Here is a 57,048-nt window from a genome sequence, read left to right on the forward strand (position 1 = left end):
CCGAGGCCGACCTCCTCGACATCCGCAACTTCGGTGCGAAGTCGATCGACGAGGTCAAGGCGAAGCTGGCCGGCATGGGCCTGGCCCTGAAGGACAGCCCGCCCGGATTCGACCCGACCGCCGCCGCGGACGCCTTCGGCGCGGACGACGACGCAGACGCCGGGTTCGTCGAGACCGAGCAGTACTGAGAGCTCGGGACCGACTGCCGGTTCTTGGCTGCGGGACCGTTGTGATTGGTCGCGCAGTTTCCCGCGCCCCTGGGGGCGCGGGGACTCCGGGTGTCCGAAAGGGCACCCGGATCTTCGACAGACAACCGTCTGCTCGGATACTGACCCCGGTACCTGACACGGCCGGGGCAGACACACAGGAGAAGAACAATGCCGAAGCCCACCAAGGGTGCCCGTCTGGGCGGCAGCGCCGCGCACGAGAAGCTGCTCCTCGCGAACCTCGCGAAGTCGCTGTTCGAGCACGGCCGTATCACCACCACCGAGGCGAAGGCCCGCCGCCTGCGCCCGTACGCCGAGCGTCTGATCACCAAGGCGAAGAAGGGTGACCTTCACAACCGCCGTCAGGTGCTCCAGGTCATCACGGACAAGGGCATCGTCCACACGCTCTTCACCGAGATCGGCCCGCGTTACGAGAACCGTCCGGGTGGCTACACCCGCATCACCAAGATCGGTAACCGCCGTGGCGACAACGCGCCCATGGCTGTGATCGAGCTGGTCGAGGCGCTGACGGTGCAGCAGAAGGCCGTGGGTGAGGCCGAGGCCGCCACCAAGCGTGCGGTCAAGGAGGCCGACGAGGCCAAGGTCGAGGAGACCAAGGCCGACGAGGTCGTCGAGGACGCGGCTGGTGAAGGCGACAAGGACGCCTGAGGCTCTGCCTGCAGTGAACGGGTCCGCCCTTCGGGGCGGGCCCGTTCCGCGTTTCCTGAGAGGATCCAGGAGTGAGTGACGAAGTACAGCCCGGCCACGTCCGTATCCGCCTCGACCTGTCCTACGACGGCACGGACTTCCACGGCTGGGCCAAGCAGGCCGGCGGCAGGCGGACCGTGCAGGGGGAGATCGAGGACGCCCTGCGCACGGTGACCCGCTCGGGGGGCACGACGTACGAGCTGACCGTCGCCGGGCGGACCGACGCCGGGGTGCACGCCCGGGGTCAGGTCGCGCATGTCGATCTGCCCGAACAGGTCTGGCGTGAGCACCACGAGAAGCTGCTCAAGCGGCTCGCCGGGCGGCTGCCCAAGGACGTACGGGTGTGGGCCCTCAGGGAGGCGCCCAGCGGTTTCAACGCCCGTTTCTCGGCGGTCTGGCGGCGTTATGCGTACCGGGTCACCGACAACCCCGGCGGTGTCGACCCGCTGCTGCGCAACCATGTCCTGTGGCACGACTGGCCGCTCGACGTGGGCGCCATGAACGAGGCCGCCCGGCGGCTCCTCGGGGAGCACGACTTCGCCGCCTACTGCAAGAAGCGCGAGGGCGCGACCACGATCCGTACGCTCCAGGAGCTGAGCCTGGTGCGCGGGGGCGACGGGATCATCACCGCCACCGTCCGGGCCGACGCCTTCTGCCACAACATGGTGCGCTCGCTGATCGGGGCGCTGCTGTTCGTGGGGGACGGGCACCGGGCGCCCGACTGGCCGGGGAAGGTGCTCGCGGCGGGGGTCCGGGACTCGGCGGTGCATGTCGTACGGCCGCACGGGCTGACCCTGGAAGAGGTCGGCTATCCCGCCGACGAACTGCTGGCCGCGCGGAACAAGGAGGCGCGGAACAAGCGGACACTGAGCGTGGCGGGCGGCTGCGAAACCTGTTAGTTGCCTGTATTTCACAAGAATATAACGGTCATGTCAGGACTTACCTGGCGTAAGTCCCTTGTCGCCTCTTACGTCGTTCTTACAGTTCGGTTAGTCTTGCCCGGTGCGGCCCCGTGTTCGATTCGGGGTCGTTTTTGGTGGGGGTAACACGGGTTCTCGGGCCCGGAGGGTAGGAATGTCATCCATTGACTCTGCCCGCATGGCCGAGGCGGCCGGCGCTGGGGGGCGCCGGGCCGCACGGCACGGAGGACGGCGTGGCGGTGCCGAGCGGGCACCGCTCGGGCTGCTGCCCGCGCCTCCCACGCATGCGGAGAAGTACTCGTACGTGAAGCGGCGGCTGTGGGTGCTGACGCTGGCGTCGATCGTCAGCTTCGGCTGTCTGACCGTCAGCCAGATCGCGCTCGCCCAGGCCTCGCCGCTCACCTGGATCTTTGCGCCGCCGTTGTTCTTCACGGTCGTCTACTACCTGATCTCGCTGCGCGTCAACGGCTTCACCAGGGACTTCGACTTCGACCACCACCAGCGGCTGGTGCGCGGCTGGCGGCCCGCGGTCTATCCGAGCGTCGATGTCTTCCTGCCGGTGTGCGGGGAGCCGATCGAGGTGCTGCACAACACCTGGAGCCATGTGCGGCAGCTGGCCGACCGGTACCCGGGGACGTGTGTGCCCTTCGTGCTCGACGACGGTGCCAGCCCCGAGCTGGAGGCGATGGCCCGCGACTTCGGCTTCCGCTACGGGGTCCGGGAGAACCGCGGCTGGTTCAAGAAGGCCGGCAACCTGCACTTCGGGTTCGACCAGTCCGACGGCAAGTACATCCTCATCCTCGACGCCGACTTCACGCCGCGCTCCGACCTCCTGGAGGAGCTGCTGCCGTACATGGAGACGGACGAGCGCATCGGCATCGTGCAGTCCCCGCAGTACTTCCGGGTCCTCGACTCGCAGAACTGGATCGAGCGGGGCGCGGGCGCGGTCCAGGAGCTCTTCTACCGGTCCGTGCAGGTCTCCCGGCAGAACAGCGAGGGGGCGATCTGCGTGGGCTCCTGTGCCATCTACCGGCGGGCGGCCCTGGAGACCAACGGCGGTACGACCCTCATCGAGCACTCCGAGGACGTGCACACCGGGTTCGATCTGCGCGGGCTCGGCTGGGACCTGAAGTACGTGCCGGTCGCGCTGTCGACGGGCGTGTGCCCGGACACCGCCGGTGCCTTCTTCAACCAGCAGTACCGCTGGTGCTCGGGCTCCATGTCGCTGCTCGGCAGCAAGAAGTTCTGGGACGCGCAGATACGTTTCTCCAGCCGTCTCTGCTACATGTCCGGCTTCTTCTACTACATCCACACGGCGCTGTTCACCTTCATCGCGCCGCTCGTGCCCATCGTGCTGCTGCTGACCAGCCCCGAGATGCTCCAGGTCAAGCATCTGGTGTGGGTGCTGCCCAGCATCCTCTACACCACCGTGATCTTCCCGATGTGGCACAAGGCGCCGTACCGGCTGGAGGCCTGGTCGGCGCGGATGATGTACGGCTGGGCGCACGTCTTCGCCATCTGGGACATCCTGCGCAAGCAGCGGATGGGCTGGCAGCCGACCGGCTCCAAGGGCGCCAAGAAGAACAAGACCCGGCGCTTCTGGCTGGGGCTGTGGATCTGGGGCGGCGGCACCGCCGCGGTCTGGGTCGGCGCCGCCGTGTACCGGCTGTTCACCGGCTTCCCGCCGGACTTCGCCCTCGTCCTGTCCTCCGGGCTGTTCTATGCGCTGGTCGTGGCCCGCGCGCTGATCCAGCCCAAGGAACACCGTGCCCTCGCAGGTGACGCAGCATGATCCGAAGATTTCTCCGCCCCCTCGCCGTGGCCCTGCTGACCGCCACGGCAGCCTCCGGCTGCGGCCTGCTCGGGGGCTCCGGCGACCCGGCCGCCGACGCCGCCCGTGAGCCGTCCGCCTCCGCGACGGCCGCGCAGCGGCTGCCGTACGACGTGAAGCCGCTGCTGCACCCGAAGAAGGAGTACTTCGGGGTCGCGGTCGACGGCGCGCCCAGCTCGACGAAGCCCGTGGACGCCTTCGCGAGGACTGTCGGCAAGCAGCCGAACATGGTCGGCTCCTACTCCTCCTGGGGCGACGGCTTCAACGCCCACGGCGCCCAGAACGTGTTCGACGACGGCGGGCTGCTGTATGTGTCCTGGGAGCCGTTCCCCGGGCTCGACAAGATCGCCGACGGGTCTCAGGACACGTACATCAAGAAGTACGCGCAGAGCGTCCGCGAGACGAACGTCCCCGTCGCGATCAGCTTCGGGCACGAGATGAACGGTCACTGGTACCCGTGGGGGACCAAGGACACCACGGCCGTGACCTTCGTGAAGGCCTGGCGGCACATCCACGACCTCTTCCAGGACGTCGGCGCCACCAACGTGATCTGGGTGTGGAGTCCCAACGTCGTCAACCCGGTGCCGTCCGTGAAGCTGAAGCCGTACTGGCCCGGTGACGCCTACGTCGACTGGGTCGGCATCGTCGGCTACTGGACCACGACCGGCGCCCACACCTTCGACACCCTCTACGGGCCGACCCGGCGCCAGGTGGCCGCGTTCACCGACAAGCCGGTGCTGATCAGCGAGACCTCGGCGGAGCCGGGGGAGCGGCGGCGCGCCGATGTGCGCGGACTGCTCCAGGGCGTCGCGCAGGACGACGACGTCATCGGCTTCCTGTGGTTCAACATCCCCAAGCGGGCCGACTGGCGCATCCAGAGCAGCCCGCTCGCCCTGGCCGAGTTCAAGCGCCTCATCGCGGACGACGCCTTCGGATTCGAGGTGCCGCGCTCATGAGCACGCCCCCCTATGGGCAGGGCAGGCAGCAGTACCCGCCGTACTACGGCGCCCAGCCGTACTACGACGAGCACTACTACGGCGGCGGTCAGCAGCAGACGTACGACCCCCGCGTCTCCTACGCCGCCGACCCCGAGGAACCGGACGCCGACTACTACGTCCCGCACTACACCGTCCTCGACCCAGAGCCGGAGCCCGAGCCCGAGCCCGGCTATGTGCTGCCGGAGGTCCCGGTGTCGGCCTGGTCGGTGGACAACAGCCGCTCGGCGTGGATCAGCCGTGGCGCGCTGCTGCTGATCCTGCTGGTGCAGGCCGGGCTGTCCTACCGGCTCGACGGGAGCGCCTTCGCGCAGGAGGCGAAGTTCCTGCTGTCCGACGGGCCCGTGTCGGGCGTGCTGGCCGGCACCGGTCTCGCCGGGGCCCGGGCGCTGAGCCTGGTCTGGGCCCTGGGGGCGACGGCCCTGGTGTTCGGCGCGACCCGGCTGCTGTTCAACCCGCGCGCCGGTCTCGCGGCCGCCGCCATGTACTCCGTACTGGAGTCGACAGCCTTCACCGGCCGCTACGCCTCCCTGCACTCCCTGTCGCTGTTCCTGCTCGCGGCCGCCCTGTGGCTGCTGGCCAAGACCCGGCAGGCCGGCCCGGCGGCCGTGCTGCTCGCGGCTCCCTTCGCCGCGCTGGCGCCGTTCGCCGCGTACTCGGCCGCGCTGTATCTGCCGACGCTGACCGTGCTCGCCGTACTGACCGCCTACCGCTTCCGCGGCGCCGGTGCGCTCGCGCGCGGCGCCCTGTTCGCGGTGGCCACCGGAGCCCTGTGCTTCGCGGGCGTGACCCTGCACGGCATGCCGCGGGGCTGGAACGCACACGGCACACAGGGCGTGGCGGGCCTGCTGACGGACAGCGCCGAGTGGGGCGGGCTCGTCCTGCTGGTCGCCGTGATCGGCGCCGTCGGTTACGCCCGGCGGGCCCGCATGGGCGAGATGCCGTGGGCCGAGGGCGAGGCCCCGGGCACGGTCCGCAGGTCGGCCCTGGGCCTGACGATGTGCGCCACCGCCCTGCTCGCCCCGCTCTACCAGGCCTGGCTCGGCAACGGCAGCTCGCTCCACATCCACCTCGGCTTCGGCCTGCTCTTCGCGGTGCCGATGGCGGGCCTGGGTGTCTCGCGGATGATGGGCGCCCACTTCCGGTACCCGCAGATCGGCATCATGATCTACGTTGCCGCGCTGGTCGTCGGCATGGCGCAGACGCGCGACCTGTACCGGCCGCCGGACTCGGCCGGGATGATCGGCGCCCTGCGCCAAGTGGCCGACGCCAAGGGCAGCTATCTGACCGACGACCCGGAGATCTCCGCGTACTACCTCCGCGCACAGACCGAGCCCGGCCAGTGGCACCCGGCACCGCGGGGCACGGCCCTCGCGGCCGCCGTGAAGAAGGGCTCGTACGACGCGATCGTGCTGCGGGCCGCCGCCGTGCCCGGGCAGCTGCGCGGGGCCGAGCACTACCGGCTGCTGGCCGTGCTCCGGCCGTCCGGCGAGGACGCCGGTCAGGCGCCGTACCGGATCTGGGTGAAGCGATGACGACGGACACACGGACCGCGCCGGCTGCCCCGGAGACCGGCGGCCACCGGGCGCGCAGACGCCGTTCCGGCGGCAAGGGCTCCGCGCTGCTCGTCTTCGCGCTTCCCACACTGGTCGCGCTGGCCTGTGTGCTGCCCGGTCTCGGGCAGCGCCAGCTGTGGCGCGACGAGCACGCCACCTGGTGGGCCTCCACGCTGTCCTGGCACTACCTGGGCCGGCTGATCGACAACATCGACGTCGTCTTCACGCCGTACTACGCGTCCATGCACCTGTGGATCGCGGTGGCCGGCGACTCCCCGGCCGCGCTGCGGCTGCCGCAGGCGCTGGCGATGGGGGTCTCGGCCGGTCTGGTCGGGCTCCTCGGGCGGCGGATGTTCGCGGTGCGCACCGGGCTGCTCGCCGGACTGCTGTTCGCGGTGGTCCCGGCGATCACGCGATACGGGCAGGAGACCCGGCCGTACGCCTTCGCGACGCTCTTCGCCCTGCTGGCCACGCTGCTTCTGCTGCGTGTGCTGGACCGGCCGAGCCTCAAGGGCTGGACGCTGTACGCGCTGGCGATCGCGGCCACCGGCTTCGGCCATCTGGTCGCGATGTCGGTGCTCGCCGGGCACCTGGGGCTGGTGATCCTGGCCAGGCGGCGCGGCGACCGCATCGCGCACTACGCCTTCGCGGGTGCCGCGCTGCTCGGCGTGTCGATCACCTTCCCGATGGTGGCGCAGGGCACCGGGCAGAGCGGCCAGATCGCCTGGAACACCACCACGACTCAGGACCTGCTCGACTTCCCGGAGACCCTGTTCGGGTCGTGGATCACGGGCGGCGCGGTCATGGGCGCCGGCGTGTTCGGGCTGCTGCTGGCCCGCCGGTACGCCCTGCTGCTCGGCGCCTGGGCGGTACTGCCGCCGGTCCTCACCTTCCTGACCGCCGACCAGCTCCACCTCTTCCTGCCGCGCTATCTCCTCTTCACCATCCCGGCGTGGACGCTGCTGGTGGCGGCGGCCGTCACCCGGCTCGCCGGGCGGCTCGACCCACAGGCCCGCAGGGGTGCGGGAGCGCACGTGTTCGGCGGAGCGCTGGTGACCGCGGTCGCGGCGGCGTACGCCTTCGTCGCCTGGCCGGGGATCGGGGACGCGAAGAAGGACCTGCCGATGGAGCCGGACTACCGGGCCGCGGCGAAGGTCGTCGCGGCGGGGGAGAAGCCCGGCGACGGGATGGTCTTCAACGGCGGAATGTCGGAGCGCCGGGCCATGGCGTACGAAATGCGGGACCGCAAGGCGCCCAGGGACGTGCTCATGGAGTGGACCCCGCAGCAGAACGGCTCGTACGGCGCCAGCGAGTGCAAGCGCCCGGCCCGCTGCCTCAAGGGTGTCGACCGGCTCTGGCTGATCTCCACGATCAGCGACGGGCGCCCGCTGCTCACCGGCATGGACGAGAAGACGGCGGCCGTGCTGGAGAAGGACTTCGAGGCCGTGCGCACGGTCAGGCTGAACCACGTCGTGGTGCGGGTGCTGGACCGCACGTAGCGGCAGCGGCACACGAGCGCAAAGAACCAAGGACACGCAGTAAGGAGGCCGCGCGGCATGCGGCTCACTGTCATCGGCACCGGCTACCTCGGTGCCACCCACGCCGCCTGCATGGCGGAACTCGGCCACGAGGTGCTCGGCGTCGACGTCGACCCCGACAAGGTCGCCGCGCTGCGGGCGGGGCGGGTGCCCTTCCACGAGCCGGGGCTGCCCGAGCTGATCGCGAAGCACACGGCGAGCGGCCGACTCCGCTTCACCACTTCCTACGAGGAGGCCGGCGCCTTCGGCGAGGTGCACTTCGTCTGCGTCGGCACCCCCCAGCTCAAGGACTCCGAGGGCGCGGACCTGACCTACGTGGACGCGGCCTTCGCGGCGATCGCGGAGCATACGGCGCCGGACGCCCTGCTGGTCGGCAAGTCGACGGTGCCGGTGGGGACGGCGGGGCGGCTGGCGGCGGCGTACGACGCCGAGGTCGCGTGGAATCCGGAGTTCCTGCGGGAGGGCTTCGCGATCGAGGACACGCTGCGCCCGGACCGGCTGGTGTTCGGCGTGGGGTCGGCCCGTGCCGAAACGATTCTGCGCGCGGTGTACCAACCCGTCCTCGCCGCCGGTACCCCGGCCGTGACCGCCGACTTCCCGACGGCCGAGCTGGTGAAGACGGCCGCGAACGCCTTCCTCGCGACGAAGATCTCCTTCATCAACGCGATGGCGGAGGTCTGCGAGGCCGCGGGCGGCGACGTCACGAAGCTCTCCGAGGCGCTCGGCCACGACGACCGGATCGGCCGCCGTTTCCTGCGCTCCGGTATCGGCTTCGGCGGCGGCTGCCTGCCCAAGGACATCCGCGCCTTCGCCCACCGCGCCGACGAGCTCGGCGTCTCCCTGGCCTTTCTGCGCGAGGTCGACGCGATCAACATGCGGCGCCGGGACCGTGCGGTGGAGCTGGCGCGCGAGCTGTGCGGGGGAGACGTGCTGGGCGCCCGCATCGCGGTCCTGGGCGCGGCCTTCAAGCCCGACTCGGACGACATCCGCGACTCGCCCGCACTGAACGTGGCGGCCCGGCTCAGACTCGACGGGGCCGACGTCACGGTGTACGACCCGGCGGCGATGGACAACGCCCGCAAGGCGTTCCCGCTGCTCGGGTACGCGGTGTCGGCCGAGGAGGCGCTGGGCGGGGCCGACCTGGTCCTGCATCTGACCGAGTGGGCGCAGTTCCGGGCGATCGACCCGGAGCGGGCCCGGTCGCTGGTGCGCCGCCCGCGGATCGTGGACGGCAGGGGAGGGCTCGACGCGGACCGCTGGACCGCGGCGGGCTGGCGGTTCTCGGCGCTGGGTAGACCCGCGCCGAATGGGGAGGGATAAGAAATGGACGAGTCGTACCGGGACGCTCGGGTCACCGTGGTGATGCCGACGTACAACGAGGCGGCGAACCTGCCGCGGATGGCCGAGGCGGTGCTGGGGCTGCCGCTGGAGGCCCTCCATCTGAAGATCGTCGACGACTCCAGCCCGGACGGCACGGGCCGGATCGCCGAGGAACTGGCGGAGAAGTACAACGCCGACGGCCGGCACCGGATGAGCGTGCTGCACCGGACCGAGAAGGACGGACTGGGGAGGGCGTACACGGCCGGCATGAGCGCCGCGCTGGAGGAGGGTGCCGGGTACGTCGTCCAGATGGACGCCGACGGCAGCCATCCCGTGGAGGCGGTGCCGCGGATGCTCGAGGCGGCGGTGACGTCCGGGGCGGGCCTGGCCGTGGGCAGCCGCTATGTCGAGGGCGGCTCACTCGACGAGGATTGGGGAGCGCACCGGGTCCTGCTGTCCCGTTTCGCCAACGCGTACGCGCGCGCCGTGCTGGGCACGCGCATCCACGACATCACGGCGGGCTTCAACCTGTGGTCGGCTAGGACCCTGCGGGACGTGGACCTGTCCTCGCTGGACAGCGCGGGCTACAGCTTCCAGGTCGAGCTCAAGTACAAGGCCGTACGGGCCGGACACGGCGCCGTCGAGATCCCGATCCGCTTCGCGGAGCGGACCGAGGGCGTCTCGAAGATGACCCTGCGGACGCAGCTGGAGTCGGCGGTGGTGCCGATCCGGCTGCGGCTGAAGAAGAAGTAGCAGGGACGGTCGGCGCTATCCGTTGGCGGCGGCCGAGGCCTGGGCCTCACCGCGTCGGCGGATCTGCCGGAAGGTGAACTCGGCCAGGTCGTCGCCGGTGCTGAAGACCTTCGTGTCCTTGGTCGTCACGTCCTTGCCGCTGGTGAAGCCGGCGATCGTGAAGTAGGCATAGCGGCCGTAGGCGTTGGTCGTGGAGCGGCAGATCGCCGAGTCGCAGAAGGACTTGATGCCCTTGCCGGCGAGCGACTTCACGATGCTCTGCTTGTCGGCCTGGCCCTTGGCCTTGGCGGCCTCGGCCTCGGTGTCGAAGACGGCGACGCCGACGGTCACCGCGACTCCGTCCTTGGTGTAGCTGACGCGCAGCAGGCGGGTGCAGCCGTTGCCGCTGAGGACCTTGGGGAGGGTGCCCTGCGCGGCCGAGGCGCAGTTCTTCGTGTCGGCCGTGGCGCCCTTCTTGTAGACCGTCTCGCCCATGGTCAGCTGGGTGCCCGGGAAGAGGGTCTCGGCGCTGAGCGGTGCCGTGTCCTTCTTCGCGCTGGATATGAAGTCCTTCGGGTCCAGCGGCGGCGGGGCGCTCGTGGGTGCGAAGGACGGTGCCGGGGCCGACGAGTCGCTGGGTATGGAGGCGCTCGCGGGCAGGTTGGTCGGCCGGCCCGAGGCGTTGTTGTCGCCGTTCGCCGACACCACGGCCATGGCGACGGCCGCGCCGATCGCCACGGTGGCTATCGCGCCGCCGCCGATGAACAGCACTCTGCGCCGCTTGTTCCGCGTCTCCGAGGCCTCGGCGAGCGCGGCCCAGTCCGGGGTCTGGTCGGCGCCGCTGTTCCAGCGCTGCTGAGACTGCGGTTTCCAGGGATCCCACTGGGACTGGGGTCCCCCCTGCCCATAACTCATGGGGCGCATCTTAGACGGGGGACCGGGGGTGCAGGTGCGCCTCTACGAGAGGCGATAGTGGACCTTTCAGTGCAGGGCGAGACATCTCACCCAGGCGCCTGAGCGGGGCCGATTCCGGCCGGCGGGGGAGCGGGAAGCGGGCGCCTCGGGGCAGACCGGGCGGCAGATGGGACGTCCGGTCGCGATCGCGTCACACGGAGTGGCAGCCGAGGGTGGCGCGAAAATTCGCGGGAGAAGAGCAACGCCGACCCCGGACCCGTGCCCGAGGTCGAGTGGGAGGAATGGGCCAGCCGAATGTCCGTAATGCCATGATTTGCCGGGCCTCGGTGTGGCCCAAACCACCCGAGTCCCGCCGCGGGCCACACGTCGGGGGTGCCCGGAATCCGGCCTGCACTGGTTGTTCGAGTCGGCGGAGCCCGGCGGCAGCGGACCCGTTTTGACCGGGGTGCCGCGCCCCAGGTATTCTGCCTCTTCGTTGTGTATTGGCTTGCTCATTCTCACGGGACGGGCCCTTACACCGGTCCACCGGGCCGATGACCAGCGACCAGCACGCGGTTTGCGTCACCGCAGTGCGGTCAGGGCTGTCGTGATCGTCTTCGGTGACCTTGTCAGGACCATTCACTGAAGAAGCGAAGGCTACGAACCGTGCGTACGTACAGCCCCAAGCCCGGCGATGTGACGCGCCAGTGGCACGTCATTGACGCTCAGGACGTCGTCCTGGGCCGTCTCGCCACCACCGCAGCGACCCTCCTCCGGGGCAAGCACAAGCCGATCTACGCCCCCCACGTCGACGCTGGTGACTTCGTCATCATCATCAACGCCGACAAGGTGCACCTGTCCGGCAACAAGCGGACCCAGAAGATGGCGTACCGCCACTCGGGCTACCCGGGTGGTCTGCGCTCCGTCCGCTACGACGAGCTGCTGGACAAGAACCCCGAGAAGGCCGTCGAGAAGGCCGTCAAGGGCATGCTCCCCAAGAACTCCCTGGGCCGTCAGATGCTCTCCAAGCTGAAGGTCTACTCGGGCGACCAGCACCCGCACGCTGCCCAGCAGCCGGTGCCGTTCGAGATCACCCAGGTCGCGCAGTAAGTCCGGCCACCCCCTAAGACCGAAGAGAATCTGAGGAGAATCGTGGCCGAGACCACTGCCGAGCAGCCGCTCGAAGAGCTTGACATCGACAGCTACACCACCGAGTCCGAGGTTCCGGTGGAGGGTGAGTACACCTCCGAGTCCCTCGCCTCGCGTTTCGGTGAGCCCCAGCCGGCCGCCGGCCTGGGTCGTCGCAAGAACGCCATTGCCCGCGTCCGGATCGTCCCGGGCACCGGCAAGTGGAAGATCAACGGTCGCACCCTCGAGGACTACTTCCCGAACAAGGTGCACCAGCAGGAAGTCAACGAGCCCTTCAAGGTGCTCGAGCTCGAGGGTCGCTACGACATCATCGCCCGCATCGCGGGTGGCGGTGTCTCCGGCCAGGCCGGTGCGCTCCGTCTCGGTGTCGCCCGTGCGCTGAACGAGGCCGACGTCGACAACAACCGCGGCCCGCTCAAGAAGGCCGGCTTCCTCAAGCGCGACGACCGTGCGGTCGAGCGCAAGAAGGCCGGTCTGAAGAAGGCACGCAAGGCCCCGCAGTACAGCAAGCGCTAATCTTCGCTGCCTGCTCGTACTCCGAACGCCCCGGCGGCACGCCACAGTGCCGCCGGGGCGTTCGTTTATCACACAGACTTGGGTCTAATGGCACAAGACGCTCAAAGGCTTGTGTGACCGGATGTTCAGGCATGGAATGCCTGGGATGCGGAGCCGCACCGAGACGGCATCGAACCATCGACTGCCTACGGCTTCCGAAACTGACGCTTCCTCAGGAGGACAAGTGGGACGACTCTTCGGCACGGACGGCGTGCGCGGCGTCGCCAACGCGGACCTGACGGCCGAGATGGCGCTCGGCCTGTCCGTCGCGGCGGCGCACGTGCTGGCCGAGGCGGGCACCTTCGAGGGCCACAGGCCGAAGGCGGTGGTCGGACGGGACCCGCGCGCGTCCGGGGAGTTCCTGGAAGCCGCCATGGTCGCGGGCCTGGCGAGCGCGGGCGTGGACGTGCTGCGCGTCGGTGTGCTCCCGACGCCCGCGGTGGCGTACCTCACCGGCGCGCTCGGCGCGGACCTCGGTGTGATGCTCTCCGCGAGCCACAACGCCATGCCCGACAACGGCATCAAGTTCTTCGCCCGCGGTGGCCACAAGCTCGCCGACGAGCTGGAGGACAAGATCGAGGCCGTCTACGAGTCCCACCGGCACGGTGAGCCCTGGGAGCGGCCCACCGGCGCGGGCGTCGGGCGGGTGCGCTCGTACGACGAGGGCTTCGAGCAGTACGTCGCCCACCTCCTCGGCGTACTCCCCAACCGTCTCGACGGGCTGAAGATCGTCCTCGACGAGGCGCACGGCGCGGCCGCCGGTGTCTCGCCCGAGGCCTTCGCGCGGGCCGGTGCCGAGGTCGTCACCATCGGTGCCGAGCCGGACGGCCTCAACATCAACGCCGGCTGCGGCTCCACCCACCTGGACAAGCTGAAGGCCGCCGTCGTCGAGCACGGCGCCGACCTCGGCATTGCGCACGACGGCGACGCCGACCGGTGCCTCGCCGTGGACCACACCGGCGAAGAGGTGGACGGCGACCAGATCCTGGCCGTGCTCGCGCTGGCGATGCGGGAGCGTTCCGCACTGCGCTCCGACACCGTCGTCGCGACCGTGATGTCGAATCTGGGCTTCAAGCTGGCCATGGAGCGCGAGGGCATCCACCTCGTGCAGACCGCCGTCGGCGACCGCTACGTCCTGGAGGAGATGAAGGAGCACGACTTCGCCCTCGGCGGCGAACAGTCGGGTCACGTCATCATCCTCGATCACGCCACCACCGGCGACGGCACGCTGACCGGCCTGCTGCTGGCGGCGCGGGTCGCGCAGACCGGTCGTACGCTGCGGGACCTCGCGTCGGTCATGGAGCGGCTGCCCCAGGTGCTCATCAACGTCCCGGACGTCGACAAGGCGCGCGTCGGCACCTCCGCCGACCTGGCGGCGGCGATCGCCGAGGCCGAGCACGAACTCGGCGCCACCGGGCGGGTGCTGCTGCGTCCGTCGGGCACCGAGCCGCTGGTGCGCGTGATGGTGGAGGCCGCCGACATCGAACAGGCGCAGTCGGTCGCCGGCCGTCTGGCCGACGCCGTGAAGTCGGCGCTGGGATAGCCGGCCGTACCGGGCAAAGGGGCTGGGTTCTGCCGTCCGCGGGCCGACCGCAGGGTGTCCGCGGCCGGTCGCGCAGTTCCCCGCGCCCCTGGACCGGCTGAAGCCGGGTCGGCTACAGCTTGCGCAGCCGCAGTCGCTGCACCTTGTGGTCCTGGCCCTTGCGGACGACCAGGGTGGCGCGGCCGCGGGTGGGGGCGATGTTCTCCACCAGGTTCGGCTTGTTGATCATCCGCCACTGCGTACGGGCGTAGTCGAGGGCCTCCTCCTCGGACACCTGCGTGTACTTGCGGAAGTACGAGTCCGGCTTCTGGAAGGCCGTCTGGCGCAGCTTCTTGAACCGGTTGAGATACCAGCGCTCGATGTCCTCGGCGCTCGCGTCGACGTACACGCTGAAGTCGAAGTAGTCCGCGAGACCGACCCGGGTGCGGCCGTCCTTGCCGGGCAGGGCGGGCTGGAGGACGTTCAGCCCCTCGACGATGAGGATGTCGGGGCGGCGGACGGTGAGCTTCTTGTCCGGGACGATGTCGTAGATCAGGTGGGAGTAGACGGGGGCCGTCACCTCGTCCTTGCCGGCCTTGATGTCGGCGACGAAGCGGGTCAGCGCGCGCCGGTCGTACGACTCGGGGAACCCTTTCCGGGACATCAGGCCGCGGGCCTCCAGCTCCCTGGTGGGCAGCAGGAAGCCGTCCGTCGTCACCAGCTCCACGCGCGGGTGCTCGGGCCAGCGGGAGAGGAGGGCCTGGAGCAGACGGGCCACGGTGGACTTCCCGACCGCCACCGAGCCGGCGACTCCTATGACGAAGGGGGTGCCCGACTGGGACCCCTGCTCGCCGAGGAACGTGTTCAGCGCCCCTCTGAGTCCGTCGGTGGCACCGACGTAGAGATTGAGCAGCCGGGACAGCGGGAGATAGATGTCCCGCACCTCGTCGAGGTCGATGACATCGCCGAGGCCACGCAGCTTCTCGACCTCTTCAGCGGTGAGCGGCAGCGGCGTCTTGTCGCGCAGCGCGCTCCACTCGGCACGGGTGAGGTCGACGTAGGGAGTCACCTCCGGCCGGGACCGGTGGGCGCTCCGGGGCATCGAGGAGATCGGAGAGATCACAGTCCATTGTTAACGGAGTTTGAACGGGATGGTGGGTGGGGTCGGTCACGCCCGGTCCGGACTCCATCGGGCATCCACGGACACTCGTGCTGGCCGGGAGCGGGGAGCGCAGAAGCTGCTGGACATCCTGGCCCAGTTGCACGGCCTTGGACCGGTTGAACTCGTCGACCGCTCGAGAGCAAAGATGGCTGAATTTCCATTCCCGGTGAGCGAGTGCGCCCACTCGCCGGAAGGGGTCGTACGACGGTGGGAATTTCCGATTTCGGGTACGCGGCGGCTACTTTCACACCGGCGTCGGCCCATAGGCTGCGGCACATGTGCGGAATTGTGGGATACGTGGGGTCGCAGTCGGCGCTCGATGTCGTGATGGCCGGGCTGAAACGGCTCGAATACAGGGGGTACGACTCGGGGGGCGTCGCCGTGCTGGCGGACGGCGGTCTTGCCACCGCGAAGAAGGCGGGGAAGCTGGTCAATCTGGAGAAGGAGCTGGTCGAGCGGCCGCTGCCGAGCGGTACGACTGGTATCGGGCACACCCGTTGGGCCACGCACGGCGGTCCGACCGACGCGAACGCCCACCCGCACTTGGACAACGCGGGCCGGGTCGCGGTCGTGCACAACGGGATCATCGAGAATTTCGCGCTGCTGCGGGCCGAGCTGGCGGAGCGCGGGCATGAGCTGGCCTCCGAGACGGACACCGAGGTGGTCGCCCATCTGCTCGCCGAGGAGTTCTCCGTGACCTCCGACCTCGCGGAGGCGATGCGGCTGGTGTGCCGGCGGCTGGAGGGTGCGTTCACGCTGGTCGCGGCGCATGCCGATGCGCCGGACGTGGTCGTGGGCGCGCGGCGGAACTCACCGCTCGTGGTGGGCGTCGGCGAGGGCGAGGCCTTTCTCGCCTCGGACGTCGCCGCCTTCATCGACCACACGCGGTCGGCGGTCGAGCTGGGCCAGGACCAGGTGGTGGAGCTGCGCCGGGACGGCGTGACGGTGACCGGCTTCGACGGCCGTCCGGCGGAGGTGCGCTCCTATCACATCGACTGGGACGCGTCGGCAGCGGAAAAGGGGGGTTATGACTACTTCATGCTCAAGGAGATCGCCGAGCAGCCCAAGGCGGTCGCCGATACGCTCCTTGGCCGCATCGACGCGGCCGGCTCGCTGACCCTGGACGAGGTCCGCATCAGCGCCGCCGAGCTGCGCGAGGTGGACAAGGTCGTCATCGTCGCGTGCGGCACGGCCTTCCACGCGGGGTTGATCGCCAAGTACGCCATCGAGCACTGGACGCGCATCCCGTGCGAGGTGGAACTGGCCAGCGAGTTCCGTTACCGGGACCCGATCCTCGACTCACGCAGCCTGGTCATCGCCATCTCGCAGTCCGGCGAGACCATGGACACCCTGATGGCCCTGAGGCACGCCCGCGAACAGGGCTCCAAGGTGCTGGCGATCTGCAACACCAACGGCTCGACGATCCCGCGAGAGTCGGACGCGGTCCTGTACACGCACGCCGGGCCGGAGGTCGCGGTCGCCTCGACCAAGGCGTTCCTGACCCAGCTGGTGGCCTGCTACCTGGTCGCGCTGTACCTCGGCCAGGTGCGGGGCACCAAGTGGGGCGACGAGATCGGCGTCGTGATCCGGGACCTGTCGAAGATCTCGTGCGAGGTCGAGCGGGTCCTGGAGACCATGGAGCCGGTACGCGCGCTGGCCCGCACGCTCGCCACCAAGAACACGGTGCTCTTCCTTGGGCGGCACGTGGGCTACCCGGTGGCTCTGGAAGGTGCCCTCAAGCTCAAGGAACTCGCCTATATGCACGCCGAGGGCTTCGCCGCGGGTGAGCTGAAGCACGGGCCGATCGCGCTGATCGAGGAGGACCTCCCGGTGGTGGTCGTCGTCCCCTCACCGCGCGGCCGGTCCGTCCTCCACGACAAGATCGTCTCCAACATCCAGGAGATCCGTGCCCGGGGCGCGCGCACGATCGTGATCGCGGAGGAGGGCGACGAGGCGGTGGTCCCGTACGCGGATCACTTGATCCGGATTCCGGCTACGCCGACGCTGCTCCAGCCGCTGGTGGCGACGGTGCCGTTGCAGGTCTTCGCGTGCGAGTTGGCTACCGCCCGGGGGAACGAGGTGGATCAGCCTCGGAACCTGGCGAAGTCGGTGACGGTGGAGTAGCCGGGGTTTTTCAGGGCTTCCATGAAGTTCCCGCACGGTCGAGCGGGCCGAGGATCTGTTCGCCGAGGACCCCGACGTTCCGGGGACCAGCCCTGCGCAGGCCTGAGCGTTGGCCGATCAGCAGCTGCCTGCGCACCAGGCCGATCCGGTCACAGGGGAGCCGAGCCCGCGGTCGCCTGGCGGATCGTAGAGTGCCCGGATGAGCATCATCGGGGTTGGTATCGACGTGGCCGAGATCGACCGGTTCCGGGCGTCGCTGGACCGTACGCCCGGGCTGGCCGATCGGCTCTTCGTGGAGAGCGAGTTGTATCTGCCCAGCGGTGAGCGGCGTGGCATCGCCTCGCTCGCGGCGCGGTTCGCGGCGAAGGAGGCGCTTGCCAAGGCCCTCGGGGCCCCGCCGGGGCTGCACTGGGTCGACGCCGAGGTGTACGTCGAGGACAGTGGGCAGCCACGGCTGCGGGTGAAGGGGACGGTGGCGGCGCGTGCGGCGGAGCTCGGGGTGCAGTCCTGGCACGTCTCGCTGAGCCATGACGCCGGGGTGGCGTCGGCGGTGGTGGTCGCGGAGGGGTAGCGCTTGGGGTAGGGGTGTAGGGCCAGTACCGGTCCTGCCGCACAACCGAGGGAGACTCACGGCATGCGTACCGCTTACAGCGTCGAGACGGTCAGGGCTGCCGAGCGGGAGCTGATGGCCCGGCTCCCCGAGGGCGCCCTCATGCAACGCGCCGCCGCCGGACTGGCCGCCGCCTGCGCGGACCTGCTCGGGCGGGTGTACGGCACCCGGGTCGTCCTGCTGGTCGGCAGCGGCGACAACGGCGGTGACGCGCTGTACGCCGGGGCCCGGCTCGCCCGGCGCGGGGCCGGGGTGACGGCCGTACTGCTCGTTCCCGACCGGGTGCACAGTGGCGGGCTCGCTGCGCTGCGCCGGGTCGGCGGTAGGGCCGTCCGGGCCGATGCCGCCGAGGGGCTCATCGAGCGGGCCGATCTTGTTGTCGACGGGATCGTCGGGATCGGTGGCAAGGGCGGGTTGCGGCCGGAGGCGGCCGCGCTGGCCGTCGCGGCCGAGCGGTCCCGGGCCGCCGTCGTCGCCGTCGATCTGCCCAGCGGCGTCGAGGCGGACACCGGGGAAGTGCGGGGAGCCGCCGTCCGGGCCGATCTGACGGTGACCTTCGGGACGCACAAGCCGGGGCTGCTCATCGACCCCGCGCGGGAGTACGCCGGGTCCGTGCGGCTCGTCGACATCGGTCTCGAGCTGTCCGCCGAGCCCGAGTTGGAGGCGTTGCAGCACGCGGACCTTGCCCGGATGCTGCCGGTGCCCGCGGCGGAGAGCGACAAGTACCGGCGGGGTGTCGTCGGGGTCGCCGCGGGGTCCGCGCGGTATCCGGGGGCGGCCGTGCTCGCCGTCGCCGGGGCGCTGCGGGGCGGGGCGGGGGCCGTACGGTACGTCGGTCCGGCCGGCGACGCGGTGATCGCCCGCTTCCCCGAGACGCTGGTCTCCGACCGCGGACCCCACAAGGCGGGGCGGGTGCAGGCCTGGGTCGTGGGGCCGGGTGCCGGGGACGACGCGGTGACCGTGGCGGAGGTACTGGGGGAAGACGTGCCCGTGCTGGTCGACGCGGACGGGCTGCGGCTGGCGGACCGTGGCGCGGTGCGCGGACGTACGGCGCCGACGCTGATGACACCGCACGCGGGGGAGGCCGCGGCGCTGCTCGGCGTCTCGCGTGCGGAGGTCGAGGCGGGCCGGCTTGCGGCGGTGCGGGAGTTGGCCTCGCGGTACGGCGCGACCGTGCTGCTGAAGGGGTCGACCACCGCCGTGGCGGACGCGGGCGGCGGCGCCGTACGGGTGAACGCGACCGGGACGTCCTGGCTCGCCACGGCCGGGAGCGGGGATGTGCTGTCCGGACTGACGGGCTCGCTGCTCGCGGCCGGGCTCTCGGCCCTGGACGCGGGGAGCGCGGCGGCGTATCTGCACGGACTGGCCGGCCGGTACGCGGCGGACGGGGCTCCGGCGGGGGCGCATGACGTGGCGGAGGCGATCCCGGAGGCTTGGCGGGACGTGCGGGACTGAGAGGTCTGGAGGGACGTGCCGGACTGAAGCGGGTCCACCCGTCGGGTGACCTGACCGCGCGGCTCCCCGGATCAGGAGCGGCGACACGTTTGTCTGATCGCATGATCTGCAGACGAATCGAGCTCGGCAGGCGCGTCAAACACCGGGGCATGGCCGTGCTGCTCGCGGCGGCGACCGCACTCCCCGTCGCCGGCACCGCCACGGCCGTCCCCTCCGGGTCCCCGGCGGCGGGCGGTCCGGAGACCGGGCTGGTGCCCGGTGTGGCGCCGGGGCCGTCGCAGCCCTGGCAGATCGACACGCCCGACCAGATGCTGCCGCCGAAGGTGTACCGGCCCACCAAGAAGGAGGACTCCGCCGAGCCGCGGGACGCGGCGAAGGGGACGTACGACCTCATCGAGTACGTCCCGCTGGCCGACGCCGTCGCCCGGGTGAGCTGCAGCAAGCAGGCAGGTCCCTACCAGCGCCAGGTCGAGCGGTGGCTGAAGCGCAAGGTGGACGGCAAGCAGTCCGCGGCGGACTGCAAGGCCATCCGGGCCTTTCAGAAGAAGTACAAGATCAAGCCCGCGAGCGGCTTCGCGGGACCCGTCACCTGGTCCCGGATGATGCTCATTTCGGCGCGGAAGAACCCAAATTCGGCCAAGAAATGCCCTGTACGTACGTACCGTGTCGCCTGCGTCGACCTCAGCCGGCAGCTGACCTGGGTGCAGAAGGGCCGCAAAGTGGTCTTCGGACCGGTGCCGATGCGCAGCGGGCGGGCCGGGTACCGGACCAGGAGCGGATGGCACACGGTCTACTGGAAGCACAAGAACCACTGGTCGACGCTCTACAACCAGCCCATGCCCTATGCCCAGTTCTTCAGTGGCGGACAGGCCTTCCACGCCGTCTACGGCAGCATCTACACCACCGTCGGCTCCTGGGGCTGCGTCAATCTCACCCTGCCCGACGCGCGCAAGCTGTGGGACGTGCTGAAGAAGGGCGACCGGGTGTACGTGTGGGGCCGTCGGCCGGGCACGTAGGGCCTGCGAGCCGGGGCCGTCACAGGCCTCTGAGACACTGGGGGCGCGATGAGTAAGACAGCACCTGCGCCGACCGCGCCCCTGCGCGCCCGCGCCGAGATCGACCTGGCCGCCCTGCGGGCCAACGTGCGGACCCTGCGCGCCCTCGCGCCGGGCGCGGCCCTGATGGCCGTGGTGAAGTCCGACGCGTACGGCCACGGGGCGGTGCGCTGTGCCCGCGCGGCCGTCGAGGCGGGGGCCACCTGGGTCGGCACGGCCACGCCCGAGGAGGCGCTCGCGCTGCGCGCCGACGCCGGGCTGCCGCCGCACGTGCGCGTCATGTGCTGGCTGTGGACCCCGGGCGGGCCCTGGCGTGAGGCCATCGAGGCGGACGTGGACGTGTCCCTCAGCGGCATGTGGGCCCTGCGGGAGGTCACGGAGGCGGCCCGCGCCGCCGGTGCGCCCGCGCGCGTGCAGCTCAAGGCCGACACCGGTCTGGGGCGCAACGGCTGCCAGCCCGGCGCGGACTGGGCCGAACTCGTCGGCGCGGCCCTGAGCGCCGAGCGGGAGGGACTCGTCCGGATCACCGGGCTGTGGTCCCACTTCGCCTGCGCGGACGAGCCGGGTCATCCGTCCATCGACGCCCAGCTCACCCTGTTCCGGGAGATGGTGGCGTACGCCGAGGAGCGGGGCGTCCGCCCCGAGGTGCGGCACATCGCCAACTCCCCGGCCACGCTCACCCTTCCCGAGACCCACTTCGACCTCGTGCGCGCCGGGATCGCCCTGTACGGCGTCTCGCCCAGCCCCGAGATCGGCACCCCGGCCGACTTCGGTCTGCGCCCGGTGATGACGCTGTCGGCGTCGCTGGCGCTGGTGAAGCACGTTCCGGGGGGTCACGGCGTCAGTTACGGGCATCACTACATCACCTCGGGCGAGACCACCCTCGGTCTGGTGCCCGTCGGTTACGCGGACGGCATCCCCCGGCATGCCTCCGGGACCGGCCCGGTCCTGGTCGCCGGCAAGTGGCGCACGGTCGCGGGCCGGGTCGCGATGGACCAGTTCGTGGTCGATCTCGGCGGGGACCAGCCCGAGGCCGGCTCCGAGGCGGTCCTGTTCGGGCCCGGCGACCGCGGCGAACCCACCGCCGAGGACTGGGCACAGGCCTCGGGCACGATCGCGTACGAAATCGTCACGCGGATCGGAACGCGCGTTCCTCGCGTCTATGTGAACGGGGAACAAGACGGGCAGGACGGGTAACCCGCACGGGGGGCCGGTACCGGTGCGCACCGGATAAGAGCTACACCCGCATCACCCACCCAGCGAACTGCAGTACGGCGAAGAGGAGCGGTACGTGAGCGAGAGCAGTGCGGAGGCCGTCGCGGACGCCGCTGCGGCGGCCGTCGCCTCCGCCACGGGGGCGGCCGGGAGCTGGCGCAGGGCGACCGGCATCGCCGGTACCGCGATAGGTGTGCTCGCCGCGGGCGCGGCCGCCGGTGTCGCGATCGAGCGGATGACCGTGGGCCGCGGGATGCGCAGGAAGGCCCGGCTGGCACTGGACTCGGCGGGGCCGTACGGCGCGCTGCGGGGCACACCGGGCAAGGCGATCGCGGACGACGGCACCGAGCTGTACTACGAGGTCGACGACGTCGAGCCGGAGGGCGGACCGGCGCCCCGGCGCCGCCGGCTCTTCGGCCGCAAGGCGCCCGCCCCGGTCACGGTGGTCTTCAGCCACGGCTACTGCCTCAGCCAGGACTCCTGGCACTTCCAGCGGGCGGCGCTGCGCGGCGTCGTACGGACCGTGCACTGGGACCAGCGCAGCCACGGGCGGTCCGCGCGGGGTGCGGCCCAGAGCCGGGACGAGGCGCCGGTCACCATCGACCAGCTCGGCCGCGACCTCAAGGCCGTCATCGACGCGGCCGTGCCCGACGGGCCGATCGTGCTGGTCGGGCACTCCATGGGCGGCATGACGGTGATGGCCCTGGCCGCCCAGTACCCGGAGCTCATCCGCGACCGGGTCGTGGCCACCGCCCTGGTCGGCACGTCGTCCGGGCGGCTCGGCGAGGTCAACTTCGGGCTGCCGCTCGCCGGTGTGAACGCGGTGCGCCGGGTGCTGCCCGGAGTGCTGAAGGCGCTCGGCACACAGGCGGCGCTGGTGGAGAAGGGGCGCCGGGCCACGGCCGACCTGTTCGCCGGGGTCATCAAGCGGTACTCGTTCGCGTCCCGGGACATCGACCCGGCGATCGAGCGGTTCGCCGAGCGCATGATCGAGTCCACGCCGATCGACGTGGTCGCCGAGTTCTACCCGGCCTTCAACGACCACGACAAGACCGAGGCCCTGGCCCGGTTCGCGGACATGCCGGTCCTGGTGCTGGCCGGGGTCCAGGATCTCGTCACGCCCAGCGAGCACAGCGAGGTCATCGCCGATCTGCTGCCCGACGCAGAACTCGTCCTCGTCCCGGACGCCGGGCATCTGGTCATGCTCGAACACCCGGAAGTGGTCACCGACCGGCTCGCCGACCTGCTCACCCGCGCGGGTGCCGTGCCCGCAGGGGCTACCGTAAGTGGCTATGGAAGCAGCACCAGCAGCGCCGCACGACCCGGCTGAGACCGAGCTGATCATCAACGCTCCCGAGCAGATGCGGGAGTTGGGCCGTCGCCTGGCCAAGCTGCTGCGCTCGGGCGACCTCGTGATGCTCAGCGGGGAGCTCGGCGCGGGCAAGACGACGCTCACCCGTGGGCTCGGCGAGGGGCTCGGTGTGCGGGGCGCGGTCACCTCCCCGACCTTCGTGATCGCCCGGGTGCACCCGTCCCTGGGCGACGGACCGCCGCTCGTCCACGTCGACGCGTACCGGCTGGCGGGCGGCCTGGACGAGATGGAGGACCTGGACCTCGACGTCTCGCTGCCCGATTCGGTGATCGTCGTGGAGTGGGGCGAGGGCAAGGTCGAGGAGCTGACCGACGACCGGCTGCAGGTGGTGATCCACCGGGCGGTCGGCGACACCACCGACGAGGTTCGGCATGTGACGCTCACCGGGCTCGGCGGGCGGTGGGCCGACGTCGACCTCGGAGTGCTGTCGGCCTGAGCGGCCCGCAGAGATTCCGACAAGCCGTCGGCAAGATATTGCGCCGCACGTCCCGGGCGTGGTCACATGGTATCCAGTCCGTAGTTAGGTGTGCCTAACTACGCCCGCCCCCGCTCGTCAGGAGGCGTCCGTGTCCGCTTCTCAGCCCAGGGTGCAGCCCCCGCCTCATCCGGTCGCCGGGGTGTCCATGCGCGATCTGCTGGCCTCGTGCGCGGCTGCGGACGCGGTCTCCAAGCCGCCGCGCGAGCCCGAGCCGCGCGCGCCGAAGCCGGCGCGGGAAGAGCCCGCGGCCGCTTGACGCCGTACGGCGGCCGAGGGCCGTACTGCTGCCGCGGTGGATCGTACGGCTAACGGATCACGACGACCCGTACCCCGATCGTCGCGAACTTCCACATCTCGTTCCCGTCCGTGCGCCTCTCCCGGATGCCGCCCGTCTTCACGGTCGTGTCGGGATCCGCGGCGGTGCCGTCCACCGCGGCGCTGAAGCCGATGACCACATCGCCCACGCTGGTGAAGCGCACGACGTGCTCGACGGGGACGCCGTCGGTACCGGTGACCTCACGCGAGCGTGACGTCACCGCGTACGAGCCCGGGAGCGGGTCGACGCTGCCCGGGGTCACCTTGAAGGTGTGCCGCACCGTGCCGTTCTCGCCGACCAGCCACACCCGGTCGTCGTCCACCGAGTACACGACACGTTCACCCGTGCCCGACCCGCCGGGCAGGGCGGTGGGGTGCTTGGTGTCCCGGGGCGCCTTGGTGGCGGCCACGGCGGGCGAGGCGCTCGTCGAGGGCTTGCCGCCGAGACCGGCCGGGACAGTGGCCGCTGCCTGGTAGGCGAGGAATCCGACCGTTCCGACGGCCGCGGCGGTGAGCCCGGCCACGATTCCCGAGCTGGTCCCTGCCACGTGCGCCCACCTCTGCCTCGTGTCATATGTCGTACTTCGTGCAGACGGTAGCAGCCGGTGACCGTGTCACCGGGGCGGCCGTGCGAGCGGCGCGGGAGCCGTAGGCTGTTCGCGTGCTCTTGCTCGCTCTGGATACCGCCACCCCCGCCGTCACCGTCGCCCTGCACGACGGTGAGGCCGTCATCGCCTCGTCCAGTCAGGTGGACGCGCGACGGCACGGCGAGCTGCTCCTGCCGGCCGTCGACCGTGTGCTCGCCGAGGCCGGGCTCAAGCTGGACGCCCTCACCGGGATCGTCGTCGGCATCGGACCCGGCCCCTACACCGGACTGCGCGTCGGCCTGATGACCGCCGACACCTTCGGGCTCGCGCTCGGCGTCCCCGTGCACGGTGTGTGCACGCTCGACGGCCTCGCGTACGCCTCCGACATCGAAAAGGGCCCCTTCGTCGTGGCGACCGACGCCCGGCGCAAGGAGGTCTACTGGGCCGAGTACGCCGACTCGCGCACCCGGCTCACCAATCCGTCGGTCGACCGCCCCGCCGACATCGCCGACCGGGTGGCGGGACTGCCCGCCGTCGGCGCGGGTGCGCTGCTCTACCCCGACACCTTCCCGAACGTCCACGAGCCCGAGCATGTCTCCGCCGCGGCACTCGCCTCGCTGGCCGCCGAGAAGCTGGCCGCGGGCGAGGAACTGCCTCAGGCCCGGCCGCTGTATCTGCGCCGGCCCGACGCCCAGGTCCCCAAGAACTACAAGGTGGTCACCCCCAAGTGACCGAGCCCGTAACCTCCCGACTGCGCGAGATGCGCTGGTGGGACATCGATTCCGTCCTCGAGCTGGAGAAGGACCTCTTCCCCGAGGACGCGTGGTCGCGCGGCATGTTCTGGTCCGAGCTGGCGCACGCCCGGGGCCCGGAGGCCAGCCGGCGGTACGTCGTCGCCGTCGAGGGAAGCCGGATCGTCGGCTATGCGGGCCTGGCTGCCCAGGGCGACCTCGGTGACATCCAGACCATCGCCGTGGCCCGTGACCACCAGGGCACCGGTCTCGGCGGGCTGCTGCTGACCGAGCTGATGCGCGCGGCGACCGCCTTCGAGTGCGCCGAGGTGATGCTCGAGTGCCGCGTCGACAACGTCCGGGCGCAGAAGCTCTACGAGCGCCACGGCTTCGAGCCCATCGGCTTCCGGCGTGGCTACTACCAGCCGGGGAACGTCGACGCCCTGGTCATGCGACTGACCACAGCACCCGACGGCGGCTCCGCCACGGGTTCGAGCTCCGTACAAGGAACCGAGATCAATGACTGACGAACCTCTGGTCCTGGGGATCGAGACCTCCTGCGACGAGACCGGCGTCGGCATCGTCCGCGGCACCACCCTGCTGGCGGACGCCGTCGCCTCCAGCGTCGACGAGCACGCCCGCTTCGGCGGGGTGGTGCCGGAGGTGGCGTCCAGAGCGCACCTGGAGGCGATGGTCCCGACCGTCGACCGGGCGCTGAAGGACGCGGGGATCAGCGCGAAGGACCTGGACGGCATCGCCGTGACCGCCGGCCCGGGTCTCGCGGGCGCGCTGCTGGTCGGTGTGTCGGCGGCGAAGGCCTACGCCTACGCCCTCGGCAAGCCCCTCTACGGCGTGAACCACCTCGCCTCCCACATCTGCGTGGACCAGCTGGAGCACGGCGCGCTGCCCGAGCCCACGATGGCGCTGCTGGTGAGCGGCGGCCACTCCTCGCTGCTGCTGTCCACGGACATCACCTCCGACGTCCGCCCGATGGGCTCCACCATCGACGACGCGGCCGGCGAGGCCTTCGACAAGATCGCCCGCGTGCTGAACCTGGGCTTCCCGGGCGGCCCGGTCATCGACCGCTACGCGCGCGAGGGCGACCCGGAGGCGATCACCTTCCCGCGCGGTCTGACGGGCCCGCGCGACCCTGCGTACGACTTCTCCTTCTCGGGCCTGAAGACGGCCGTGGCCCGCTGGATCGAGGCCAGGCGGGCGGCGGGCGAGGAGGTCCCGGTGCGCGATGTGGCGGCGTCCTTCCAGGAGGCGGTCGTCGACGTCCTCACCCGCAAGGCGGTGCGCGCCTGCAAGGACGAGGGCGTGGACCACCTCATGATCGGCGGCGGTGTGGCCGCCAACTCCCGGCTGCGGGCCCTGGCCCAGGAGCGCTGCGAGGCCGCGGGCATCCGGCTGCGCGTGCCGCGCCCCAAGCTGTGCACGGACAACGGCGCGATGGTGGCCGCCCTGGGCGCGGAGATGGTGGCACGCGGGCGCGCGGCGTCCAGCTGGGACCTGTCCGCGGACTCCTCGCTGCCGGTGACGGACCCGCATGTGCCGGGCACCTCCCACGACCACGACCATGTGCACGAGGTCAGCAAGGAGAACCTCTACTCGTGAACGTCGCGCTGATGTGGGAGGCGAGGGCGACGCAGGACCGCGGCGAGGACCTCTTGACCTGGGCCCGGGCCCGGGAACTCCCCGCCTCCCCACTCCGCCGTGAGACCTTCCGCGGCCCCCAGGACCGGGTCCTGGTCATCACATGGTGGGACGCCCCGCTCGACGCCGACCTGCCCGAACTCCCCGAGCCCCCGGCCGACTTGGTCTCGCGACCGGTGCACCGGTGGCGGTTCGAGTCGGTGGGGGAGGGCTAGCCCGCTACCCGGAACGCCATCTGCATCCAGTGCGGCGCGGCGGTCTCGTGCGTGAACGCCTCGTACAACGGATCGGCCCCGGACCGCGGTTCGGTGATGCTCGGGTTCAACGCGTCGTGGAGCGGCAGCAATCCGGTACCCACGGTGACGCCCGGCTGAGCCGAGCCCGGACCGAGCCTGGACTGAACGGGCGCTGAGAAGCGTGAGATTCTCCGAAGAAAACGGCCTCTCGCCACCAGAACCTAACAGTCTCCTAATAATTTCGGACTTACGTTCTTGCCGTGACCGTACACGACGAGAACGGCGACGAGCGCAGGCGGTTGGGGCGGCGATCGAGGGTGCTGAAGGCCGCCGGTTTCACCCTGGCGGGTGTACTGGTGCTCGGCATCGCCACCGGGGGCTGGGCCTACTGGCACCTCAACAACAACATCAAGAGCGTCGACATCAACAGCGCGCTCGGTGACGACCGCCCGGCGAGAGCGGTGGTCACCCCGTCCGCGGCTGCCTCGGCGGCCACGGCCCCGCTCCCCACCGGTGCCGTGAACATCCTGGTCCTGGGCTCCGACTCGCGCAGCGGCAAGGCGAACAAGGAGCTCGGCGGCGGCAACAGCTCGGGCGCCCGCTCCGACACGGCGATGGTCGTGCACATCGACGCGGGCCGTACCGAGGCCACCGTCGTCAGCATCCCGCGCGACACGCTGGTCACCCGCCCGTCGTGCCCGCTGTCCTCCGGGGGCTCCACGGCGGAGGCCTACAACGCCATGTTCAACAGCGCCTATTCGGTGGGCGGACCGGTGTGCGCGGTCAAGACCGTCGAGTCGATAACGAACGTCCGCATGGACCACTACATCGAGATCGACTTCTCGGGCTTCGCGAAGCTGGTGAACGCCCTGGGCGGCGTCACCGTCACCACCGACGAGGACATCGACGACGACAAGAGCCATCTGCATCTCGAGGCGGGCACCCATCACCTGAACGGAAAGCGGGCCCTGGCCCTCGCCCGCACCCGGCACGGCATAGGCGACGGCAGCGACCTCGGCCGGATCGGCCTCCAGCAGAAGCTGGTGAGGGCCATGTTGGAGCAGATGGCGGACACCGACCTGCTCACCGACCCCGCCAGGCTGTACCGGGTCGCCGACGCGGTGACCGCCGGCCTGACCACGGACACCGGCCTCGACTCCCTGACGGAACTGATGCGCCTCGGCCAGAGCCTGAAGGGTCTGTCCGCGGACCACGTGAGAACGGTGATGATGCCGGTGGTCACAGCGCCGTCCGACCCCAACCGCGTGGTCGCGAAGGAACCGGCGGCGACCGAGCTGTGGGAGTCGCTGCGCTGAAGCGGAGACGCCCGGCTCGCCCCCGCCTACGACCTGCGGAAACGCGATGAAGCCGGGCCGTGGAAAAAATCTTCGGAGAATTTTGGGGCGCATGTCGATTCGGGTGTCTCCCGTTCGACGCATGGGTGAGAGGCGGGGAGAGGCCCCGCCCCTTGGACCGAAGGAGTCACCATGCCCCGCTATCTGTCGCTCGTGCGGATCGACGAGGCCGGCGCCCCCGCCGACGGCCCCAGCCCGGAGCTGATGCAGCGGATGGGCGAGCTGATCGAGGAGATCACCAAGGCCGGGGTGATGCTCGACACCGCTGGGCTGACCCCGTCCGCCGAGGGCACCCGCGTGCGCTGGGAGGGCGGCGAGCTCTCCGTCACCGACGGGCCGTTCACCGAGTCCAAGGAGGTCATCGGCGGCTACGCGATCATGCAGTGCAAGGACAAGGCCGAGGCGCTGGAGTGGACCAAGCGGTTCCTGAAGGTGCACGAGGAGCACTGGACGGTGACCTGCGAGGTCCGTGAGATCGCCGAGGGCTGAGATTTCTTGGCGTACGGCCGTCGGCGGTGTTGCATGGTGGGCTGTGGAACAGCAGCCCACCGAGCAGCCTCCGGAGCAGCCCTCCGCCTCCCGGGCGATCGAGACCGTCTTCCGGCTGGAGTACCCGCGCGTCATCGCCGGCGTCACCCGCATCGTCCGGGACGTCGGCATCGCGGAGGAGCTCGCCCAGGACGCTCTGGTCGCCGCCCTGGAGCGGTGGCCCGGGGAGGGCGTGCCGGACAACCCCGGCGCCTGGCTCATGACCACCGCCCGGCACCGCGCCGTGGACCTGGTCCGCCGCCGGGAGCGCTACGCCCGCAAGCTCGCGGAGATCGGCCGCGACCTGGAGACCACGGCCCCGCCGCACGAGCCCGCCGACCCGCAGGACATCGACGACGACCTGCTCCGTCTGGTCTTCACCACCTGCCACCCGGTGCTGTCCGCCGAGGCTCGTATCGCCCTCACCCTGCGCCTGCTGGGCGGCCTGACGACACCCGAGATCGCCCGCGCCTTCCTCGTCCCCGAGCCGACCGTCGCCCAGCGCATCGTGCGCGCGAAGCGCACGCTCGCGACGAAGAACGTCGCCTTCGAGGTGCCGTACGGCCCCGACCGCGAGGCCCGTCTGGGTTCGGTCCTGGACGTCATCTATCTGATCTTCAACGAGGGGTACGCCGCGACGGCCGGAGACGACTGGCTGCGGCCCGCCCTGTGCGAGGACGCCCTGCGCCTGGCCCGTGTCCTGTCCTCCCTCATGCCGAAGGAACCGGAGGTCCACGCCCTGACCTCGCTCCTGGAGTTCCAGGCGTCCCGCGCCGCCGCCCGCACCGGCCCCGACGGCGCACCGGTCCTCCTCAAGGACCAGAACCGCCGCCGCTGGAACCGCATGCTCATCGCCCGCAGTATCAAGGCCCTCAACCGCGCGGACGCCGCGTCCACGGGCGCTCCCGGCCCGTACGTCCTCCAGGCCGCGATCGCCGCCTGCCATGCGCACGCGTTCTCCTACGAGGAGACCGACTGGACGGCCATCGCGACCCTGTACGGCCTGCTCGCCGTCCGCGCCCCGTCCCCGGTCGTCGAACTCAACCGCGCGGTCGCCGTCTCCATGGCCGAGGGCCCGGGCCCGGCCCTGGAGATCGTCGACGGCCTCGCCGCCGAACCCGCTCTGCGCGACTACCACCTGCTGCCCAGTGTCCGCGGCGATCTGCTGGCCCGCCTCGGGCGTACGGCGGAGGCGAGTGCCGAGCTCGCGCGGGCCGCCGGGCTCACCCGCAACGCGCGGGAGCGGGAGCTGCTGGCCGCGCGGGTACGGGAGCTCGGCGGGCAGCCATGAACGTCACACAGGTAACTGCTGCCCCTCCATTCCCTTCCTGATCAGCAAGGTTCCATCCGACAGATCTTCCGCGCGCCGCAGACTCGTCGCGCTCTCCGCCGTCACGGCCCTCGCCGCCGGCGCGGCGGCCGTGCTGGCCCCGGCCGCGTCCGCCGGCACCACCTGGACGGCGGACAACGGCATCCTCACCGGCGACCTGGACGGCGCCGTCTCGCAGCTGTACGAGGACGGCACCGCACCCGTGGTCCGGGCCAAGAACGCGATGAAACCCGCCTGGTCGCCCGACGGCAGCCGCATGGCCTACGTCAACCAGTCGACCGGACGCGTCAACGTCGTCGGGCACGACTTCACCGGTCCCGTGGAGCTCCCGGTCAACACGACCACTCGATCGCTGCGGACCACGGCCGAGCAGTAGGCACTCAGCCGTTCGCGGGCGCCCCGATCAGCATCGTCGGGGCGCCCGCGACGCGTGTGAGGAACACGGTCGCCGAGTTGGGCCCCTGGGGCTTCACCTTCCGCCGCAACTCCTCGGGCTCCACGGCCGACCCGCGCTTCTTGACGGTCAGCGTGCCGACCTCCCGCTCCCGCAGCAGCGCCTTCAACTTCTTCACGCTGAAGTGGAGTTGATCGGTGATCTCGTAGGCGGACGCGTACGCCGTCGGCCGCAGTTCGTCCGCCGTGACGTACGCGATGGTCTCGTCGACGAGCCCGCCGCCGACCGACTCGGCCACCTCGGAGACCAGATGCGCACGGATGACGGCACCGTCGGGTTCGTACAAGTACCGCCCCACGGGCCGCACTCGGGGATCGGGCAGCCCCCGCCCGAGCAGCGAGCGCGGCCCCGGCAGCAGCGTGGCCCGCACGGCGCCCGGCCGGATCCCGGCCCCGAACCACAGCACCGCCTCCTTCACGTCGCCGCCGTCGGAGATCCACTCGGCCTCGGCGCCGGCCGGGACCGTCTCGTGGGGGATGCCGGGGGCGATCTTCAGCGCGGCGACCCGGGCCGCCGAGGCCGCGCCCACCGCCCAGGACAGTGGCGGGGAGTATGCCTCCGGATCGAAGATCCTCCCGCCCGTCGCCCGGCCACCACCCCTCAACGACGCGCTTCGCGCGGCCCCTCCTGGTCTGCCGCCCCGCCGCGCCGGGTCGACGAAGACGGCGTCGTACGAGGACGTGTCCACCTCCGTGACGTCCGCCTCGCGCACCTCGATCAGCGCACCCAGCCCCAGCACCTCGGCGTTCGCCCGCGCGACCTCCACCGTCAGTGGATCCCGGTCCACGGCGAGCACCCGGATCCCGGCGCGCGCGAGGGCGAGCGCGTCGCCGCCGATGCCGCAGCACAGGTCGGCGACGGAGGTCACCCCCAGGCCGCGGAGGCGTCCCGCCCGGTACGCCGCCACGCTCGTCCGCGTGGACTGCTCGACCCCGTTGGGCGTGAAGAACATCCGCTCGGCGTCCTCGGCCCCGAACTTCGCCGCCGCCCGCTGCCGCAGCCGGGCCTGGCCGAGGGCCGCCGACACCAGGTCCGCCGGGTGCTCGCGGCGCAGCCGGGTGGCGACGGCGAGTTCATCGGCGGGGGCCGTGCCGCGGACCTCGTCGAGGAGGGCACGGCCCTCGGTGGTGAGCAGGGAGCGGAAGGGGAGGAGGTCGTTCACGGGGTCATTGTGGGCCAGTCGGTGGATGGTGCGCTTCCGGCGGCGGTGCCTGCCCCGGTTCGGGGCCGGGGCCTGCGAGGATCCGGCACCATGCGAGCAGTCGTACAAAATGACAAAAATAGGGCCCTGAAGAGGGCAGGTCTCCGTGCGGGCGTCGCCGCGCTCGCCGTCGTCGCCGGTGTCTCCGGCTGTTCGGGGTCGGGCCCGGACGCCGGTGTACGTCCCGCTCCGGGCCAGCAGAGGCTCCAGGCGCCCCCCACACGCGCCCTGGACTCCTACGCCGCCCGTCTGAAGGCCGACCGCGCCGCCCTCGCGGCCGCCGCGCGGCACTGGGGCCTGGACCAGGTCCCCTTGATGCCTCCGCTGCCCCCGGCCCGCAAACCGCGGATCACAGCTCGGGCCGGCTTCGAGGTCGACGGCCAGGAGGAGGAGAAGCTGCCGCCGGTCTTCACCACGATCCCCACCAAGCAGAAGGTCGTCTTCCTCACCATCGACGACGGCGCCGAGAAGGACCCGGCGTTCCTGCGCATGATGAGCGACCTGAAGGTCCCGTACACCGCCTTCCTCAGCAACTACCTGATCAAGGACGACTACGGGTACTTCAGGCAGATGCAGGCCGAGGGCATCACCCTCAACAACCACACCCTTCATCACCCCTATCTGCCGGGTCTGTCCTACGAGGAGCAGAAGAACGAGATCTGCGGCATGCAGGACGTGATGGAGAAGTGGTTCGGCAGGAGCCCCACCGTCTTCCGCCCGCCCTACGGCAACTACAACGGGGACACCCTGCGCGCCGCCAAGGCCTGTGGCATCAAGTACGCGCCGATCTGGGACGAGGAGGTCTTCGTCGACCACTGGGAGTACCGCGAGGACGACGAGAGCCTGCACCCCGGCGACATCGTGCTCACCCACTTCCGGGGCCGTGACGACTGGGACGGCACGATGGTCGACGACATGCGCCGGTTCCTGAACAAGGTCACCCGCGAGGGGTACGCGGTGGCGCGCCTGGAGGACTACCTGTGAAGCGGCCGAGGAGGCGGCGGCGGTGCCGGGCGCTGACGGCGGCCGTGCTCGCCTCGGCCGTCCTGCTTCCCGCGAGCGGCTGCGCCCAGTCCGTCGACCCCATCGAACGGCTGGGCAAGAAGGCGGCCTCGCGGGTACGGCCGCACGGTCGGGACGGAGAGCCGGCGTACCGGCACTGGGGTCTGGGGTCTCCGCTCTCCCCGGCCCCGACGCCCCCGGTACGTCCCGCGGGGCGGCGCACGAAGGGCCGGTCCCTGCCTCCGGTGGTGGACCGCGTCCGCACCCGCGACCGAGTCGTCTTCCTCACCTACGGCGACGGTACGGAGAAGGACGCCCGGTTCGCCGACATGGTCCGTGAACTGCGGCTCCCGGTCAGTGTGTTCCTCACCGACCGCGCCGCCGGACCCGGGTACGCCCGGCTCGCCCGCCTCCAGTCGGCCGGCGCCGGCGTCCAGAACCACACCCTCGGCCACGCCTCGCTGCGCGGGCTGTCGTACGCGGGCCAGCGCGCCGAGATCTGCGGCCAGCAGGACAAACTCAAGTCCCGCTTCGGCCACCGCCCCCGCCTCTTCCGCCCGCCGCACGGCACCTACGACAGGACGACCCTGCGCGCGGCCGGCGACTGCGGCGTCTCGGCGGTGGTCCTCTGGCGTGCTGAGATGACGGCCGACGGCATCACCTACACCCATGGCAGCGAACGCCTCCGCCCGGGCGACATCGTCAACGTGGCCCCGGACGACTCCACCGCCCGCACTCTCTGCGACCGCACGACCCGGCTACTGCGCCGCGCCCAGTCCCGCGGCCTGACGGTCGGCCGCCTGGAGGACTACCTGTGACGCACGGCCGGCGCCCACCCACCCGCTGGCGACGGCGTCACCGAGCCGATTACAGCCCGTCCGGCGTTTGAGGACGAGGCCGTTCAGGCCGATGCGGGGGTCTGGGGGCGGCAGCCTCCCGGGAGCGGTCACCGCCACGCCGGGCACGCTGCTCGGACGTACGCCAACAGCGGAACAACGGCCGACGCGCCGCGGGCATTGGCACTCCGCTTGACCGAGTGCTAATCGCGGTCATAGTCTCGGCTCTGGCACTCCCCCCTGGAGAGTGCCAACAACGCGACGGGCAGGTCCGGCACCCGCGACGACGGATCGACCTGGTCGCCACCTCAGACAGTTAACCCCGTGAGATCTCCGAAGGGGGAGGTCGGATCGTGACGACCGCCAGCTCCAAGGTTGCCATCAAGCCGCTCGAGGACCGCATCGTGGTCCAGCCGCTCGACGCCGAGCAGACCACGGCTTCGGGCCTGGTCATTCCGGACACCGCCAAGGAGAAGCCCCAGGAGGGCGTCGTCCTGGCCGTGGGCCCGGGCCGCTTCGAGGACGGCAAGCGCGTCGAGCTCGACGTCAAGGTCGGCGACGTCGTTCTCTACAGCAAGTACGGCGGCACCGAGGTGAAGTACAACGGCGAGGAGTACCTCGTCCTCTCGGCTCGCGACGTGCTCGCGATCGTCGAGAAGTAATTCACCCGAAAGCACATTTCGTTGCTTTGAGCTGCGCCCTTGGCCCCCGCGACCCATAAGAAGCCGGGCGCCGGGGGCGCAGTTTTCGTTCATCCAAGATTTCCGAGAGGGCTCACGCTGTCATGGCGAAGATCCTGAAGTTCGACGAGGACGCCCGTCGCGCCCTTGAGCGCGGCGTCAACAAGCTTGCCGACACGGTCAAGGTGACGATCGGTCCCAAGGGCCGCAACGTCGTCATCGACAAGAAGTTCGGCGCCCCCACCATCACCAACGACGGCGTCACCATCGCCCGCGAGGTCGAGGTCGAGGACCCCTACGAGAACCTCGGCGCCCAGCTGGTGAAGGAGGTGGCGACCAAGACCAACGACATCGCTGGTGACGGCACCACCACCGCCACCGTGCTGGCCCAGGCGCTCGTCCGCGAGGGCCTGAAGAACGTCGCCGCCGGCGCGTCCCCGGCCGCCCTGAAGAAGGGCATCGACGCCGCCGTCGCCGCCGTCTCCGAGGACCTCCTCGCTTCGGCCCGCCCGATCGACGAGAAGTCCGACATCGCCGCCGTCGCCGCGCTGTCCGCCCAGGACCAGCAGGTCGGCGAGCTCATCGCCGAGGCGATGGACAAGGTCGGCAAGGACGGTGTCATCACCGTCGAGGAGTCCAACACCTTCGGCCTGGAGCTGGACTTCACCGAGGGCATGGCCTTCGACAAGGGCTACCTGTCGCCGTACTTCGTGACGGACCAGGAGCGCATGGAGGCCGTCCTCGACGACCCGTACATCCTCATCCACCAGGGCAAGATCTCCGCCATCGCGGACCTCCTGCCGCTGCTGGAGAAGATCATCCAGGCCAACGCCTCGAAGCCGCTGCTGATCATCGCCGAGGACGTCGAGGGCGAGGCCCTGTCGACCCTGGTCGTCAACAAGATCCGCGGCACCTTCAACGCCACCGCCGTGAAGGCCCCCGGCTTCGGCGACCGCCGCAAGGCGATGCTGCAGGACATGGCCATCCTCACGGGTGCCACCGTCATCTCCGAGGAGGTCGGCCTCAAGCTCGACCAGGTCGGTCCCGACGTGCTCGGCTCCGCCCGCCGCGTCACCGTCACCAAGGACGACACCACGATCGTCGACGGCGCCGGCAAGTCCGAGGACGTGCACGGCCGCGTCGCCCAGATCAAGGCCGAGATCGAGAACACCGACTCCGACTGGGACCGCGAGAAGCTCCAGGAGCGCCTCGCGAAGCTGGCCGGCGGCGTGTGCGTGATCAAGGTCGGCGCCGCCACCGAGGTGGAGCTGAAGGAGAAGAAGCACCGTCTGGAGGACGCCATCTCCGCGACCCGCGCCGCGGTCGAGGAGGGCATCGTCTCCGGTGGCGGCTCCGCGCTGGTCCACGCCGTCAAGGTCCTGGACGACAACCTCGGCAAGTCCGGTGACGAGGCCACGGGTGTCGCGGTCGTCCGCCGCGCCGCAGTCGAGCCGCTGCGCTGGATCGCGGAGAACGCGGGCCTCGAGGGCTACGTCATCGTCTCCAAGGTCGCCGAGCTGGAGAAGGGCAACGGCTACAACGCCGCCACCGGCGAGTACGGCGACCTGGTCAAGGCCGGCGTCATCGACCCGGTGAAGGTCACCCGCTCCGCGCTGGAGAACGCCGCCTCCATCGCCTCCCTCCTCCTCACGACCGAGACCCTGGTCGTCGAGAAGAAGGAAGAGGAGCCGGCCGAGGCCGGTCACGGCCACGGTCACGGCCACGCGCACTGAGTGACACGCTCCTGAGTGAAGGCCCGGCACTCCCGACGGAGTGCCGGGCCTTCGCGCTGCCTACTGCTCCAACTGGTCGAGGGCGCCCAGCTCCTGCATCAGCCCCAGCTGGTCGTGCTGCCACCAGGTCTCGGCGATCTTGCCGTTGTCGCCGAACCGGAACAGCGTCATCCCGGTCATGGTCACCTGCCTGCCGGTGGGCGCGATCCCCAGGAAGTCGCCCTTGTGCGTGGCGTTCCAGGTCCACCGCGCGCAGGCCCGGTCGCCCTGGGCGAGGACGTCCTCGACCGTGAAGGTGAAGTCGAAGGCACCCCGCCACATCCGGTACTCGCTGCGGGCGTTGTCCAGCCCGATCGTGTCCTGCGGATTGATCGGATCGTGGCTGTGGATGTCCTCGTCGAGCAGGTCGTTGAGCGGCGGCAGGTCGTCCGGAGTCGCGAGTGTGTCGAGGAAACGCCGCACGGTGTCCACGTACAACCGCTCGTCCCGTACGACATCCAGATCCGTGAACGTCGGCATCTCGTCGCACAGCGCGACCAACTCCTGGAAGATCCGGTCGGTCTCCGGGAGATTCGAGTTCCGCATCGCATCCTCGTACGACGGGAACTCCACCACTTCGACGATGTGCGACGCGTCCGAACGGTCCTTGCCGACCACCGCGTGCGTCGCCGTCCGCCTGCCCTTGGTCTGCTCGACCCAGTCGTCCATCAGCCGGTTCATCTCGTCCAGCCGGCTGGTCCTGCACTCGATGAGCTGTACGAAGGTCATGACGCCGCCTCCGGCCCCCCTGGTCCGGTTCCATCACGCCCCATTTTCGCACCGGAGCGGCGACGTCACCCGCCCGCTACTGCGGCCCGTACTTGCGTCCCGTCCTGGAGGTGATCCCGCCGAGCAGCGCCCGCGGTGTCACCTTCACCAGACCCATCAGCGTCTTGTAGCGCGGATCCGGGATGGACAACGACTTCCCGCGCGCGAGATCGGCCAGCGCCGCCGCGACCAGCTTGTCCGCGTCCAGCCACATCCAGCCCGGGATGTTGTCCGTGCCCATGCCGGCCCGCTCGTGGAACTCCGTGCGCACAAAGCCGGGGCACAGCGCCATCAGCCGTACGCCGCTGCCCGCCAGGTCCTTGGCCGCACCCTGCGTGAACTGCACGACCCACGCCTTGGACGCGCCGTACGTACCCCGCGGGACGAACGCGGCGACCGACGCGACGTTCACCACCCCGCCGCGCCCGCGCTCGCGCATCGCCTCCGCCGCCGCCGAGGTCAGCCGCAGCACCGCCTCGCAGTGCACCTTGAGCATCCTCAGCTCGTCGGCCATCGGGACATCGAGATAGCGGCCCTTGTTGCCGAAGCCCGCGTTGTTGACCAGCAGGTCGATGGGGTTCCTGCGGTCGGCGAGGCGGGCTGCGACCGCTTCGATGCCGGCGTCCTCGGCCAGGTCGGCCGTCAGTACCTCCGCCTCGATGCCGTGCCGGTCGTGCAGCTCGGTCGCCTGTTCGCGCAGCCGTTTGGTGTCCCGAGCCACCAGGACGAGGTTGTGCCCGTCAGCTGCCAGTCGCCGCGCGAACGCGGCACCGATCCCCGCGGTCGATCCCGTAATCAGAGCCGTTGTCATGGCCCAAGAGTAGTTACCCGGACTGACGGAGTCCGTGTCGTGACGTCGGCTCAGGGCTGATGCCGCGGCCCGTACTTGCCGGGGTACTTCGCCACGTACTTCCGCGCCTCCTCAAGTGCCTCCGGATGCAGGGCCGTACCCGCGGCGAGTACGTGCGGCAACAGCTCCCGCCGGGTGGTCTCGGCACGGAACTGCAGCGCCACCGTCACGTCGTGGTCCGGCCGGTGCACGATCTCCACCCGGTCGCCCGCCCGGATCTCGCCCGGCTCGATCACCCGGAGGTAGGCACCCGGCGCACCCTTCTGCGTGAACCGCTTCACCCACCCCCGTTCGCCCAGATGGGCCTGGAAGGTGCGGCAGGGAATGCGTCCGCAGGTCACCTCCAGCACGAGCGCCGGGCCGATCCGCCAGCGCTCGCCGATCAGGGCGCCGGACACGTCCAGGCCCTCGGTCGTGAGGTTCTCGCCGAAGGCGCCGTCGGCGAGCGTGCGTCCCAGCTCCCGTTCCCAGTCGTCGAGGTCCTCGCGCGCGAACGCGTACACCGCCTGGTCGTTGCCGCCGTGATGGCGCAGGTCGCACACCGAGTCCCCGGCAAGTCCGCTCCCGGCCGTGCCCTTGGGACCGGGTGCCGTCACCCGCACCGGCCCGTCGACAGGCCGCTTGTCGATGCCGGTGAGGCCCTCGGGCTGGTCCGTGTACTCAACTGCCCGCGCGTGGCCCAGGTTCACCGAGAGAAGCCTCATGTCCCCACGGTAAGGGAGCCGGCCTCAAAGCGTCGACGCACTATTGGATGCGGCACCCAAGGGCGACTTATGATCGGAGGGTGATCGAGGCCCGTCATCTCCGCGTCCTGCGCGCCGTCGCCGTCACCGGCTCCTTCTCGGCGGCGGGGCGCGAGCTCGGTTGCACCCAGCCCGCCGTCAGTCAGCAGATGAAGGCCCTGGAGGCCTCGGTCGGCACCCCGCTGCTGGTCCGCAGCGGCCGCGAGATGCGCCTGACCCAGGCGGGCGAGGCGCTCGTCCGGCATGCCTCCGGGATCCTCGCCGGGCTCACGGCCGCGGAGGAGGAGGTCGCCGCGATCGCCGGCCTGCGCGCGGGCCGGGTCCGGCTGGTCTCCTTCCCCAGCGGCAGCTCCACCCTCGTCCCGACCGCCCTCGCCGCCCTGCGCGCCGCGCACCCCGGCACCCGGGTCTCCCTGGAGGAGGCGGAACCCCCCAAGTCCGTGGAGCTGCTGCGCGAGGGTGACTGCGACGTGGCGCTCGCCTTCCGGTACGAGGGTGCGGCGGGCGCCGAGGAGTGGGACGACCTCGTCGTACGGCCGCTGCTGACGGACCGGCTGGTCGGCCTGGTGCCCGAGCGGCATCGCCTCGCGCGCGCGGAGTCCGTCGCGATCGGCGAACTCGCCGGGGAACCCTGGATCGCGGGCTGTCCGCGCTGCCGGGGCCAGCTGGTGGAGGTCTGCGAGAGCGCGGGCTTCACACCCCGTATCGACTTCGCCACCGACGACTACCCGGCGGTGGTCGGCCTGGTGGGCGCGGGTCTCGGCGTCGCCGTCCTGCCTCAGCTCGCGATCGAGTCCGTACGCCCCAGGGGTGCGCGCACGGTGGCGCTGGAGCCGGCGGTGCGGCGGGAGATCGTCGCCCTCACGCTGCCCGATCTGGCCCAGGTGCCGGCGGTCGCGGCGACGCTGGAGCAGCTGGCGGGGGCGGCCCGCAGGCAGTGAAGACGCGGGCACGCGTGCGCGTGCCCTGCGTGCGGTGATGTGCCGTTATCTGAAAAAACGTTCCTTCAGTCGTGCGGGGCGGCGTCCCCGTTGGACGTGGAAGCCGACACCAGCCGGTTCCTTGCCCGCCCCATGAGCTCTTCGCGCTCGTCCTCGGTCAGGCCGCCCCACACTCCGTACGGTTCGCGCACGGCCAACGCGTGCGCCGCGCACTCCGCACGGACCGGGCACCTCATGCAGACCTCCTTCGCCGAGTTCTCTCGAGCGCTCCGAGCCGCCCCGCGCTCACCCTCCGGATGGAAGAAGAGCGAACTGTCGACCCCACGGCAGGCAGCCAGAAGCTGCCAGTCCCACAGGTCCGCGTTCGGTCCGGGAAGGCGGGAGAAATCTGCCATTACGTGACCCCTTGCAGCCGTTCTGGGCGGATACGGTGTCAACGACCGTACATCTCCGGTCTAAGGAGATGAAAATATGACTCATTGCGAATCTAGCCCCAGACACCGTGAAACGGGAAGAAAATGGGCTAAATGGGGCATAGGTTGTGATGAAAAGTTGAGGGTCTGTCGGGCATGTCTGCACCGTGTCCGCCCCCTCACGTAGAGTGCCGAAGATGGCAGGCAGCCCCGTAACTCTTTCGAGTGACCGTCGTTGAGAGTGCGGAGGCGGTTGAAAACACAAGAGCTCGGGCAGGCGTCCGAGACGGTCGACCGCACAGGTGACGATTCCGTACCAGCCTGGAGGCACAAGGTGACGCGCATCAGCTGCGGAGGGCGGCCATGACATCCGTCCTCGTCTGCGACGACTCCCCGCTTGCCCGAGAGGCGCTCCGCCGCGCGGTCGCGACCGTGCCCGGCGTCGAGCGCGTGACGACGGCGGCCAACGGCGAGGAAGTCCTCCGCCGCTGGGGCGCCGACCGCTCGGACCTGATTCTGATGGACGTACGCATGCCCGGACTGGGCGGCGTCGAGACCGTGCGCCGGCTGCTGTCCGCGGACCCCGGCGCACGCATCATCATGCTCACCGTCGCCGAGGACCTCGACGGCGTGGCGCTCGCGGTCGCCGCCGGCGCCCGGGGCTATCTGCACAAGGACGCCTCGCGCGCCGAACTGCGGGCCACGGTGACGCAGGCCCTCGCCGACCCGACCTGGCGGCTCGCCCCGCGCCGGCTGCGCTCGGCCGAGATGGGCGCCGCGCCCACCCTCACCGCGCGCGAGATCCAGGTACTGGAGGGCATGAGTCACGGCCGCTCCAACGCGGAGATCGGCCGGGAGCTGTTCCTCTCCGAGGACACGGTGAAGACCCACGCCCGACGCCTGTTCAAGAAGCTCGGCGCCTCGGACCGTGCGCACGCGGTGGCGCTCGGTTTCCGGTGGGGACTGGTCCGGTAGGAGAGTGAACCGTAGCGGGGGTGCGGACGGTCCGGGGCTCCCCGCCTGCCATGTGGCGGGCGGGGCCGACCGGGCGCCCGCTGCTCGTTTCGCCGCGGATGCCGCATCCTTGAGGTGTGGAGTCTCTCGGGGACGAGTCGTTCGAGCGGAAGGGGAGGGCGCAGGGGATGAGTGCCGGCGCACCTGCTCATAACGCTTCGGTGCACAACCACGGGCACGATGCGACGGACCGGACGGCCGCAAGGCACCATGGACCGATGCGCGACGACGAGGCGGGCACGGCCCACGGGGTGATCGGTGCCCTGGTGCATCGCGCCGTCGACGGGGACGAGCAGGCCACGCACGACCTGCTCGCCCATGTCCACCCCTTGGCCCTGCGCTACTGCCGCACCCGGCTGTCCCGGCTTCCCGGTGACGCCCGGCACTTCGTCGAGGACCTCGCGCAGGAAGTCTGCGTCGCGGTCCTGCTCGCGCTGCCCCGCTACCGGGACACGGGCCGCCCCTTCGAGGCGTTCGTCTTCGCCATCGCCTCGCACAAGGTCGCCGACCTGCAGCGCGCCGCGATGCGCCACCCGGGTTCCACGGCCATTCCCTCGGACGAGATGCCGGAGCGCCCGGACGACTCCCTCGGTCCCGAGGAGCGCGCGCTGCTCAGCAGCGATGCCGAGTGGGCCAAGAAACTGCTGGCCAATCTTCCGGAGAACCAGCGCGAGCTGCTGCTGCTGAGGATCGCGGTGGGGTTGACCGCGGAGGAGACGGGACAGATGTTGGGAATGTCACCCGGAGCGGTACGGGTGGCCCAGCACCGGGCACTGAGCAGGTTGCGGGCGCTTGCCGAGCAGTAATCCCTGTGCAGTAAGCCCCTTCCTTGAACAGGCGGGCCGTCCGTTCCGTACGAACATACGAAGCCCGAAGTCACTCAGAACCGTGGAATGAGTGAGCCACGCTTCCCGTTAGCATGGACATCCGCACCGATCAAGGCCATTTGGGGAAGGTGTCATGACTGCCAACGTCGACGGAGTGCCCGGAAAATTCGCGACACTCGGGCTGACCTACGACGACGTGCTGCTGCTGCCGGGCCCGTCGGACATGGCACCCGACGAGATCGACACCGCCTCGTACGTCTCCAAGAACGTGCGGGTCAACATCCCGCTGCTGTCCGCCGCCATGGACAAGGTCACCGAGTCGCGCATGGCGATCGCGATGGCCCGCCAGGGCGGCGTCGGCGTACTGCACCGCAACCTGTCCATCGAGGACCAGGCCAACCAGGTCGACCTGGTGAAGCGCTCCGAGTCCGGCATGGTGGCCGACCCGATCACGGTGCACCCCGACGCCACGCTCGCCGAGGCCGACGCCCTGTGCGCCAAGTTCCGCATCAGCGGTGTCCCGGTGACGGACGGCAGCAAGAAGCTCCTCGGCATCGTCACCAACCGTGACATGGCCTTCGAGTCCGACCGCAGCCGTCGGGTCCGCGACGTCATGACGCCGATGCCGCTGGTCACCGGCAAGGTCGGCATCTCGGGCGCCGAGGCCATCGAGCTGCTGCGCAAGCACAAGATCGAGAAGCTGCCGCTGGTCGACGACGACGGCATCCTCAAGGGCCTGATCACGGTCAAGGACTTCGTCAAGGCGGAGAAGTACCCCAATGCCGCCAAGGACGCCGAGGGCCGGCTGCTGGTCGGTGCCGCCGTCGGTGTCGCCGGTGACTCCTTCGAGCGCGCCCAGGCCCTGATCGAGGTCGGCGTCGACTTCATCGTCGTCGACACCGCGCACGGCCACTCCCGCCTGGTCGGTGACATGATCGCCAAGATCAAGTCCAACTCCTCCGGCGTCGACGTCATCGGCGGCAACGTCGCCACCCGCGACGGCGCCCAGTCCCTGGTCGACGCCGGCGCCGACGGCATCAAGGTCGGCGTCGGCCCCGGCTCCATCTGCACGACCCGTGTCGTCGCCGGCATCGGCGTCCCGCAGGTCACCGCGATCTACGAGGCGTCCCTCGCCGCCAAGGAGGCCGGTGTCCCGGTCATCGGCGACGGCGGTCTGCAGTACTCCGGCGACATCGCCAAGGCCCTGGTCGCGGGCGCCGACACGGTGATGCTGGGCTCGCTGCTCGCGGGCTGCGAGGAGTCGCCGGGCGAGCTGCTGTTCATCAACGGCAAGCAGTTCAAGTCGTACCGCGGCATGGGCTCGCTGGGCGCCATGCAGTCCCGTGGCGACCGCAAGTCGTTCTCCAAGGACCGCTACTTCCAGGAGGGCGTCGCCTCCGACGAGCAGCTGATCCCCGAGGGCATCGAGGGCCAGGTGCCCTACCGCGGCCCGCTGTCCTCCGTCGTCCACCAGCTGGTCGGCGGTCTGCGCCAGTCGATGTTCTACGTCGGCGGCAGCACCGTGCCCGAGCTGCAGGCCAACGGCCAGTTCGTCCGGATCACCTCCGCGGGTCTGAAGGAGAGCCACCCGCACGACATCCAGATGACGGTCGAGGCGCCCAACTACACGCGGAAGTGACTCACGCGCGCGTGGAGAGGGTTTTCCACGGCTGAGACGTCGACGAGGGCGGTCCCGGAGCTTTTGGGGCCGCCCTCGTCGTACCTGCGCGGGAGCGGTGCCGTACCCGTCGGCGATACTGGAAGACGCTGAAACGCATCAGGGAAAGGCCACAATCGTGACTGAGATCGAGATCGGGCGCGGCAAGCGCGGCCGCCGGGCGTACGCCTTCGACGACATCGCCGTCGTCCCCAGCCGCCGTACGCGGGACCCGAAGGAGGTCTCGATCGCCTGGCAGATCGACGCCTACCGCTTCGAGCTGCCCTTCCTGGCCGCCCCCATGGACTCGGTCGTCTCCCCGGCCACCGCGATCCGCATCGGCGAGCTCGGCGGCCTGGGCGTGCTGAACCTCGAGGGCCTGTGGACGCGGCACGAGGACCCGCAGCCCCTGCTGGACGAGATCGCCGAGCTGCCGGCCGAGGCCGCGACCCGCCGCCTCCAGGAGATCTACGCGGCTCCCATCAAGGAGGAGCTGATCGGCACGCGTATCAAGGAGGTGCGTGACTCCGGCGTGGTCACAGCGGCCGCGCTCTCCCCGCAGCGCACGGCGCAGTTCTCCAAGGCGGTCGTGGACGCGGGCGTCGACATCTTCGTCATCCGCGGTACGACGGTCTCGGCGGAACACGTCTCGTCCTCGCACGAGCCGCTGAACCTGAAGCAGTTCATCTACGAGCTCGACGTCCCGGTGATCGTGGGCGGCTGCGCCACCTACACCGCGGCCCTGCACCTGATGCGCACCGGCGCGGCCGGCGTCCTGGTGGGCTTCGGCGGCGGCGCCGCGCACACCACGCGCAATGTGCTGGGCATCCAGGTCCCGATGGCCACCGCCGTCGCCGATGTGGCCGCGGCCCGCCGCGACTACATGGACGAGTCCGGCGGCCGCTATGTGCACGTGATCGCGGACGGCGGCGTCGGCTGGTCCGGTGACCTCCCGAAGGCGATCGCCTGCGGCGCCGACTCCGTCATGATGGGCTCCCCGCTGGCCCGTGCCACGGATGCGCCCGGCAAGGGACACCACTGGGGCATGGAGGCGGTCAACGAGGAGCTGCCGCGGGGCAAGAAGGTCGACCTGGGCACGGTCGGCACCATCGAGGAGATCCTCACCGGTCCGTCCCACACCCCCGACGGCTCGATGAACTTCTTCGGCGCCCTGCGCCGCGCCATGGCCACCACCGGCTACAGCGAGCTCAAGGAGTTCCAGCGGGTCGAGGTGACGGTGGCGGACTCGCAGCACAAGCGGTAGTCCGTACGACGTGATGGGGGCCGGTCACCTTGCGAGGCGACCGGCCCCTTTTCGCTGTCCGGGCGGCCTTTGGGGCGCGTGGGGTGACGTGGGGGCGCGCGGTTGCCTTCGGGGCGAATACGGGCCGGTGAGCGGGGCCGAGGGCGATAGCGTCCGGGTCGGCGCCCCAGGTTTCTGAAGCGCTTGCGGATTTTCGGATGGTGAGCGGCCGCCCCCACGTTACCTAGGGGCGGACACTCCGTGATCCATCCAGGAGCCTGCCGCAGTACCGGCTGCGGTGGGCTCCACCTTGTGCGTCGGATGGTGAGCGGCCGCCCCCACGTTACCTAGGGGCGGACACTCCGTGATCCATCCAGGAGCCTGCCGCAGTACCCGCTGCGGTGGGCTCCACCTGGTTCCGTACGGTACCGGTGGGGCCAGCCGTACGCCACCAACCCCGGGGCTCGAGCCGCGCCGCGCGCCCCGTGTGCAACCGATGCGCCGCCCCCGTCGACGTCGGCCCCACGGTGAGATGGGTTTCGACCACGTCCACCGAGCCGCGGCCTTGTTCGCCACCTGCTGCGTCCACCGCCGGTCCGTACGGCTCAATACCGCGCGGAAGGGCCCGACCGCTCAAGTGGTCGGGCCCTTCCGCGTGCTGGCCGGGTCCGCTCAGGCAGCCGCCTTCCTGGCGCCCGAGAACGCGGCCCACGCGGCGATCGCGAAGAACACGAAGGTCAGCGGGTCGGCGTCGGCCTTCCAGGCCTCCTGGACGACGTCGAAGTGCTGGAAGAACACCTCGTTGAAGCTCCTGCCGACGGCGTCGGCGCCGATCATGGCCTCGCCGACCAGCTGGCCGATGTAGACGGAGCCCAGCGCGAGGATGGGGCTGACGACGGCCAGGGCGGGGTTGCGGCCGCCGAGCCTGCCGGCCGCCACTCCGATGACGAAGCCGACGCCGACCGCCGCCCAGCCGATCTCGTGCTTGGTGAGACCGATGACGACGCCGTAGATCGCGGCGGCGACCACGGCGGCGCCGAAGGCCGCGGCCAGGCCGAGCGCGATGTTGTCCTTGCGCGGCGCGGGCGGCGCCGGGGGCGGCGGTACGGCGCCCGGCTGCTGGGCGAACGGGTTGCCGTCGGCCGGGCCGGGCTGGGGCTGCGGCTGAGGCGGCGTAGCTGACTGGCTCATGACAGGAATCCCCCCACGGGACACGAAAGGCCGACCGGACATGCCGGTTGGAAAACTGGATGGTAAAGCGGAAAGGCGCACGCACGCGTGTGCGGCGAACGTGGTGGAGATTAACAGGCCCCACCGACAACGCCACCGCGGTTTTCCCCTTCAGAGCCGGTGCGCGGCCCCCGTCGGCGTGGCCCCCCGCGTGTCCAGGAGCAGCTGCGCCTTCACCGTCAGGCCCTGGAGGTCGTACGTCCGGTGCTGCTGGAGCAGGATCGTGAGGTCGGCGTCGGCCGCGGCCTCGTAGAGGGAGTCCGCGCGCGGGACCGGCCGGTCCAGGACGCTCCAGGTCGACACGAGGGGGTCGTGGTAGCTGACGGATGCACCCAGTTCCATCAGCCGCATCGCGATCTCATGGGCGGGTGTGCCCTGCTGGTCGGCGAGATCGGCCTTGTAGGTGACGCCGAGCAGCAGCACGCGCGCGCCGCGGGCCGACTTCCCGTGCTCGTTCAGGAGGGTCGCGGCGCGCTGGACGACGTACCGGGGCATCCGGCTGTTGACCTGCTGGGCCAGCTCCACCATGCGCAGCGTGCGTCCCGCGTGGCCCGTCAGGTCCTGCGGGACGCCGTGGCCGCCCACGCCGGGGCCCGGCCGGAAGGCCTGGAAGCCGAACGGCTTGGTCTCCGCGCAGCGGATGACGTCCCACAGATCGACACCCAAGTCGTGGCACAGGACGGCCATTTCGTTCACGAGCGCGATGTTGACGTGCCGGTAGTTGCTCTCCAGGAGCTGCACCGTCTCCGCCTCGCGCGGTCCACGCGCGCGTACGACCTTGTCGGTGAGCCGTGTGTAGAAGGCGGCCGCCGACTCCGTGCAGGCGGGGGTGAGGCCCCCGATGACCTTGGGGGTGTTGGCCGGGGTGAAGTCGCGGTTGCCGGGGTCGACACGGCTCGGCGCGTAAGCGAGGTGGAAGTCCCGGCCCGCGCGCAGCCCCGAGCCCTCCTCCAGCAGGGGGCGCAGGAATTCCTCGGTCGTGCCCGGATGCACGGGCGACTCCAGGATCACCGTGGTGTGCGGGCGCAGCCGCTCGGCCAGGGTGCGGGCGGCCGCCTCCACCTGACCCAGGTCGAGCCCGCCGTCCGCACCCCGCGGGGTCGGCGCGCAGATCACCGCGGTGCGTACCCGGCCCAGCCCCGCCGGGTCGCTGGCCTGCCGGAAGCCCCGCGACAGCATCCGGCGCAGCTCGGCGGGGCTGAGCGAGCCGGCCTCGGGCCCGGTGGCATATCCGAGCGTGGGGATTCCGGCGGCCACCGCCGCCTGGGCGAGGGGCAGGCCGTAGGGACCGAGTCCGATGACGGCGAGGTCTGCGGGCATGGGTGGGCCGTCCTTCCCAGTAACCGAAGCGGGACAGGTGCGCAAGCCCGGTGGACAGGACGGGCGAGTGCAATGTCAGACTAGGAGTAAATATGACCCTTATGCGGGATTGTTTCCTTGTGTCTTCCGGGGGTTCCGCGCCTGTTGTCCACAGGCTGGGGGCGAGTGGTGGCTGAAGTCGGGCATCCCGGTCAGAATTTGGGCAGGAGGAGACGGACCGGGCTTCGCCCACCGGGTGCGGCCGACGCGACCGATGTGATCGACAGCGGGAGGCAGCGGTGAGGACAGCGACACTGGGGCCGGCACAGCGCGCCGAGTCACTGGCGGCCATGGCCGAGCGTGAGCTGGACGTACTGGTCGTGGGCGGTGGAGTCGTCGGCTCCGGCACCGCGCTGGACGCGGTGACCCGCGGACTGTCCACAGGACTGGTCGAGGCCCGTGACTGGGCGTCGGGCACGTCCAGCAGGTCCAGCAAGCTGATCCACGGCGGCCTGCGCTATCTGGAGATGCTCGACTTCGCCCTCGTCCGCGAGGCACTGAAGGAACGCGGACTTCTGCTGGAGCGGCTCGCCCCCCACCTGGTCAAGCCCGTGCCGTTCCTGTACCCGCTCCAGCACAAGGGCTGGGAGCGCCTGTACGCCGGGTCGGGCGTCGCGCTCTACGACACCATGTCGATGGCCCGCGGCCATGGCCGCGGTCTGCCGGTGCACCGCCACCTGAGCCGCCGTCACGCCCTGCGCGTCGCCCCCGCCCTGCGCAAGGACGCCCTGGTCGGCGCGCTGCAGTACTACGACGCCCAGATGGACGACGCCCGCTATGTGGCGACGCTGGTGCGCACGGCGGTGTCGTACGGCGCGAAGGCCGCCAACCGCGCGCGCGTGACCGGCTTCCTGCGCGAGGGCGAACGGGTCGTCGGCGCCCGGGTGCAGGACGTGGAGGGCGGCGGCGAGTACGAGATCCACGCCAAGCAGATCGTCAACGCCACCGGTGTGTGGACCGACGACACGCAGGCGATGGTGGGCGAGCGGGGACAGTTCCACGTCCGGGCCTCCAAGGGCATCCACCTGGTCGTGCCCAAGGACCGCATCCACTCCACGACCGGCCTGATCCTGCGCACCGAGAAGTCCGTCCTGTTCGTCATCCCATGGGGCCGCCACTGGATCGTCGGTACCACCGACACCGACTGGGACCTCGACAAGGCCCACCCCGCCGCGTCCAGCGCCGACATCGACTACCTGCTGGAACACGTCAACTCGGTCCTCGCGGTGCCGCTCTCGCGCGACGACGTCCAGGGTGTCTACGCGGGACTGCGTCCGCTGCTGGCCGGAGAGTCCGACGCCACCAGCAAGTTGTCGCGCGAGCACACGGTGGCGCATCCGGCGCCGGGGCTGGTGGTTGTCGCGGGCGGCAAGTACACGACGTACCGGGTGATGGCCAAGGACGCGGTCGACGAGGCGGTGCACGGCCTCGACATGCGGGTCGCCGAATGCGTCACCGAGGACATTCCGCTGCTGGGCGCGGAGGGCTACCGGGCGCTGTGGAACGCACGGGCGCGGATCGCCGCACGGACCGGGTTGCACGTCGTGCGGGTGGAACACCTGCTGAACCGGTACGGCTCCATGGCGGAGGAGGTCCTCGACCTCATCGCCGCCGACCCCTCCCTGGGCGAACCGCTGCAGGCGGCCGACGACTATCTGCGCGCCGAGGTCGTCTACGCGGCGTCGCACGAGGGTGCACGGCACCTGGACGACGTGCTGACCCGCCGCACCCGCATCTCCATCGAGACCTTCGACCGGGGCACCCGCAGCGCCCGCGAGGCCGCCCAGCTCATGGCGCCCGTCCTCGGCTGGGACAAGGACCAGATCGAGCGCGAGGTGGAGCACTACGAGAAGCGGGTGGAGGCCGAGCGGGAGTCGCAGCTCCAGCCGGACGACCAGACGGCGGACGCGGCGCGGTTGGGGGCGCCGGACATCGTGCCGCTGTGAGCCGGCCCGGGTGACATCACCCGAACGAGTGGCACGAAGCGGGATCTTCGTTCGGAACCCGCTCGTTCTACTGGATGCGGGGGCAGAACTCGGCCGCGAGCAGCGCGGGTTCGAGGCTCGGGTTCGCCATCGTGTCCGTGTTCACACGGAAGGTGAGGACACGGCGTCCGTCGACGGTGGCCGCGGTGCGCACATAGCTGCCGGATATACGGCCGTTGTGTCCCCACACCGTGGTGCCGCACGGGAGCTTCGTCGGAAATATCCCCAAACCGTACGCGCCTTGTGCGGTACGGGTGTTGAGCATCTCACGCAGCGGGCGCGGCGGCAGCAGCTCGCCGTCCAGCAGGGCCGCGTAGAAGCGGTCCAGGTCGTCGAGCGTGGTCACCAGCTCGCCCGCCGCGCCGGCCACGCGCGGGTCGAGATCGGTGACGTCGGACCCGTTCGCCGAGTAGGCGCGGCCGTGCGGGGAGGGAAGCGTGGTGCGGGATCCGGGAAAGGAGGTGCCCGCCAGACCCAGGGGAGCGATGATGCGCCGCTCGGCCTCGAGGGCATAGGAGTGGCCGGTGACCTGTCGGACGACCATGCCGAGCAGGACGTAGTTGGTGCTGGAGTAGGAGAAGCGGCCCGGGCGGGCCGGAGGGAGGGCGAGCGCGATGGTCACGGCCTGAAGCGGGGTCAGCGGGACGGTGCCCCTGGTGACCGCGGTGAAGTCGGCGAGACCGCTGGTGTGGGTGAGCAGGGCACGCAGGGTGATGTGCCGTCCGTCGACGTGTGCTCCGCGCACCACACCCGGCAGATACCGCTCCACGGTGTCGGACAGGGACAGTCGGTGCTCGGCCGCGAGTTGCAGGACGACCGCGGCGATGAAGGTCTTGGTGATGCTGCCGGCACGGAAATGGTCCGCGCGGGCGACGCCCCGGCCCGCCTGCGCGTAGTGGGAGGCGGTCGCGTTGCCGGAGCCGTCCTCGTCGCGGGTCAGCAGGGCCGCGGCGGGCGCCCTGCCCCGGGTGACGAACAGCGGGAGGGCCGCGTCGGTGGCCTCGGCCCGGGGTGCGGTTGAGACCACGACCGGGCCGACGAGGAGGGCGAGGGAGGTCGATATGGCCGACAGTGTCCGAAGTGGCGGCATCTCGTCCCCTCCCTTGTCCAGGCCATCATCCACCCGGGCGGAACGCGTGCCTCAGGGAGTACCCCGGTGCGCGGGCCGGCCGACGGGGTGTCGGGCACCCTGGGGCATTGACCACTTGTCGGGTGAGGGACAATGGAGGCTCTGTCAGGGCGGGTTGCATGAGGGGACGCATGTCGGAGGCGGAGCGGGCGGGGACATCTCGTCAGGACACTCGTCAGGACAAGAGCGAGCGTCTTCTCGCCGGGCGGTACCGGCTGGGAGATGTGCTCGGCCGCGGCGGCATGGGCACGGTGTGGCGCGCCGAGGACGAGACCCTCGGCCGGACGGTCGCCGTCAAGGAGCTGCGGTTCCCGTCGAACATCGACGAGGAGGAGAAGCGGCGCCTGATCACGCGCACCCTGCGCGAGGCCAAGGCGATCGCCCGGATCCGCAACAACAGCGCGGTGACGGTCTTCGACGTGGTCGACGAGGACGACCGGCCGTGGATCGTGATGGAGCTCGTCGAGGGCAAGTCCCTCGCCGAGGTCATCCGTGAGGACGGCCTCCTGGAGCCCAAGCGTGCGGCCGAGGTCGGGCTCGCGATCCTCGACGTGCTGCGTTCCGCGCACCGCGAGGGCATCCTGCACCGTGATGTGAAGCCGTCCAATGTGCTGATCGCCGAGGACGGCCGGGTCGTGCTCACCGACTTCGGCATCGCGCAGGTCGAGGGCGACCCCTCCATCACCTCCACCGGCATGCTCGTCGGCGCCCCCTCCTACATCTCCCCGGAGCGGGCCCGGGGACACAAGCCGGGACCGGCGGCCGACCTGTGGTCGCTGGGCGGCCTGCTGTACGCGTCGGTCGAGGGCGTGCCGCCCTATGACAAGGGGTCGGCGATCGCGACGCTGACCGCGGTGATGACCGAGCCCCTGGAGGAGCCCAAGAACGCGGGCCCGCTCAGGGACGTCATCTACGGTCTGCTCACCAAGGACCCGGCCAAGCGCCTCGACGACGCGGGCGCGCGGGCCCTGCTCAACACAGTGCTCCACACGCCCGAGCCGGAGTCGATGGACGCGACGAGAGTCGTTCCGCTGCCCGCCCAGCCGGCAGGCTCCGAGGACAAGCGGGGCGAGGAGGCCGGGGAGAAGCTGCGCGGGGCGCTGCGTGCCGTGCGGAAGGCGGCCGGGGCGGCCACCTCGGCGGCCGCGGCACGGACGAAGAACAGCGGCGGGGGCGAAGGCACGAACGCGTCGGCAGCCGAGGGGACTTCGGCGCCCGGGAAGGCGGCGGGTGCCGGTTCCGCCGCAGCGGACACCAAGAGCGCGAGCACCGGCGGTTCGGCCGGGGCTCCTTCTCCGGCGGCGTCGCCTTCGACGCAGGGCGCCAACCTCACCGGCTCCAAGCAGAGTTCGGGGTGGCCTGTGGTGCCGCCGCCGGACCTGCCGACGCGGCCGGTGCCCAGGGCGCCGCTCACCGATGTGGTGCCGAAGCGCACCCTGGTGATCATCGCGGTGGTGGTCGTGCTCGCGATCATCGGCACCGTGCTGGCGATCACGTTCCGCGACGGTGACGACGGCAGTGGCTCCAAGGGGGCCAAGCACAGCGGGGGTTCCAAGGTCACGGCGAGTACCGGTGCCGGCGCCGACACCAAGAAGGACAAGAACGGCGGAACCCGCACGGACGGCGACGATTCAAACTCCGCCACAGCGGGCGCGACGGCGGGGAACGGGAGCACGGCGACGCCGAGCGCGAGCGCGACCGGCAGCGGTGACACCGGGTCGTCGGGCTCCGGCGACGGCGGAAGCGCGCCTGCCGTCTCCACCCACAAGGGCGGCCAGGGGTACTCGATCGGGTTGCCCAAGGGGTGGTCGTACCAGTCCACCGGCCGCGCCGGTGACCGGTACACGGGGCCACACGGGCAGAGGTTGCTTGTCGGATGGACAAGTGCCCCCAAGAACGACCCGGTTGCGGACTGGAGGAACCAAGAGGGCTCCATGGTGCGCGCCCAGTACCGGAGGATCCGCATAGAGAAGGTCGACTACCGCGGCTGGAACACGGCCGACTGGGAGTTCACCTACGTCGAGGGCGGCACCAAGTACCGCTCCATCGACCGGGGTTTTGTGGTGAACGACCACCTCGGTTACGGGCTGATGTACACCGCGCAGGCCGCGGACTGGCACAGCGGCCTGCGCGAAGACACCTGGAAGACGCTTACGAAGTCCTTTCAGCCCAAGAAGTGAGCTGTGTGCTCCTGTTCGGGCCGCACAGGCCGTACGGGTGGGGAGCCGGGGCCGTCCTTTTGCGTCAGATCAGAGAGAACTGCCCAATGCGGCGTCAGGGCCGTTCCCGTGCAGTAGCTCCCCGGTACTCGCGTCGACAAGCACGGAGACAGGGTTGTAGGAGTTACTGGTGTCACCCTGGCGGCTATAAGTGAAGTCCCACACAGTCCGCCAACTGGCGCCTTCCTTGATCAGCCTGAGCTGGGTTGCAGAAAGATGCGAATGGCGAGGGGCATGCGACACAGCGGTCTTCGATGCGTCTGCCTGCGAGACCCTGGCCCGTGGGATCCGATCAGGAGCGCGGGTGTCCTGAGCCTCCAGTTGCATGAGGCGGCCGTCCTTGGAGAACGTGACGGCGAAATGCAGGGGCATGATGACGCCATCCCGCCTCTGTCGGTATGTGACTCGCCATGCTCCGCGGAACTGAGGATCCGGGTCGGCGGACACTTCCGTGGCGGCGGAAGCCCAAGGGAAATTACCGGAAACCAGCTTGGCGGCGAGGGTTTTGGCCCGCGTTCGGTTATCGATTCCTGTGTGGTTCGAGTATCCCTTGAGGGGTATTCCCGTGCTGCTCCAGAGCTGGTGAATCTTCGCGTCCGGCCAGGAAAACTCAGCGTTTCCGTTCTTCCAGGAGGCAACGAGGGTGCGCTGGCCCGCCCCGTAGTCATTGGGGAGATTCGAAATCTGTGTTCTCGTCACATGAATTCTATCGGACAGCGCCTCGAGGGTGTGAGAAACAGATCTCTCCTGACTGGAGCTCGCTTCCGTTATCGGCGTGCTCGAGTCCACGAAAACCATCGTCGTAGTGAAGAGCCCGGCGATCGCCACCACTCCCATGACGCCACCGGTCGCCAACAGTCCCCGGCCGCCGCCCGAAGCATTGGCCCTCTCCCTGGACGGGCTGTTCCGCAGCAGCGAAATCACGATGAGGCACACTGCACCGAGCAGCGCGCCAAGGGTGTTCGCGACGAAATCGTTGCTGTCGCAGGCGCGCCCGATCCCCGGAAGGGCTGCCTGAGTGAACTCGATGGCCATCGAGAGGGTCGAGGACACGACCACGGAGCCGGCGTACGAAGCGCCGGCCAGAGCGAAGAAGAGGCCGACGGGGGCGAACAGGGCGACGTTGAGCAGCCATTGCTCGGTGCCGACGGACCCAAGGAAATCCTTGCTGATCGTACATGTGCCGGAATAGCCCGAAGAGCCCTTCGCCGGCGTGAGCGTCGCAGAGAGGGCTACGCCCACGCCTGCGCCCGCCAATGCCCAAGAGAAGCGCTTTGGACGGTTGATCCGATGGCCGAGCAGAAAACCGGCGAGTGCGAGCACTGAAGAACTCGTCACCAGGAGAACAGCCAGAAGAGGCTGTGCGGAGAATATAGCCCTGATCATGTAAGCACCCTTGTATTGCAGCGGGGCTGAACGAAGTGACTCTTCCGTTCAGCCCCGCGCCGCTTTACCGACAGCCTGTCAGTGCGTCAGCCGTAGTACTCGGAGATCGACTGCGGCGGCGTCGCAAACTGGCCCTGACCCTGCACCTGGATCAGGCCCGTCACGTTGACGGTGCGGTCGAAGGGCACATTGTCGAAGTACTTTCGGTACGTGTGCCCGGAGGAAAGGCTGCTGTAGCTGCCGGCCCACACCGTCCCATTCGGAGTGGAGAAGCCACCCTTGACGTATATGGTGGAACCGGAGAACTTGCTGTAGTCCACCTCGATCTTACGGGTGTTCGTGTAACCGTCGGACGAGTGGTAAATGCGAATGCAAAGGTCGCCGTTGCTGAGCGTGGTGCACTCATAGCCCTTGCCGCCCCAGGCGCTTGCCTCGCCGGCGCTGAACGTCAGAGGGAGAAGCGAGAGAGCGACACCGCTGACCAGCAGTCGCATTGCCTTTTTCATGCGTGCTCCAAATCAAAGAGGCGCAGTTGTTGCGCGGGCCGAACATTACAGGCCAGTGGCTCGAAATTAAAATGGCCTCTTGGCGGCCTTTTGAGAGAGAAGTTCCTCATTGTCCTCGCCGGATCAAGAGAATCGTCGAATGGTCAACGAAAAGCGGAAGCTCTTAATCCGATAAACCCTCGCTCGGCCTCGCGGCGGGCCTGGAGTGGCGGTGAAGCGGGATGCCCGCCGGCTGCGGCGCTGAAGGATGCGGACGAGGCTCGCGAGGTCGGGTCCCCGGAGCCGGGCTACGGTTGAAGCCGCGAGAATCCGTCATCCCCTCAATGCGAGTTGCCTGTGGCACGTATCGTGAGTGGTTGCGGACCGTACGCATCCAGCTGTGTGCGCGGAACGGGCCGCAAGGCGAACGGATTTGACCAACCGGGCGGCCGGGGGAGGCAATGTGGACGACTATGCGGGTCGGGTGCTCGCCGACCGCTACCGCCTGCCGCTGCCGCCCTCCGACGAGTACGAACTCACCGAGACCCGCGCCTTCGACACCTACAGCGGGCAGGAAGTCCTGGTGCGGCAGGTGCTGTTGCCGGAGGTCGTCGAGGCGGAGGTGCTCGACGCGGACGGACTGCCCGACGGTTTCACCGCGCGTGACCGTCGGTCACGGCGCCCGCCGACCGCGCGGACGGCCACGCGCCGGCCCGCCGACCCGGCCGTGCGGCGCGCCCTGGAGGCCGCGCAGGCCGCGGCCGGCATCCCCGACCATCCGCGGCTCGACCAGGTCTTCGACGTGTTCGCCGAGGGCGGTTCGCTGTGGATAGTCAGTGAACTGGTGCCCGCGCGCCCGCTGGCCGCGCTGCTGGCCGAGAAGCCGCTGACGCCCTACCGGGCGGCCGAGGTCGCCTCCGACGTCCTGATGGCGCTGCGGGTCCTGCACGCCCATGGCTGGGTGCACCGCAACATCACCGCCCGCACGGTCCTCGTCTGCGACGACGGCCGCGTGATGCTCACCGGCCTCGCGGTCGGCGCGGCGGAGGAGGCGCTGTGCGGGTACGACCCGGTGCCGGTCCAGGAGGGTTTCCCGGAAGGGCCGACGGGCGGCGCGGCCGGCACTGCCGGGGGCGGCGCCGGGCACGGCGTCGGCGGCCCGGGTGTTTCCGCCGGTGCCCCCGGCCCCGTTGAGGCCGATCCCGAGGCGGCTCGGCGTGCCGCGATCCAGGCGCGGGCGGCCGGAGGGCTGCCCGCGGCCGGGGCGGACGGCTCCGGCGCGGCCGGAGCTTCCGGGGCGCCCACCCGCTGGGCGTTGGAGAGCGGCGGGGACATCCGGGCGGCACGGGCCGGGGCGATCGCCGCGTATCGGGCGGGCGCACGGGCTGCCGCCCGGGTGCAGCAGGCCCAGAACGGGCGAGCCGCGCTCCCCGGGGCGCGTCGGCCCGCCGACGGCGACACCGGCGCCGTCTCGCGGCCGGATGGCCCGGACCAGCCGCCGTACGCCGCCGGGCAGGGCGAGGAGCAAAACCACCGGACCCACACGACGCCGCCCGGCCAGATCGCCGATCCCTACGGCGTCCACGCCGCCCCCTGGCACGGCGCCTCCCCCCGCACCACTCCCGGCGGCACACCCCCGGCGGTGGACAACGGCCGTCGGCCATCGGCCCTTCCGCCGGCCGAAACCGCCCCGGGGAGCACCCCTGCCCCAGGGGCCGAACAGGGCCCGGGCCCTGCCCCCGCCCTGGACGTCGACGGGCTGCTTCCCGCGCCCGCGCTGCCACCGCAACACGGCCGCACCCCCGGTTCCCGCATCGGCGCAGGCGGTGGCGGACCGGCGCCCGCCGCCGACGCGGGCGGACTGCCCCTCCCGGCCCCTGCCCTCCCCCCGGCCGCCACCACCGACACCCCCCGACCCCCGGCCCGCTGGGACGAGCCGGCCGCCGCGGCCCCGCCCCGGCGGGGACCGGCCACCGCGCTCGCCGCCGAGCGGGCCCGGCAGGTGCGGATGACCGTCGTGGGGCCGGTCACCGAGCGATGGGCGCCGGAGCAGGCCGGGCCGGTGCACGAGAACTGGCAACTGGCGGCGCCGATCGGGCCCGCCACCGACCTGTGGGCGCTCGGGGCGCTGCTCTTCCGGGCCGTACAGGGGCATGCGCCGTATCCGGAGGAGTCGACGGCCGAGCTGGTGCAGCTGGTGTGCGCGGAGCCGCCCGCCTTCGCGGAGGAGTGCGGTCCGCTCAGGCCGGTCGTCGAGTCGCTGCTGCGCCAGGACCCCACCGAGCGCTTGGACTTCGAGGAGCTGCGCGGCTGGCTGCGGTCCCTGGTGCGGTCCGCCCCCGAGCCCGAGGCCGGCGCGCATGTCGTCGCCGCCCCGCCCGTCGACCCGAGTCGGCTGCCGATCGTGCGCCGGCGCGGCGAGCTGGTGCGCAGGCGGCGCACCGGGCTGCCCGCAACCGGCCCGCACGGGCGGCACAAGCGGGCCAAGCAGGAGTCCGGGTCCCCGCGCCGACTCGGCCGCACCCTGCTCCTGCTGATCCTGCTCCTGCTGGCCGGCGCGGTCGCCTACGCCATGCTCTTCTTGCCGAAGGCGGACGGCAGCGGCGCGGCGAGCGGCTCTCGCACGGGTTCCGCCGGCCAGGCGAGCCAGGCGCCCGCGCCCAGCGACAAGCCGACGAACGGACAGAGCACAGGGGCGTCGAGCAGCCCGTCCGCCTCC

The 57,048-nt window shown here is 70.6% G+C and carries 53 protein-coding genes and 1 pseudogene (1 of these 54 only partly in view); 41 read left to right on the plus strand and 13 right to left on the minus strand.

The window, feature by feature from the left end; translation table 11 throughout:
• The 9 genes from Q8A52_RS00005 to Q8A52_RS00045 form a co-directional block, all read left to right on the plus strand.
• Positions 1-188: DNA-directed RNA polymerase subunit alpha C-terminal domain-containing protein (locus Q8A52_RS00005; RefSeq protein WP_293990365.1), on the plus strand; the 188-nt coding region annotated here is incomplete at its 5' end.
• Positions 189-377: 189 nt separating this feature from the next.
• The gene (gene rplQ, locus Q8A52_RS00010) at positions 378-875 is read left to right on the plus strand and encodes a 50S ribosomal protein L17 (RefSeq protein WP_316747357.1); all 498 of its coding nucleotides are present in this window, start codon (positions 378-380) and stop codon (positions 873-875) included.
• Positions 876-946: 71 nt separating this feature from the next.
• Entirely contained in the window at positions 947-1,813 is an 867-nt protein-coding gene (truA, locus tag Q8A52_RS00015) for a tRNA pseudouridine(38-40) synthase TruA (protein ID WP_316747359.1), read from the plus strand.
• Between the two features lie 199 nt (positions 1,814-2,012).
• Positions 2,013-3,626, plus strand: coding sequence for a glycosyltransferase family 2 protein (locus Q8A52_RS00020; protein WP_316747361.1), 1,614 nt, complete (start codon positions 2,013-2,015; stop codon positions 3,624-3,626).
• The gene (locus Q8A52_RS00025) at positions 3,623-4,621 is read left to right on the plus strand and encodes a glycoside hydrolase family 26 protein (protein ID WP_316747363.1); all 999 of its coding nucleotides are present in this window, start codon (positions 3,623-3,625) and stop codon (positions 4,619-4,621) included. The genes Q8A52_RS00020 and Q8A52_RS00025 overlap by 4 nt, the downstream gene beginning before the upstream one ends.
• Positions 4,618-6,195, plus strand: coding sequence for a hypothetical protein (locus Q8A52_RS00030; protein ID WP_316747365.1), 1,578 nt, complete (start codon positions 4,618-4,620; stop codon positions 6,193-6,195). Before Q8A52_RS00025 ends, Q8A52_RS00030 begins: the two co-directional genes overlap by 4 nt.
• Positions 6,192-7,715 (plus strand): glycosyltransferase family 39 protein, encoded by a 1,524-nt coding sequence (locus Q8A52_RS00035; protein WP_316747368.1) that lies wholly within the window; start codon positions 6,192-6,194, stop codon positions 7,713-7,715. Before Q8A52_RS00030 ends, Q8A52_RS00035 begins: the two co-directional genes overlap by 4 nt.
• A 57-nt stretch (positions 7,716-7,772) precedes the next feature.
• On the plus strand, positions 7,773-9,074 hold the full coding sequence (locus Q8A52_RS00040) for a UDP-glucose dehydrogenase family protein (RefSeq protein WP_316747370.1): 1,302 nt from the start codon (positions 7,773-7,775) through the stop codon (positions 9,072-9,074).
• A 3-nt stretch (positions 9,075-9,077) separates the two neighbouring features.
• A complete protein-coding gene (locus Q8A52_RS00045; protein WP_316747372.1) occupies positions 9,078-9,827 on the plus strand; it encodes a polyprenol monophosphomannose synthase in 750 nt (249 codons plus the stop codon).
• A 15-nt stretch (positions 9,828-9,842) separates the two neighbouring features.
• On the opposite strand, the gene Q8A52_RS00050 is transcribed toward Q8A52_RS00045, so the two are convergent.
• Positions 9,843-10,721 (minus strand): hypothetical protein, encoded by an 879-nt coding sequence (locus Q8A52_RS00050; RefSeq protein WP_316747374.1) that lies wholly within the window; start codon positions 10,719-10,721, stop codon positions 9,843-9,845.
• A 645-nt stretch (positions 10,722-11,366) separates the two neighbouring features.
• On the opposite strand from Q8A52_RS00050, the gene rplM reads away from it, so the two are divergent.
• From rplM to glmM, 3 genes are all read left to right on the plus strand, one after another.
• Positions 11,367-11,810 (plus strand): 50S ribosomal protein L13, encoded by a 444-nt coding sequence (rplM, locus tag Q8A52_RS00055; protein ID WP_316747376.1) that lies wholly within the window; start codon positions 11,367-11,369, stop codon positions 11,808-11,810.
• A 42-nt stretch (positions 11,811-11,852) separates the two neighbouring features.
• On the plus strand, positions 11,853-12,365 hold the full coding sequence (rpsI, locus tag Q8A52_RS00060; RefSeq protein WP_030745279.1) for a 30S ribosomal protein S9: 513 nt from the start codon (positions 11,853-11,855) through the stop codon (positions 12,363-12,365).
• Positions 12,366-12,588: 223 nt separating this feature from the next.
• The gene (gene glmM / locus Q8A52_RS00065) at positions 12,589-13,947 is read left to right on the plus strand and encodes a phosphoglucosamine mutase (protein ID WP_316747380.1); all 1,359 of its coding nucleotides are present in this window, start codon (positions 12,589-12,591) and stop codon (positions 13,945-13,947) included.
• A gap of 112 nt (positions 13,948-14,059) precedes the next feature.
• On the opposite strand, the gene coaA is transcribed toward glmM, so the two are convergent.
• Complete coding sequence (gene coaA / locus Q8A52_RS00070; protein WP_408649154.1) at positions 14,060-15,028, minus strand: type I pantothenate kinase; 969 nt, start codon at positions 15,026-15,028, stop codon at positions 14,060-14,062.
• A 336-nt stretch (positions 15,029-15,364) separates the two neighbouring features.
• Between coaA and glmS the strand changes: the two genes are divergently transcribed.
• The 8 genes from glmS (at position 15,365) to Q8A52_RS00110 (ending at position 23,653) form a co-directional block, all read left to right on the plus strand.
• Positions 15,365-17,212 carry a glutamine--fructose-6-phosphate transaminase (isomerizing) gene (gene glmS / locus Q8A52_RS00075; RefSeq protein WP_316747384.1) on the plus strand — a complete coding sequence of 616 codons (1,848 nt, stop codon included), beginning with the start codon at positions 15,365-15,367 and terminating at the stop codon, positions 17,210-17,212.
• Positions 17,213-17,411: 199 nt separating this feature from the next.
• Entirely contained in the window at positions 17,412-17,783 is a 372-nt protein-coding gene (locus Q8A52_RS00080; RefSeq protein WP_316747386.1) for a holo-ACP synthase, read from the plus strand.
• Between the two features lie 63 nt (positions 17,784-17,846).
• On the plus strand, positions 17,847-19,277 hold the full coding sequence (locus tag Q8A52_RS00085) for an NAD(P)H-hydrate dehydratase (RefSeq protein WP_316747388.1): 1,431 nt from the start codon (positions 17,847-17,849) through the stop codon (positions 19,275-19,277).
• A 101-nt stretch (positions 19,278-19,378) separates the two neighbouring features.
• Positions 19,379-20,293 (plus strand): L,D-transpeptidase family protein, encoded by a 915-nt coding sequence (locus Q8A52_RS00090; RefSeq protein WP_316747390.1) that lies wholly within the window; start codon positions 19,379-19,381, stop codon positions 20,291-20,293.
• 48 nt (positions 20,294-20,341) lie between these two features.
• Positions 20,342-21,529 carry an alanine racemase gene (alr, locus tag Q8A52_RS00095; protein WP_316747392.1) on the plus strand — a complete coding sequence of 396 codons (1,188 nt, stop codon included), beginning with the start codon at positions 20,342-20,344 and terminating at the stop codon, positions 21,527-21,529.
• A gap of 94 nt (positions 21,530-21,623) precedes the next feature.
• Positions 21,624-22,877 (plus strand): alpha/beta fold hydrolase, encoded by a 1,254-nt coding sequence (locus Q8A52_RS00100; RefSeq protein ID WP_316747394.1) that lies wholly within the window; start codon positions 21,624-21,626, stop codon positions 22,875-22,877.
• Positions 22,840-23,355 (plus strand): tRNA (adenosine(37)-N6)-threonylcarbamoyltransferase complex ATPase subunit type 1 TsaE, encoded by a 516-nt coding sequence (tsaE, locus tag Q8A52_RS00105; protein ID WP_316747396.1) that lies wholly within the window; start codon positions 22,840-22,842, stop codon positions 23,353-23,355. Before Q8A52_RS00100 ends, tsaE begins: the two co-directional genes overlap by 38 nt.
• Positions 23,356-23,485: 130 nt before the next feature.
• Positions 23,486-23,653 (plus strand): hypothetical protein, encoded by a 168-nt coding sequence (locus Q8A52_RS00110; RefSeq protein ID WP_316747397.1) that lies wholly within the window; start codon positions 23,486-23,488, stop codon positions 23,651-23,653.
• A gap of 49 nt (positions 23,654-23,702) precedes the next feature.
• On the opposite strand, the gene Q8A52_RS00115 is transcribed toward Q8A52_RS00110, so the two are convergent.
• Positions 23,703-24,260, minus strand: coding sequence for a hypothetical protein (locus Q8A52_RS00115; protein WP_316747399.1), 558 nt, complete (start codon positions 24,258-24,260; stop codon positions 23,703-23,705).
• Positions 24,261-24,373: 113 nt separating this feature from the next.
• On the opposite strand from Q8A52_RS00115, the gene tsaB reads away from it, so the two are divergent.
• The 9 genes and pseudogenes from tsaB (at position 24,374) to Q8A52_RS00160 (ending at position 30,511) form a co-directional block, all read left to right on the plus strand.
• On the plus strand, positions 24,374-25,030 hold the full coding sequence (tsaB, locus tag Q8A52_RS00120; RefSeq protein WP_316747401.1) for a tRNA (adenosine(37)-N6)-threonylcarbamoyltransferase complex dimerization subunit type 1 TsaB: 657 nt from the start codon (positions 24,374-24,376) through the stop codon (positions 25,028-25,030).
• Positions 25,027-25,557 (plus strand): ribosomal protein S18-alanine N-acetyltransferase, encoded by a 531-nt coding sequence (gene rimI, locus Q8A52_RS00125; RefSeq protein ID WP_408649155.1) that lies wholly within the window; start codon positions 25,027-25,029, stop codon positions 25,555-25,557. Before tsaB ends, rimI begins: the two co-directional genes overlap by 4 nt.
• Positions 25,550-26,647: a tRNA (adenosine(37)-N6)-threonylcarbamoyltransferase complex transferase subunit TsaD gene (gene tsaD / locus Q8A52_RS00130; protein ID WP_316747403.1), complete on the plus strand. Its 1,098-nt coding sequence runs from the start codon at positions 25,550-25,552 to the stop codon at positions 26,645-26,647. Before rimI ends, tsaD begins: the two co-directional genes overlap by 8 nt.
• Complete coding sequence (locus tag Q8A52_RS00135; protein ID WP_316747405.1) at positions 26,644-26,901, plus strand: hypothetical protein; 258 nt, start codon at positions 26,644-26,646, stop codon at positions 26,899-26,901. The genes tsaD and Q8A52_RS00135 overlap by 4 nt, the downstream gene beginning before the upstream one ends.
• Before the next feature lie 12 nt (positions 26,902-26,913).
• Positions 26,914-27,060, plus strand: a pseudogene (locus Q8A52_RS00140) (cellulose binding domain-containing protein); the annotation flags it as partial.
• Positions 27,061-27,182: 122 nt separating this feature from the next.
• On the plus strand, positions 27,183-28,238 hold the full coding sequence (locus Q8A52_RS00145; RefSeq protein ID WP_316747407.1) for an LCP family protein: 1,056 nt from the start codon (positions 27,183-27,185) through the stop codon (positions 28,236-28,238).
• Positions 28,239-28,409: 171 nt separating this feature from the next.
• On the plus strand, positions 28,410-28,766 hold the full coding sequence (locus Q8A52_RS00150; protein WP_316747409.1) for a YciI family protein: 357 nt from the start codon (positions 28,410-28,412) through the stop codon (positions 28,764-28,766).
• Positions 28,767-28,809: 43 nt separating this feature from the next.
• Entirely contained in the window at positions 28,810-30,096 is a 1,287-nt protein-coding gene (locus Q8A52_RS00155; RefSeq protein WP_316747412.1) for an RNA polymerase sigma factor, read from the plus strand.
• Positions 30,097-30,226: 130 nt separating this feature from the next.
• A complete protein-coding gene (locus Q8A52_RS00160; RefSeq protein ID WP_316747414.1) occupies positions 30,227-30,511 on the plus strand; it encodes a hypothetical protein in 285 nt (94 codons plus the stop codon).
• 4 nt (positions 30,512-30,515) lie between these two features.
• On the opposite strand, the gene Q8A52_RS00165 is transcribed toward Q8A52_RS00160, so the two are convergent.
• Entirely contained in the window at positions 30,516-31,751 is a 1,236-nt protein-coding gene (locus Q8A52_RS00165) for a THUMP-like domain-containing protein (RefSeq protein WP_316747416.1), read from the minus strand.
• Between the two features lie 90 nt (positions 31,752-31,841).
• Between Q8A52_RS00165 and Q8A52_RS00170 the strand changes: the two genes are divergently transcribed.
• From Q8A52_RS00170 to groL, 4 genes are all read left to right on the plus strand, one after another.
• Entirely contained in the window at positions 31,842-32,774 is a 933-nt protein-coding gene (locus Q8A52_RS00170) for a polysaccharide deacetylase family protein (RefSeq protein WP_316747418.1), read from the plus strand.
• Positions 32,771-33,610 carry a polysaccharide deacetylase family protein gene (locus Q8A52_RS00175; RefSeq protein WP_316747420.1) on the plus strand — a complete coding sequence of 280 codons (840 nt, stop codon included), beginning with the start codon at positions 32,771-32,773 and terminating at the stop codon, positions 33,608-33,610. The genes Q8A52_RS00170 and Q8A52_RS00175 overlap by 4 nt, the downstream gene beginning before the upstream one ends.
• 371 nt (positions 33,611-33,981) lie before the next feature.
• On the plus strand, positions 33,982-34,290 hold the full coding sequence (gene groES / locus Q8A52_RS00180; RefSeq protein ID WP_316747423.1) for a co-chaperone GroES: 309 nt from the start codon (positions 33,982-33,984) through the stop codon (positions 34,288-34,290).
• 122 nt (positions 34,291-34,412) lie between these two features.
• On the plus strand, positions 34,413-36,041 hold the full coding sequence (groL, locus tag Q8A52_RS00185) for a chaperonin GroEL (RefSeq protein WP_316747425.1): 1,629 nt from the start codon (positions 34,413-34,415) through the stop codon (positions 36,039-36,041).
• Positions 36,042-36,101: 60 nt separating this feature from the next.
• Here groL and Q8A52_RS00190 read toward each other — a convergent pair whose 3' ends face one another.
• From Q8A52_RS00190 to Q8A52_RS00200, 3 genes are all read right to left on the minus strand, one after another.
• On the minus strand, positions 36,102-36,809 hold the full coding sequence (locus tag Q8A52_RS00190; protein WP_316747427.1) for an ester cyclase: 708 nt from the start codon (positions 36,807-36,809) through the stop codon (positions 36,102-36,104).
• A 76-nt stretch (positions 36,810-36,885) separates the two neighbouring features.
• Positions 36,886-37,659 carry an SDR family NAD(P)-dependent oxidoreductase gene (locus tag Q8A52_RS00195; RefSeq protein ID WP_316747429.1) on the minus strand — a complete coding sequence of 258 codons (774 nt, stop codon included), beginning with the start codon at positions 37,657-37,659 and terminating at the stop codon, positions 36,886-36,888.
• Between the two features lie 50 nt (positions 37,660-37,709).
• Complete coding sequence (locus tag Q8A52_RS00200) at positions 37,710-38,402, minus strand: MOSC domain-containing protein (RefSeq protein ID WP_316747432.1); 693 nt, start codon at positions 38,400-38,402, stop codon at positions 37,710-37,712.
• A gap of 80 nt (positions 38,403-38,482) precedes the next feature.
• Between Q8A52_RS00200 and Q8A52_RS00205 the strand changes: the two genes are divergently transcribed.
• Complete coding sequence (locus Q8A52_RS00205) at positions 38,483-39,382, plus strand: LysR family transcriptional regulator (protein WP_316747435.1); 900 nt, start codon at positions 38,483-38,485, stop codon at positions 39,380-39,382.
• Positions 39,383-39,447: 65 nt separating this feature from the next.
• Here the strand turns inward: Q8A52_RS00205 and Q8A52_RS00210 are convergent, their stop codons facing one another.
• Positions 39,448-39,777, minus strand: coding sequence for a WhiB family transcriptional regulator (locus Q8A52_RS00210; protein WP_316747437.1), 330 nt, complete (start codon positions 39,775-39,777; stop codon positions 39,448-39,450).
• Positions 39,778-40,158: 381 nt separating this feature from the next.
• Between Q8A52_RS00210 and Q8A52_RS00215 the strand changes: the two genes are divergently transcribed.
• From Q8A52_RS00215 to Q8A52_RS00230, 4 genes are all read left to right on the plus strand, one after another.
• Positions 40,159-40,770, plus strand: a complete 612-nt coding sequence (locus Q8A52_RS00215) for a response regulator transcription factor (protein WP_003948568.1) — start codon at positions 40,159-40,161, stop codon at positions 40,768-40,770.
• A gap of 257 nt (positions 40,771-41,027) precedes the next feature.
• Complete coding sequence (locus Q8A52_RS00220) at positions 41,028-41,615, plus strand: sigma-70 family RNA polymerase sigma factor (protein ID WP_263211719.1); 588 nt, start codon at positions 41,028-41,030, stop codon at positions 41,613-41,615.
• 154 nt (positions 41,616-41,769) lie between these two features.
• Positions 41,770-43,275, plus strand: a complete 1,506-nt coding sequence (gene guaB, locus Q8A52_RS00225; RefSeq protein ID WP_316747443.1) for an IMP dehydrogenase — start codon at positions 41,770-41,772, stop codon at positions 43,273-43,275.
• A gap of 157 nt (positions 43,276-43,432) precedes the next feature.
• Positions 43,433-44,557, plus strand: a complete 1,125-nt coding sequence (locus tag Q8A52_RS00230) for a GuaB3 family IMP dehydrogenase-related protein (RefSeq protein WP_316747445.1) — start codon at positions 43,433-43,435, stop codon at positions 44,555-44,557.
• A gap of 651 nt (positions 44,558-45,208) precedes the next feature.
• On the opposite strand, the gene Q8A52_RS00235 is transcribed toward Q8A52_RS00230, so the two are convergent.
• Complete coding sequence (locus Q8A52_RS00235) at positions 45,209-45,727, minus strand: hypothetical protein (RefSeq protein ID WP_316747447.1); 519 nt, start codon at positions 45,725-45,727, stop codon at positions 45,209-45,211.
• 150 nt (positions 45,728-45,877) lie between these two features.
• Complete coding sequence (locus tag Q8A52_RS00240; protein ID WP_316747449.1) at positions 45,878-47,086, minus strand: nucleotide sugar dehydrogenase; 1,209 nt, start codon at positions 47,084-47,086, stop codon at positions 45,878-45,880.
• Positions 47,087-47,364: 278 nt separating this feature from the next.
• On the opposite strand from Q8A52_RS00240, the gene Q8A52_RS00245 reads away from it, so the two are divergent.
• Positions 47,365-49,071 carry a glycerol-3-phosphate dehydrogenase/oxidase gene (locus tag Q8A52_RS00245; RefSeq protein WP_316747451.1) on the plus strand — a complete coding sequence of 569 codons (1,707 nt, stop codon included), beginning with the start codon at positions 47,365-47,367 and terminating at the stop codon, positions 49,069-49,071.
• Between the two features lie 67 nt (positions 49,072-49,138).
• Here the strand turns inward: Q8A52_RS00245 and Q8A52_RS00250 are convergent, their stop codons facing one another.
• Positions 49,139-50,200, minus strand: coding sequence for a serine hydrolase domain-containing protein (locus Q8A52_RS00250; protein WP_316747453.1), 1,062 nt, complete (start codon positions 50,198-50,200; stop codon positions 49,139-49,141).
• Positions 50,201-50,370: 170 nt separating this feature from the next.
• Between Q8A52_RS00250 and Q8A52_RS00255 the strand changes: the two genes are divergently transcribed.
• Positions 50,371-52,419, plus strand: a complete 2,049-nt coding sequence (locus Q8A52_RS00255; protein ID WP_316747454.1) for a serine/threonine-protein kinase — start codon at positions 50,371-50,373, stop codon at positions 52,417-52,419.
• Between the two features lie 69 nt (positions 52,420-52,488).
• On the opposite strand, the gene Q8A52_RS00260 is transcribed toward Q8A52_RS00255, so the two are convergent.
• Positions 52,489-53,844 (minus strand): VanZ family protein, encoded by a 1,356-nt coding sequence (locus Q8A52_RS00260; RefSeq protein ID WP_316747457.1) that lies wholly within the window; start codon positions 53,842-53,844, stop codon positions 52,489-52,491.
• A gap of 86 nt (positions 53,845-53,930) precedes the next feature.
• Positions 53,931-54,350 (minus strand): hypothetical protein, encoded by a 420-nt coding sequence (locus tag Q8A52_RS00265; protein WP_316747459.1) that lies wholly within the window; start codon positions 54,348-54,350, stop codon positions 53,931-53,933.
• 442 nt (positions 54,351-54,792) lie between these two features.
• Between Q8A52_RS00265 and Q8A52_RS00270 the strand changes: the two genes are divergently transcribed.
• On the plus strand, positions 54,793-57,048 hold the 5' portion of the coding sequence (locus Q8A52_RS00270; RefSeq protein WP_316747461.1) for a protein kinase. 501 nt of this gene lie beyond the right edge of the window; 2,256 of the gene's 2,757 nt are visible here — the first part of the coding sequence; the start codon lies at positions 54,793-54,795; the stop codon falls past the right edge of the window.

The organism is Streptomyces herbicida (genome assembly GCF_032656585.1).
Taxonomy (GTDB): domain Bacteria; phylum Actinomycetota; class Actinomycetes; order Streptomycetales; family Streptomycetaceae; genus Streptomyces; species Streptomyces herbicida.

Excerpts from the sequence above, each read along its gene's own strand:
- rplQ (WP_316747357.1), top strand. The coding sequence starts at position 378 with ATGCCGAAGCCCACCAAGGGTGCCCGTCTGGGCGGCAGCGCCGCGCAC.
- Q8A52_RS00020 (WP_316747361.1), top strand. The coding sequence starts at position 2,013 with ATGGCCGAGGCGGCCGGCGCTGGGGGGCGCCGGGCCGCACGGCACGGA.
- Q8A52_RS00025 (WP_316747363.1), top strand. The coding sequence starts at position 3,623 with ATGATCCGAAGATTTCTCCGCCCCCTCGCCGTGGCCCTGCTGACCGCC.
- Q8A52_RS00030 (WP_316747365.1), top strand. The coding sequence starts at position 4,618 with ATGAGCACGCCCCCCTATGGGCAGGGCAGGCAGCAGTACCCGCCGTAC.
- Q8A52_RS00035 (WP_316747368.1), top strand. The coding sequence starts at position 6,192 with ATGACGACGGACACACGGACCGCGCCGGCTGCCCCGGAGACCGGCGGC.
- Q8A52_RS00040 (WP_316747370.1), top strand. The coding sequence starts at position 7,773 with ATGCGGCTCACTGTCATCGGCACCGGCTACCTCGGTGCCACCCACGCC.
- Q8A52_RS00045 (WP_316747372.1), top strand. The coding sequence starts at position 9,078 with ATGGACGAGTCGTACCGGGACGCTCGGGTCACCGTGGTGATGCCGACG.
- Q8A52_RS00050 (WP_316747374.1), bottom strand. The coding sequence starts at position 10,721 with ATGAGTTATGGGCAGGGGGGACCCCAGTCCCAGTGGGATCCCTGGAAA.
- coaA (WP_408649154.1), bottom strand. The coding sequence starts at position 15,028 with ATGCCCCGGAGCGCCCACCGGTCCCGGCCGGAGGTGACTCCCTACGTC.
- glmS (WP_316747384.1), top strand. The coding sequence starts at position 15,365 with ATGTGCGGAATTGTGGGATACGTGGGGTCGCAGTCGGCGCTCGATGTC.
- Q8A52_RS00080 (WP_316747386.1), top strand. The coding sequence starts at position 17,412 with ATGAGCATCATCGGGGTTGGTATCGACGTGGCCGAGATCGACCGGTTC.
- Q8A52_RS00085 (WP_316747388.1), top strand. The coding sequence starts at position 17,847 with ATGCGTACCGCTTACAGCGTCGAGACGGTCAGGGCTGCCGAGCGGGAG.
- Q8A52_RS00090 (WP_316747390.1), top strand. The coding sequence starts at position 19,379 with ATGATCTGCAGACGAATCGAGCTCGGCAGGCGCGTCAAACACCGGGGC.
- alr (WP_316747392.1), top strand. The coding sequence starts at position 20,342 with ATGAGTAAGACAGCACCTGCGCCGACCGCGCCCCTGCGCGCCCGCGCC.
- tsaE (WP_316747396.1), top strand. The coding sequence starts at position 22,840 with ATGGAAGCAGCACCAGCAGCGCCGCACGACCCGGCTGAGACCGAGCTG.
- tsaD (WP_316747403.1), top strand. The coding sequence starts at position 25,550 with ATGACTGACGAACCTCTGGTCCTGGGGATCGAGACCTCCTGCGACGAG.
- Q8A52_RS00150 (WP_316747409.1), top strand. The coding sequence starts at position 28,410 with ATGCCCCGCTATCTGTCGCTCGTGCGGATCGACGAGGCCGGCGCCCCC.
- Q8A52_RS00170 (WP_316747418.1), top strand. The coding sequence starts at position 31,842 with ATGCGAGCAGTCGTACAAAATGACAAAAATAGGGCCCTGAAGAGGGCA.
- groL (WP_316747425.1), top strand. The coding sequence starts at position 34,413 with ATGGCGAAGATCCTGAAGTTCGACGAGGACGCCCGTCGCGCCCTTGAG.
- Q8A52_RS00190 (WP_316747427.1), bottom strand. The coding sequence starts at position 36,809 with ATGACCTTCGTACAGCTCATCGAGTGCAGGACCAGCCGGCTGGACGAG.
- Q8A52_RS00195 (WP_316747429.1), bottom strand. The coding sequence starts at position 37,659 with ATGACAACGGCTCTGATTACGGGATCGACCGCGGGGATCGGTGCCGCG.
- Q8A52_RS00200 (WP_316747432.1), bottom strand. The coding sequence starts at position 38,402 with ATGAGGCTTCTCTCGGTGAACCTGGGCCACGCGCGGGCAGTTGAGTAC.
- Q8A52_RS00210 (WP_316747437.1), bottom strand. The coding sequence starts at position 39,777 with ATGGCAGATTTCTCCCGCCTTCCCGGACCGAACGCGGACCTGTGGGAC.
- Q8A52_RS00215 (WP_003948568.1), top strand. The coding sequence starts at position 40,159 with ATGACATCCGTCCTCGTCTGCGACGACTCCCCGCTTGCCCGAGAGGCG.
- Q8A52_RS00220 (WP_263211719.1), top strand. The coding sequence starts at position 41,028 with ATGCGCGACGACGAGGCGGGCACGGCCCACGGGGTGATCGGTGCCCTG.
- guaB (WP_316747443.1), top strand. The coding sequence starts at position 41,770 with ATGACTGCCAACGTCGACGGAGTGCCCGGAAAATTCGCGACACTCGGG.
- Q8A52_RS00235 (WP_316747447.1), bottom strand. The coding sequence starts at position 45,727 with ATGAGCCAGTCAGCTACGCCGCCTCAGCCGCAGCCCCAGCCCGGCCCG.
- Q8A52_RS00240 (WP_316747449.1), bottom strand. The coding sequence starts at position 47,086 with ATGCCCGCAGACCTCGCCGTCATCGGACTCGGTCCCTACGGCCTGCCC.
- Q8A52_RS00250 (WP_316747453.1), bottom strand. The coding sequence starts at position 50,200 with ATGCCGCCACTTCGGACACTGTCGGCCATATCGACCTCCCTCGCCCTC.
- Q8A52_RS00255 (WP_316747454.1), top strand. The coding sequence starts at position 50,371 with ATGTCGGAGGCGGAGCGGGCGGGGACATCTCGTCAGGACACTCGTCAG.
- Q8A52_RS00260 (WP_316747457.1), bottom strand. The coding sequence starts at position 53,844 with ATGATCAGGGCTATATTCTCCGCACAGCCTCTTCTGGCTGTTCTCCTG.
- Q8A52_RS00265 (WP_316747459.1), bottom strand. The coding sequence starts at position 54,350 with ATGAAAAAGGCAATGCGACTGCTGGTCAGCGGTGTCGCTCTCTCGCTT.